At 71.0% G+C, this 55,255-nt stretch carries 56 protein-coding genes and 1 tRNA gene (1 of these 57 cut by a window edge); 12 read left to right on the plus strand and 45 right to left on the minus strand.

Annotated features, from left to right (window positions below):
- The 4 genes from ABWO84_RS11300 to ABWO84_RS11315 form a co-directional block, all read right to left on the minus strand.
- On the minus strand, positions 1 to 698 hold a 698-nt coding region (locus tag ABWO84_RS11300), incomplete at its 3' end, for a DUF4131 domain-containing protein (RefSeq protein WP_353114679.1).
- Entirely contained in the window at positions 695 to 1,300 is a 606-nt protein-coding gene (locus tag ABWO84_RS11305; RefSeq protein WP_353114680.1) for a ComEA family DNA-binding protein, read from the minus strand. The genes ABWO84_RS11300 and ABWO84_RS11305, both read right to left, overlap by 4 nt.
- Before the next feature lie 96 nt (positions 1,301 to 1,396).
- The gene (gene leuS / locus ABWO84_RS11310; RefSeq protein ID WP_353114681.1) at positions 1,397 to 3,931 is read right to left on the minus strand and encodes a leucine--tRNA ligase; all 2,535 of its coding nucleotides are present in this window, start codon (positions 3,929 to 3,931) and stop codon (positions 1,397 to 1,399) included.
- An 86-nt stretch (positions 3,932 to 4,017) separates the two neighbouring features.
- Positions 4,018 to 5,349, minus strand: a complete 1,332-nt coding sequence (locus ABWO84_RS11315) for an anthranilate synthase component I family protein (protein ID WP_353114682.1) — start codon at positions 5,347 to 5,349, stop codon at positions 4,018 to 4,020.
- A 42-nt stretch (positions 5,350 to 5,391) separates the two neighbouring features.
- Here ABWO84_RS11315 and ABWO84_RS11320 point away from each other — a divergent pair, with 42 nt between their 5' ends.
- The 3 genes from ABWO84_RS11320 to ABWO84_RS11330 are packed head-to-tail and all read left to right on the plus strand — an operon-like array spanning position 5,392 to position 7,998.
- The gene (locus ABWO84_RS11320) at positions 5,392 to 6,069 is read left to right on the plus strand and encodes a DedA family protein (protein WP_353114683.1); all 678 of its coding nucleotides are present in this window, start codon (positions 5,392 to 5,394) and stop codon (positions 6,067 to 6,069) included.
- A gap of 13 nt (positions 6,070 to 6,082) precedes the next feature.
- Entirely contained in the window at positions 6,083 to 7,114 is a 1,032-nt protein-coding gene (locus tag ABWO84_RS11325) for an App1 family protein phosphatidate phosphatase (RefSeq protein WP_353114684.1), read from the plus strand.
- The gene (locus tag ABWO84_RS11330; RefSeq protein ID WP_353114685.1) at positions 7,111 to 7,998 is read left to right on the plus strand and encodes a 3-methyladenine DNA glycosylase; all 888 of its coding nucleotides are present in this window, start codon (positions 7,111 to 7,113) and stop codon (positions 7,996 to 7,998) included. The genes ABWO84_RS11325 and ABWO84_RS11330 overlap by 4 nt, the downstream gene beginning before the upstream one ends.
- On the opposite strand, the gene ABWO84_RS11335 is transcribed toward ABWO84_RS11330, so the two are convergent.
- Genes ABWO84_RS11335 through ABWO84_RS11345 form a run of 3 tightly spaced genes read right to left on the minus strand, consistent with a single transcriptional unit; the run spans position 7,964 to position 10,961 of the window.
- Positions 7,964 to 9,130, minus strand: a complete 1,167-nt coding sequence (locus ABWO84_RS11335) for a glycoside hydrolase family 3 N-terminal domain-containing protein (RefSeq protein WP_353114686.1) — start codon at positions 9,128 to 9,130, stop codon at positions 7,964 to 7,966. The two genes, ABWO84_RS11330 and ABWO84_RS11335, sit on opposite strands and share 35 nt — an antisense overlap.
- A 50-nt stretch (positions 9,131 to 9,180) precedes the next feature.
- Entirely contained in the window at positions 9,181 to 10,251 is a 1,071-nt protein-coding gene (locus ABWO84_RS11340; protein WP_353114687.1) for a flavin-containing monooxygenase, read from the minus strand.
- A 50-nt stretch (positions 10,252 to 10,301) separates the two neighbouring features.
- Positions 10,302 to 10,961 (minus strand): TetR/AcrR family transcriptional regulator, encoded by a 660-nt coding sequence (locus tag ABWO84_RS11345; RefSeq protein ID WP_353114688.1) that lies wholly within the window; start codon positions 10,959 to 10,961, stop codon positions 10,302 to 10,304.
- A gap of 68 nt (positions 10,962 to 11,029) precedes the next feature.
- Between ABWO84_RS11345 and ABWO84_RS11350 the strand changes: the two genes are divergently transcribed.
- Complete coding sequence (locus ABWO84_RS11350) at positions 11,030 to 12,022, plus strand: alpha/beta fold hydrolase (RefSeq protein WP_353114689.1); 993 nt, start codon at positions 11,030 to 11,032, stop codon at positions 12,020 to 12,022.
- The gene (locus tag ABWO84_RS11355; protein WP_353114690.1) at positions 12,019 to 12,768 is read left to right on the plus strand and encodes an SDR family oxidoreductase; all 750 of its coding nucleotides are present in this window, start codon (positions 12,019 to 12,021) and stop codon (positions 12,766 to 12,768) included. Before ABWO84_RS11350 ends, ABWO84_RS11355 begins: the two co-directional genes overlap by 4 nt.
- On the opposite strand, the gene ABWO84_RS11360 is transcribed toward ABWO84_RS11355, so the two are convergent.
- The 16 genes from ABWO84_RS11360 to ABWO84_RS11435 form a co-directional block, all read right to left on the minus strand.
- Positions 12,765 to 13,142, minus strand: a complete 378-nt coding sequence (locus ABWO84_RS11360) for a RidA family protein (RefSeq protein WP_353114691.1) — start codon at positions 13,140 to 13,142, stop codon at positions 12,765 to 12,767. The genes ABWO84_RS11355 and ABWO84_RS11360 overlap by 4 nt on opposite strands.
- Positions 13,143 to 13,179: 37 nt before the next feature.
- Positions 13,180 to 14,283, minus strand: a complete 1,104-nt coding sequence (locus ABWO84_RS11365) for an alanine racemase (protein ID WP_353114692.1) — start codon at positions 14,281 to 14,283, stop codon at positions 13,180 to 13,182.
- Positions 14,280 to 15,302, minus strand: a complete 1,023-nt coding sequence (locus ABWO84_RS11370) for an ABC transporter ATP-binding protein (RefSeq protein WP_353114693.1) — start codon at positions 15,300 to 15,302, stop codon at positions 14,280 to 14,282. Before ABWO84_RS11370 ends, ABWO84_RS11365 begins: the two co-directional genes overlap by 4 nt.
- Positions 15,299 to 16,300 (minus strand): ABC transporter ATP-binding protein, encoded by a 1,002-nt coding sequence (locus ABWO84_RS11375; RefSeq protein ID WP_353114694.1) that lies wholly within the window; start codon positions 16,298 to 16,300, stop codon positions 15,299 to 15,301. Before ABWO84_RS11375 ends, ABWO84_RS11370 begins: the two co-directional genes overlap by 4 nt.
- Positions 16,297 to 17,181, minus strand: coding sequence for an ABC transporter permease (locus ABWO84_RS11380; protein ID WP_353114695.1), 885 nt, complete (start codon positions 17,179 to 17,181; stop codon positions 16,297 to 16,299). Before ABWO84_RS11380 ends, ABWO84_RS11375 begins: the two co-directional genes overlap by 4 nt.
- Positions 17,178 to 18,137 carry an ABC transporter permease gene (locus ABWO84_RS11385; RefSeq protein WP_353114696.1) on the minus strand — a complete coding sequence of 320 codons (960 nt, stop codon included), beginning with the start codon at positions 18,135 to 18,137 and terminating at the stop codon, positions 17,178 to 17,180. The genes ABWO84_RS11380 and ABWO84_RS11385 overlap by 4 nt, the downstream gene beginning before the upstream one ends.
- Before the next feature lie 18 nt (positions 18,138 to 18,155).
- Entirely contained in the window at positions 18,156 to 19,763 is a 1,608-nt protein-coding gene (locus ABWO84_RS11390) for an ABC transporter substrate-binding protein (RefSeq protein WP_353114697.1), read from the minus strand.
- A 32-nt stretch (positions 19,764 to 19,795) separates the two neighbouring features.
- A complete protein-coding gene (locus ABWO84_RS11395) occupies positions 19,796 to 20,653 on the minus strand; it encodes a fumarylacetoacetate hydrolase family protein (protein ID WP_353114698.1) in 858 nt (285 codons plus the stop codon).
- Positions 20,654 to 20,668: 15 nt separating this feature from the next.
- Positions 20,669 to 21,628 (minus strand): Gfo/Idh/MocA family oxidoreductase, encoded by a 960-nt coding sequence (locus tag ABWO84_RS11400; protein ID WP_353114699.1) that lies wholly within the window; start codon positions 21,626 to 21,628, stop codon positions 20,669 to 20,671.
- Complete coding sequence (locus ABWO84_RS11405) at positions 21,628 to 22,641, minus strand: Gfo/Idh/MocA family protein (protein ID WP_353114700.1); 1,014 nt, start codon at positions 22,639 to 22,641, stop codon at positions 21,628 to 21,630. The genes ABWO84_RS11400 and ABWO84_RS11405 overlap by 1 nt, the downstream gene beginning before the upstream one ends.
- On the minus strand, positions 22,638 to 24,182 hold the full coding sequence (locus ABWO84_RS11410; RefSeq protein WP_353114701.1) for an N-acyl-D-amino-acid deacylase family protein: 1,545 nt from the start codon (positions 24,180 to 24,182) through the stop codon (positions 22,638 to 22,640). Before ABWO84_RS11410 ends, ABWO84_RS11405 begins: the two co-directional genes overlap by 4 nt.
- Positions 24,179 to 25,510: an aspartate aminotransferase family protein gene (locus ABWO84_RS11415; RefSeq protein ID WP_353114702.1), complete on the minus strand. Its 1,332-nt coding sequence runs from the start codon at positions 25,508 to 25,510 to the stop codon at positions 24,179 to 24,181. Before ABWO84_RS11415 ends, ABWO84_RS11410 begins: the two co-directional genes overlap by 4 nt.
- Before the next feature lie 5 nt (positions 25,511 to 25,515).
- Positions 25,516 to 26,358, minus strand: a complete 843-nt coding sequence (locus ABWO84_RS11420) for an amidohydrolase family protein (RefSeq protein ID WP_353114703.1) — start codon at positions 26,356 to 26,358, stop codon at positions 25,516 to 25,518.
- Positions 26,355 to 27,161 carry an IclR family transcriptional regulator gene (locus ABWO84_RS11425; protein WP_353114704.1) on the minus strand — a complete coding sequence of 269 codons (807 nt, stop codon included), beginning with the start codon at positions 27,159 to 27,161 and terminating at the stop codon, positions 26,355 to 26,357. The genes ABWO84_RS11420 and ABWO84_RS11425 overlap by 4 nt, the downstream gene beginning before the upstream one ends.
- A gap of 102 nt (positions 27,162 to 27,263) precedes the next feature.
- Complete coding sequence (locus tag ABWO84_RS11430) at positions 27,264 to 28,961, minus strand: sialidase family protein (RefSeq protein ID WP_353114705.1); 1,698 nt, start codon at positions 28,959 to 28,961, stop codon at positions 27,264 to 27,266.
- A gap of 161 nt (positions 28,962 to 29,122) precedes the next feature.
- On the minus strand, positions 29,123 to 30,307 hold the full coding sequence (locus ABWO84_RS11435) for a hypothetical protein (protein ID WP_353114706.1): 1,185 nt from the start codon (positions 30,305 to 30,307) through the stop codon (positions 29,123 to 29,125).
- A 95-nt stretch (positions 30,308 to 30,402) separates the two neighbouring features.
- On the opposite strand from ABWO84_RS11435, the gene ABWO84_RS11440 reads away from it, so the two are divergent.
- Positions 30,403 to 30,861 carry a MarR family winged helix-turn-helix transcriptional regulator gene (locus ABWO84_RS11440; RefSeq protein WP_353114707.1) on the plus strand — a complete coding sequence of 153 codons (459 nt, stop codon included), beginning with the start codon at positions 30,403 to 30,405 and terminating at the stop codon, positions 30,859 to 30,861.
- Between the two features lie 16 nt (positions 30,862 to 30,877).
- Here ABWO84_RS11440 and ABWO84_RS11445 read toward each other — a convergent pair whose 3' ends face one another.
- The gene (locus ABWO84_RS11445) at positions 30,878 to 31,483 is read right to left on the minus strand and encodes an HD domain-containing protein (protein WP_353114708.1); all 606 of its coding nucleotides are present in this window, start codon (positions 31,481 to 31,483) and stop codon (positions 30,878 to 30,880) included.
- A 160-nt stretch (positions 31,484 to 31,643) separates the two neighbouring features.
- Between ABWO84_RS11445 and ABWO84_RS11450 the strand changes: the two genes are divergently transcribed.
- Positions 31,644 to 32,333 (plus strand): hypothetical protein, encoded by a 690-nt coding sequence (locus tag ABWO84_RS11450; RefSeq protein WP_353114709.1) that lies wholly within the window; start codon positions 31,644 to 31,646, stop codon positions 32,331 to 32,333.
- On the opposite strand, the gene ABWO84_RS11455 is transcribed toward ABWO84_RS11450, so the two are convergent.
- Positions 32,330 to 32,791, minus strand: a complete 462-nt coding sequence (locus ABWO84_RS11455) for a hypothetical protein (RefSeq protein WP_353114710.1) — start codon at positions 32,789 to 32,791, stop codon at positions 32,330 to 32,332. The two genes, ABWO84_RS11450 and ABWO84_RS11455, sit on opposite strands and share 4 nt — an antisense overlap.
- Positions 32,792 to 32,920: 129 nt before the next feature.
- On the opposite strand from ABWO84_RS11455, the gene ABWO84_RS11460 reads away from it, so the two are divergent.
- Complete coding sequence (locus ABWO84_RS11460) at positions 32,921 to 33,205, plus strand: hypothetical protein (protein WP_353114711.1); 285 nt, start codon at positions 32,921 to 32,923, stop codon at positions 33,203 to 33,205.
- A 91-nt stretch (positions 33,206 to 33,296) separates the two neighbouring features.
- The gene (locus ABWO84_RS11465) at positions 33,297 to 34,055 is read left to right on the plus strand and encodes an aminoglycoside phosphotransferase family protein (RefSeq protein ID WP_353114764.1); all 759 of its coding nucleotides are present in this window, start codon (positions 33,297 to 33,299) and stop codon (positions 34,053 to 34,055) included.
- A gap of 57 nt (positions 34,056 to 34,112) precedes the next feature.
- On the opposite strand, the gene ABWO84_RS11470 is transcribed toward ABWO84_RS11465, so the two are convergent.
- The 12 genes from ABWO84_RS11470 to rplU all read right to left on the minus strand — a co-directional run bounded on the left by ABWO84_RS11470 (position 34,113) and on the right by rplU (position 43,823).
- The gene (locus ABWO84_RS11470; RefSeq protein ID WP_353114712.1) at positions 34,113 to 35,525 is read right to left on the minus strand and encodes a DUF5129 domain-containing protein; all 1,413 of its coding nucleotides are present in this window, start codon (positions 35,523 to 35,525) and stop codon (positions 34,113 to 34,115) included.
- Between the two features lie 100 nt (positions 35,526 to 35,625).
- A complete protein-coding gene (locus ABWO84_RS11475) occupies positions 35,626 to 36,630 on the minus strand; it encodes a hypothetical protein (RefSeq protein WP_353114713.1) in 1,005 nt (334 codons plus the stop codon).
- 136 nt (positions 36,631 to 36,766) lie between these two features.
- Positions 36,767 to 36,839, minus strand: a tRNA-Ala gene (locus tag ABWO84_RS11480).
- A gap of 95 nt (positions 36,840 to 36,934) precedes the next feature.
- The gene (gene rsfS / locus ABWO84_RS11485; protein WP_353114714.1) at positions 36,935 to 37,312 is read right to left on the minus strand and encodes a ribosome silencing factor; all 378 of its coding nucleotides are present in this window, start codon (positions 37,310 to 37,312) and stop codon (positions 36,935 to 36,937) included.
- Positions 37,312 to 38,607, minus strand: a complete 1,296-nt coding sequence (locus tag ABWO84_RS11490) for a hypothetical protein (RefSeq protein ID WP_353114715.1) — start codon at positions 38,605 to 38,607, stop codon at positions 37,312 to 37,314. Before ABWO84_RS11490 ends, rsfS begins: the two co-directional genes overlap by 1 nt.
- Positions 38,604 to 39,206 carry a nicotinate-nucleotide adenylyltransferase gene (gene nadD / locus ABWO84_RS11495; protein WP_353114716.1) on the minus strand — a complete coding sequence of 201 codons (603 nt, stop codon included), beginning with the start codon at positions 39,204 to 39,206 and terminating at the stop codon, positions 38,604 to 38,606. The genes ABWO84_RS11490 and nadD overlap by 4 nt, the downstream gene beginning before the upstream one ends.
- Before the next feature lie 14 nt (positions 39,207 to 39,220).
- Complete coding sequence (locus ABWO84_RS11500; RefSeq protein ID WP_353114717.1) at positions 39,221 to 39,445, minus strand: hypothetical protein; 225 nt, start codon at positions 39,443 to 39,445, stop codon at positions 39,221 to 39,223.
- A 93-nt stretch (positions 39,446 to 39,538) separates the two neighbouring features.
- Positions 39,539 to 40,816, minus strand: a complete 1,278-nt coding sequence (locus ABWO84_RS11505; protein WP_353114718.1) for a glutamate-5-semialdehyde dehydrogenase — start codon at positions 40,814 to 40,816, stop codon at positions 39,539 to 39,541.
- A gap of 61 nt (positions 40,817 to 40,877) precedes the next feature.
- Positions 40,878 to 41,666 (minus strand): glutamate 5-kinase, encoded by a 789-nt coding sequence (proB, locus tag ABWO84_RS11510; RefSeq protein ID WP_353114719.1) that lies wholly within the window; start codon positions 41,664 to 41,666, stop codon positions 40,878 to 40,880.
- Positions 41,663 to 43,162, minus strand: coding sequence for a GTPase ObgE (gene obgE / locus ABWO84_RS11515; RefSeq protein ID WP_353114720.1), 1,500 nt, complete (start codon positions 43,160 to 43,162; stop codon positions 41,663 to 41,665). The genes proB and obgE overlap by 4 nt, the downstream gene beginning before the upstream one ends.
- 74 nt (positions 43,163 to 43,236) lie before the next feature.
- Positions 43,237 to 43,494, minus strand: coding sequence for a 50S ribosomal protein L27 (rpmA, locus tag ABWO84_RS11520; protein ID WP_353114721.1), 258 nt, complete (start codon positions 43,492 to 43,494; stop codon positions 43,237 to 43,239).
- A gap of 20 nt (positions 43,495 to 43,514) precedes the next feature.
- Entirely contained in the window at positions 43,515 to 43,823 is a 309-nt protein-coding gene (gene rplU, locus ABWO84_RS11525) for a 50S ribosomal protein L21 (protein ID WP_353114722.1), read from the minus strand.
- Between the two features lie 216 nt (positions 43,824 to 44,039).
- On the opposite strand from rplU, the gene ABWO84_RS11530 reads away from it, so the two are divergent.
- Positions 44,040 to 44,306: a DUF4031 domain-containing protein gene (locus ABWO84_RS11530; protein ID WP_353114723.1), complete on the plus strand. Its 267-nt coding sequence runs from the start codon at positions 44,040 to 44,042 to the stop codon at positions 44,304 to 44,306.
- On the opposite strand, the gene ABWO84_RS11535 is transcribed toward ABWO84_RS11530, so the two are convergent.
- Positions 44,271 to 46,679, minus strand: coding sequence for an Rne/Rng family ribonuclease (locus tag ABWO84_RS11535; protein WP_353114724.1), 2,409 nt, complete (start codon positions 46,677 to 46,679; stop codon positions 44,271 to 44,273). The two genes, ABWO84_RS11530 and ABWO84_RS11535, sit on opposite strands and share 36 nt — an antisense overlap.
- A 308-nt stretch (positions 46,680 to 46,987) precedes the next feature.
- On the opposite strand from ABWO84_RS11535, the gene ABWO84_RS11540 reads away from it, so the two are divergent.
- On the plus strand, positions 46,988 to 47,599 hold the full coding sequence (locus ABWO84_RS11540) for a vitamin K epoxide reductase family protein (protein ID WP_353114725.1): 612 nt from the start codon (positions 46,988 to 46,990) through the stop codon (positions 47,597 to 47,599).
- A gap of 61 nt (positions 47,600 to 47,660) precedes the next feature.
- Here ABWO84_RS11540 and ndk read toward each other — a convergent pair whose 3' ends face one another.
- The 6 genes from ndk to ABWO84_RS11570 form a co-directional block, all read right to left on the minus strand.
- Positions 47,661 to 48,074 (minus strand): nucleoside-diphosphate kinase, encoded by a 414-nt coding sequence (ndk, locus tag ABWO84_RS11545; protein WP_353114726.1) that lies wholly within the window; start codon positions 48,072 to 48,074, stop codon positions 47,661 to 47,663.
- Between the two features lies 1 nt (position 48,075).
- Positions 48,076 to 48,462: a DUF4233 domain-containing protein gene (locus ABWO84_RS11550; protein ID WP_353114727.1), complete on the minus strand. Its 387-nt coding sequence runs from the start codon at positions 48,460 to 48,462 to the stop codon at positions 48,076 to 48,078.
- Complete coding sequence (locus ABWO84_RS11555) at positions 48,459 to 49,811, minus strand: bifunctional folylpolyglutamate synthase/dihydrofolate synthase (protein WP_353114728.1); 1,353 nt, start codon at positions 49,809 to 49,811, stop codon at positions 48,459 to 48,461. The genes ABWO84_RS11550 and ABWO84_RS11555 overlap by 4 nt, the downstream gene beginning before the upstream one ends.
- Positions 49,808 to 53,158: an isoleucine--tRNA ligase gene (gene ileS / locus ABWO84_RS11560; protein WP_353114729.1), complete on the minus strand. Its 3,351-nt coding sequence runs from the start codon at positions 53,156 to 53,158 to the stop codon at positions 49,808 to 49,810. The genes ABWO84_RS11555 and ileS overlap by 4 nt, the downstream gene beginning before the upstream one ends.
- A 283-nt stretch (positions 53,159 to 53,441) precedes the next feature.
- Positions 53,442 to 54,158 (minus strand): VOC family protein, encoded by a 717-nt coding sequence (locus tag ABWO84_RS11565; protein WP_353114730.1) that lies wholly within the window; start codon positions 54,156 to 54,158, stop codon positions 53,442 to 53,444.
- Positions 54,155 to 54,304 carry a ribbon-helix-helix domain-containing protein gene (locus ABWO84_RS11570; RefSeq protein WP_353114731.1) on the minus strand — a complete coding sequence of 50 codons (150 nt, stop codon included), beginning with the start codon at positions 54,302 to 54,304 and terminating at the stop codon, positions 54,155 to 54,157. The genes ABWO84_RS11565 and ABWO84_RS11570 overlap by 4 nt, the downstream gene beginning before the upstream one ends.
- 66 nt (positions 54,305 to 54,370) lie before the next feature.
- On the opposite strand from ABWO84_RS11570, the gene ABWO84_RS11575 reads away from it, so the two are divergent.
- On the plus strand, positions 54,371 to 55,015 hold the full coding sequence (locus ABWO84_RS11575) for a pentapeptide repeat-containing protein (RefSeq protein ID WP_353114732.1): 645 nt from the start codon (positions 54,371 to 54,373) through the stop codon (positions 55,013 to 55,015).
- A 106-nt stretch (positions 55,016 to 55,121) separates the two neighbouring features.
- On the opposite strand, the gene ABWO84_RS11580 is transcribed toward ABWO84_RS11575, so the two are convergent.
- A protein-coding gene (locus ABWO84_RS11580) for an ATP-binding cassette domain-containing protein (RefSeq protein ID WP_353114733.1) crosses the window boundary here: on the minus strand, positions 55,122 to 55,255 show its 3' portion. Its footprint extends 1,342 nt past the window's final position; 134 of the gene's 1,476 nt are visible here — the last part of the coding sequence; its start codon lies off the right edge, out of view; its stop codon occupies positions 55,122 to 55,124.

The raw sequence follows: 55,255 nt of genomic DNA on the forward strand, positions 1-55,255 counted from the left end.
CCGCTCACCGCGGTCAGGTGCGAGAGACCCGAGGCCTTCATCGCGGCGTCGAGCGCGCCGCTCACGGCCCTCGTGTCGCCCACCGCCAATCCTGGCAGGAGCCCCGCGCCCGGCTCCGGGAGGCGGTCGGCGCGCGCGATGAAGGCCGTGCGGACCTCCGCGGCCACGCCGAACACGCCGGATGCCGCGGAGACGACATCCGCGTCGGCGCCGAAGACGACCAGCGCCGGACGTTCACCCGCATCGGCCTCCTCCGCCTGCCCGGTCACTCGCAGCACCGCGCCGGGATCGATACCCGCCCGCGGCGCGATCCCGATCCGCACCGGCGCCGACAGCGCCTCCGTCCGCCCCGGCGACCCGAGACGAGAGGTCTGCGCGTCGAACCAGAGCCGCCCGTCGCGTCCGACGGAGGGGGACGAGACGACCTCCGCCACCACCTCCACCGCACGTCCGCCGAGATCCGCCGCCTGCTGCCGCGCCGGAAGACCAGCCCACACCGCCGCCGCCGCGGATGCGCATCCGAGCAGCACCACGACCGCCATGCCGACGCTGCGCCGTGGCCGTCCGAACAATGCCGCTGCGCCCGCGAGCGTGAGGAGTCCCAGCATCAGCCAGGGCACGGCATCAGGGAGCATCACCGCGGTCAGGGCCGCCGCCCAGATCCCGCCCGCGAGCAGAGCCCCTCGGGGATCGCTCACACGCGCACCTGCTCCCGCAGACCGGCGAGCAGCTTCGCGCCGATGCCGGGAACGGCGAGGAGGTCGTCGACCGAACGGAAGCGCCCGTTCTCCTCGCGCCAGGCGATGATGCGCTGCGCGAGTGCGGGACCGATGCGCGGCAGCGTCTCGAGCGCCGCCTGATCGGCGCCGTTGAGGTCGATCCGTCCGTCGGACGGCGCCGCCCCCGGACCCTGCCCGCTGTTCTCCCCCTCCTTCGGCACCACGATCTGCTCGCCGTCGCTCAGCACCCTGGCGAGGTTCACCGCGCGCAGGTCGGCGGTCGCAGACGCCCCGCCGGCGGCGGCCAGGGCGTCGACGACCCGTGCATCGCCCCGGAGGATGTACAGGCCGGGGTGTGCGACCTCGCCGAGCACGTGCACGTAGAGGTCGCCCGGCGATACGGTCTCCGGGGACGCCTCGCCCAGCGGGATGACATCGGCGGGGGCCGCCTGGCCCCGGAGCAGGCCCCAGCCCACGGCCGCGGACAGCAGTACGAGACCCAGGGTGACGGCCGCGCCGACGCTCAGGCGGAGCCGTCGACGCGGCCGGTCCGGCGGCGGGGGCTCTTCGGTCGTGGGCACGCGGAAACGCTATGCGTCGCCGCGAGCTCCGGGGCGCCCCGATCCCCGGCCCCGTGGAGATGAGTCCTCTGGACCGGGATGTGGACGGAGAGCCGGTCAGCCCTTGACGGCGAAGTTCACGATCTTCGGGGCGCGCACGATCACCCGAACGACCTCCTTGCCGTCGAGGGCGCGCTGCACCTTCTCGTCCGCACGGGCCAGGCGCTCGAGCTCGCTCTCGGAGATGTCCGCGGGGACGTCGAGCGTCGCGCGGACCTTGCCGTTGACCTGGACGGCCGTCGTCGCGGTGTCCTGGACGAGCAGTGCGGGGTCGGCGTCCGGCCACTGGGCCCGGCTGACCGACGGCTCGTGCCCGAGCATCGCCCACAGCTCCTCTGCGGTGTGCGGGGCGATCGGCTCGATGAGCATCGCCAGCGTCTCCGCGGCCTCGCGCACCGCGGGGTCGGCGGCGCCGGCGCCGGAGTCGATCGTCTTGCGGACGCCGTTCACCAGCTCCATCAGGCGGGCGACGAGCACGTTGAACTTGGTCTGCTCCACCAGGCCGGGCGCATCCGCCAGCAGGCGATGCGTGATCCGGCGCAGCGCGACGTCGCCCCGGTCGAAAGCGATCCCGGCGGGGCTCGCCACGTCTTCGGCCACGCGCAGTGTCCGGGAGAGGAACTTCTGCGCGCCGGTGATCGACACGCCGCTCCACTCCTTGTCGTCCTCGACCGGGCCCGCGAAGGCGAGGCCCATCCTCAGCGCGTCCGCGCCGTGCGCACGCAGCTCGTCCGAGAACTCGACGAGGTTGCCCTTGCTCTTCGACATCTTCGCGCCGTCGAGGATCACCATGCCCTGGTTGACCAGGTTCGAGAACGGCTCCTCGAAGTCCAGCAGGCCCATGTCGAACAGCACCTTCGTGATGAAACGTGCGTAGAGCAGGTGCAGGATCGCATGCTCGACCCCGCCGAAGTACCCGTCCACCGGCGCCCAGCGCTTGGCCTCGTCCACGTCGAACGCGACCTCGTCGCTGTTCGGCGACAGGAAGCGCAGGAAGTACCACGAGCTGTCCACGAAGGTGTCCATCGTGTCGGGATCGCGCAGCGCGGGCTCGCCGGATGCCGGGTCGACCGTCCGCACCCACGACTCGGCCGCCCCCAGGGGCGACGTACCCTTGGGGCGCAGATCCAGCCCCTCGACGCTCGGGAGACGCACCGGAAGCCGGTCCTCGGGCACCGGGACGACCTCGCCGTCCTGCAGGTGCAGCATCGGGATCGGCGTGCCCCAGAAGCGCTGACGCGAGATCAACCAGTCGCGGAGACGGTAGTTCTTCGCGGCGCGGCCCGTTCCGGCCGCCTCCATCCGCTCGATCGTGCGCGCGATCGCCGCGCCCTTCTCCAGGCCGTCCAGCTCGCCGGAGGCGGTCATCCGGCCGTTGCCCACCAGGGCTGCACCGGTGACCGCGGGGTCGAGCTCGGCCAGGTCCCCGCCCTCGTTCGCACCGCCCTCGACGGTGGTGTCGACCACGATCCGGGTCGGCAGCCCGAACGCACGGGCGAAGTCCAGGTCGCGCTGATCATGGGCGGGGACCGCCATGACGGCACCGTGTCCGTAGTCGGCCAGCACGTAGTCGGCGGCCCAGATCGGCAGCCGCTCGCCGTTCACGGGGTTGATCGCGTAGCGCTCCAGGAAGACGCCGGTCTTGGGGCGATCGGTCGACTGCCGCTCGATCTCGGTCTGCTTCTGCACCGCATCCAGATAATCCTGGAAGGCCATGCGCACCTCCGGAGAGGCTCCGGAGGCCAGCTCGGAGGCCAGATCCGAGTCGGGGGCCACCACGAAGAAGGTCGCGCCGTGCAGCGTGTCGGGACGGGTCGAGAACACCGTCACCGGCTCCTCACGTCCCTCGATCCGGAAGTCGACGTCCGCGCCCGTGGAGCGCCCGATCCAGTTGCGCTGCATCTGCAGCACCTTGTTCGGCCAGTGCCCCTCCAGGCCGTCCAGGTCGTCCAGCAGACGGTCGGCGTAGTCGGTGATCTTGAAGTACCACTGGGTGAGCTTCTTCTTGACGACCTCGGCGCCGCAGCGCTCGCATCGACCGTCGACGACCTGCTCGTTCGCCAGCACCGTCTGGTCGTTCGGGCACCAGTTGACCGCGCTCTTCTTGCGGTAGGCCAGCCCCCGCTCGTAGAGCTTCAGGAACAGCCACTGGTTCCAGCGGTAGTACTCGGGGTCCGAGGTGTGCAGCACGCGCGACCAGTCGTAGGAGGCTCCGTACGCGCGGAAGCCCGCCTTGTGCTGGTCGATGTTCGCGTAGGTCCACTCACGCGGGTCGGCGCCGCGCTTGATGGCCGCGTTCTCGGCGGGCAGCCCGAAGGAGTCCCACCCGATGGGGTTCAGGACGTTGTGGCCGCGGTGCCGCCAGTAGCGCGCCACGATGTCGGGGTACAGATAGTTGATCGCGTGCCCCATGTGCAGGTCGCCGGAGGGGTAGGGGAACATCCCGAGGATGTACTTGCGCGGGCGCGGGTCGTCGGCGCCGCCGGCCCGGAACGTGTCGTTCTCGGCCCAGTAGCGCTGCCACTTCTCCTGGATGGCGTGCGCAGACAGCGGCTCGACGCCTTCGGTGGTTTCGACGGGGTGCTCGGACAAGGAAACGGCCAATCTTCTGATGCGGTCAGCCCGGAAAAGACGGGAGATTCCAGGGTATCGCGAGTTCCGCGGCCCCCGGACGCGCCTCAGTCTGCGACGCCCGCCCAGTCCGCGGGCAGCGCGGCGCCGAGCGCGGCGAGCGGAGCGCGCGCCTTGGTCGCGACCTCGGCGGTCTCCTCCGCGGCGTCGGAGAGCCAGGTGATGCCTCCGCCCGCCCCGACGTACGCCTCCGCGCCGTCGACGACGATGCTGCGGATCACCATCGCGAGGTCGGCGGAGCCGTCGAGGCCCACATGCCCGAAACAGCCGGAGTACACCCCGCGCGGCGCACCCTCCAGGCCGTGCAGGATCGTCATCGCCGACAGCTTCGGCGCCCCGGTCATGCTGCCTGCGGGGAACGTCGCGTCGCAGAGGTCTCCGAACGTCGTCCCCGGAGCCGGCACGGCACGGACCGTGCTGACCAGCTGGTGCACGGCCGGATAGGACTCCACCTCCCAGAGCCGCTCGACGACGACCGACCCCGGAACGCCGACGTGCGACAGGTCGTTGCGCATCAGGTCGACGATCATCACGTTCTCGGCACGTTCCTTCACGCTGTCGCGGAGCTCCTCCGCGAACGCCTCGTCCTCCTCCGGCGTCCTTCCCCGCGGGCGTGTTCCCTTGATCGGGCTGGTCCGCATCGTGCCGTCCCCGACGGCGAGGAACTGCTCCGGGCTCGCGCTCAGCAGATGACGGTCGCCGATCCGCACGTAGCCGCCGTGGTGCGAGGGCGTCGCGCGCCTCAGCCGCCGGTAGACCGCGAACGGGTCGTCCGGTGCGGCGACGGAGAACCGCGTGGTGAGGCAGAGCAGATAGGCGTCCCCCGCCCGGATCGCTTCGCGGCAGCGCTCCACGAGGAGGCCGTACTCCGCTGCGGTGTGCCGGCCGGCGGACGCGGCTCGCGCAGCAGACACGTCCTCGCGGCCATCCGCCGGCGGAGCGGTGTCCAGCATCCGCTGCGCCTCGGCGCCGAACCCGGCGATCCGGTGCGCGGGGGCGAGCGCATGGGCCGCGCCGGTGCGGTGGTCGATCGCGATCGCCGTCTCCACCGAGATCCACCCGTCGGACGCCGGCGCCGACGTCGGGGCGCCGGCGCGGGCCGCACCGCCCTCGTAGCCGATCCACCCCGCCCAGCCGCCGAGGAAGGGGATCCGATCGGACGCCGGCGCTCCCGGGCGGGAGTCGAGCGTCGTGGCGCGCACCCGCTCGGGGTCCGTCTCGATCGCGCCGACGCCGAGGACGCTCCATCCTTCGCGCGCCGCCGGTCCCGCGTCGAACCAGAAGGCCCCCGCGGCGCCTTCGCTCAGCGCGGCGAACACCGCCTCCGGGTCGCAGACGCCCCGCAGCGGCTGCGATTCGAGCGGGAGGGGTGCGGGCACATTCTCAGCGTAGGGCTCCTGCGCGCCCCTACGCTCGAAGGGATGAACGACTTCCTCCTCTGGGCGATCGAGACGGTGCAGTCCGTCGACCCGGTGCTGCGCACGATCATCGCCGGGGTCGCGATCATGCTGGAGACGAGCATCCTCATCGGACTCGTCGTCCCCGGCGACACGGTCGTCCTCGTCGCGGGGATGGGCGTCACCGACGTATGGCAGGGTGTCGTCCTCGGAGCCGTCGTGGTGATCGGCGCGCTGGCCGGGGAGTCGATCGGCTTCTGGCTCGGCCGCTGGATCGGCCCCCACATCCGTCACTCCCGCGTCGGACGCTGGATCGGCGAGGAGCACTGGGCGCGATCGGAGCGCTACCTGCGTCGGCGGGGAGGGATCGCGATCTTCCTCTCCCGGTTCCTGCCCGTGCTCCATTCGCTGGTCCCGCTGACCGTGGGGATGAGCGGCTTCGCCTACCGACGTTTCCTCGCCTGGACGCTGCCCGCATGCGTGCTGTGGTCGGGCATCTACGTGAGCGTGGCCTCGCTCGTGGCCGGCAGCTACAAGGAGCTCGCCGACAAGGTGCACTACGCCGGCTACCTGTTCGTCGGCGCGATCGTGCTCTTCCTGGTGGCCGTCTTCGTCGTGAAGAAGGTCATCTCGCGGCGCGAGGAGCGTCACATGCGCGAGAACGGGGACGTCGTCGTGGATGACCGCGCCGAGCAGGCGTGAAAGACTGGGAGGGATGCCTCCCGAATCCTCGGCCAAGATCCACTGGTTCGCCCGGCTCGAGCACCGTTTCCACGTCTGGCGCGAGCGTCGTGCCCGCCGGCGGGGTCGTTCGGCGACCGTCGTCCCGTTCCCGGGCTACGGCGGGTCGGGCTGGGTCCGTGTGGTCGGACGCGTGCTGATCGTGCCCCCGCCGCCCAAGAGGGCGCGCGGTGAGCGCGCCGGCGTCCGCGGATGGCGCAGCTTCGCGGGTATCCCGGTGAGCTTCGCCTCGGTGCGTATCGAGATCGGCGGACGGACGCACACGGTCGTGGCCGATCGCGGGGGCGTGATCGACACGGTGCTCGACGCCGAGCTCGACGCCGGCTGGCAGACCTTCACGATGGCCGTCGAGGAACGGGATCCGGTCGAGGCGACCGCCTTCATCGTCGCAGACGGGATCGGATTCGGCGTGGTGTGCGACGTCGACGACACGGTGATGGTCACCGCCCTCCCCCGCCCGTTCGTGGCCGCGTGGAACTCCTTCGTGCTGGACGAGCACGCCCGCACCCCGGTACCGGGCATGGCCGTGCTGCTCGAGCAGATCATGCGCGACCATCCCGGCGCCCCGATGGTCTACCTCTCCACCGGCGCATGGAACGTCGCTCCGACGCTCCGACGATTCCTGACCCGCCACCTCTTCCCCGCCGGCGCGATGCTGCTGACCGACTGGGGCCCGACCCACGACCGCTGGTTCCGCAGCGGCCGCGAGCACAAGCTCAGCAACCTCCGCCGTCTCGCGCAGGAGTTCCCCGACACCCGATGGCTGCTGGTCGGCGACGACGGCCAGCACGACGAGGCGATCTACGGGCAGTTCCTGCAGGAGCATCCCGAGGCGGTCGCCGGAGTCGCGATCCGCCGTCTGCTGCCCGCGGAGGCCGTCCTCGCGGGAGGCCGCACGGCGGGCGACGACCACTCCGCCGTCACGGTGCCCTGGGTGAGCGCCGAGGACGGCGCAGGACTCCGCGAGCTGCTCGGCGATGCGGGGATCATCGACGCGCGCTCATGAACGTCGCGCTGAGCCGGTCGGAGTGGACCGCACGGGCCGAGGAGCACGCGGCACGCGCCGACGCGCTGACCGCCGCGCACCGGGCGCGCGCCGCCCGAGGCGAGAGCCACCCCGTCTGGGACTTCCTCTTCACCTACTACTCCTACAAACCCGCGCAGTTGCGTCGCTGGCACCCCGGGGCCGGCGTCGTGCTGGAGGACGCCCCGGAGCGGGCCGCGTGGCGCTGGTACACCCGCCGGGGCGCCGACGACCTCTTCCCGGACGCGGCGTCGTTCGAGGCAGAGAAGCCCGAGCTCGCCGGTCTCGTCGAGCGGATGCTGCGCCGCACCGCTTCCCGACCGGGCCAGTTCGGCTGCTTCGGGCTGCACGAATGGGCGATGGTGTACCGCCAGGACGAGCACCGGCATCCGGTGCCCCTGCGCCTGGGCCGGGACGCCACGGACGCCGTGGTCGAGGCCCACGAGCTGCGCTGCACCCACTTCGACGCCTTCCGGTTCTTCACGCCCGAGGCCGTGCCCCGCAACCGGCTGCAGCCGCGCCGCGAGGACCAGCCGCTGCTCGAGCAGCCCGGTTGCCTGCACGCCGGGATGGACCTCTACAAGTGGGCCATGAAGCTCGGTCCGCTCCTTCCCGGCGAGCTCGTCCTGGACACGTTCGAGCTCGCGGCCGACATCCGCCTGCTCGACATGGCGGCCGCGCCCTACGACCTCTCGGAGTGGGACGTGGAGCCGGTGCGGATCGAGACGGCGGACGGCAAGGGCGAGTACGTGCGCCGTCAGCGCGGGTTCGCGGAGCGCGGCGCGGTACTGCGGACGCGGATGCTGGAGGCGTGGCTCGGCGACGACGCGGTCACCGGGAGGCCAGACCCATCCGCAGTCGCATGACGTGCAGCGCGGCGTCCTTCAGGCGCTCCTCACTGAGAGAGCCGTCGCCGACGGCGCGCACGATCGCGTCGACGATCTGCCGGGCGCTCTGAGAGGTCGACCCGACGATCATCAGCACCATGTCGTTCCCCGCGACGAGGGCGGCCACCGCATTGCGTCCCGGATCGCGATACGCCGCGATGCCGGAGGATCCGAGCATCCCGAGGTCGTCGGTGATCATGACCCCCTGGAAGCCGAGGTCCTTCCGGGCGATCTCGTGCCATCGCGCGGAGAGGGAGGCCGGCGCCGCGTCGACGGCGGTGTAGGCGAGATGGCCGAACATCAGCAGCTCGGCGCCGGAGTCGATCCCGGCGACGAAGGGCGTGGCGTCCCCGGCGCGCCACTGCTCGAGCGTCTCGTCCGTGCGCGGGATGCCGTGATGGGAGTCCCCGGGCGCCGCGCCGTGCCCGGGGAAGTGCTTCAGCGTGGAGAGCACCGTGCCCTTCTCGCCCTCGACCGCCGCGGGGACGCGCTGGGCGGCGGACGCGGCGTCCGCCCCGAGCGCCCGCGAGTAGATGAACGACGAGGTGCCGCGCGGCACGTCGGCGACGATGCCGAAGTTGACGTTCGCCCCGGCGGCGGCGACCAGCTCGGCGCGTGCGGCGAAGGCGCGGCGCACTTCCTCCGCCGATGCGGACTTCAGCGTGTTCGCGGCGGGGTTGCGATCCCAGGGCAGCCGGGAGACGACGCCGCCCTCCTGGTCGATCGCGATCAGCGGCGGCAGCGCCGGGTCGGTCTTGAGCGCATCGGTGACGCCTTTGAGCTCCTCCGGCGTCCGGGGGACGTTCGCCCCCATGAGGATGAAGCCGCCGAGCCCGGTCGCCATGTAGTCGTGCAGCGCCACGGGATCCTTCGACGGGATGTGCCCCATCACGACCGATGCCGCGAGCTGCGTCGTCGACATCCTGTCCACCGCGGCGGCTGCGGCGTCGACGGGCGTCGGCGTGGGCGTCGGCGTGGGCGTCGGCGTGGGCGACGAGGAGGATGAGGCGGAGGGGCTGCTCGGGCGCGGCGACGGGGCGGCTGCGGGCGCACAGCCCGCGATGACGACGATCGAGACGATCAGGGAGAATCCGAGAAGCAGGCGGCGCACGCGTCCACGCTAGTCGCCGTTCGGCGATGTCACGACCCTGCCGCGCACCCTCACCCCGGGACGAGGGCGGCGCCCGCGCGCTCCAGGCTGCGGCGCACACCGCGCGCGGCCGTCCTTCCGGCACGATTCGCGCCGATCGTGCTGGCCGACGGGCCGTAGCCGACCAACTGGATGCGCGGGTCGGCGACCGCGGTCGTCCCGCGCCCGTCGTGATCCAGCTGGATGCCTCCCGCCTCGCTGCGCAGCCGGAGAGGTGCGAGATGGCCGATCGCCGGGCGGAACCCGGTGGCCCAGAGGATCGCGTCGACGGGCTCGAAACGACCGTCGGCCCACCTCACGCCATCCGGCTCGATCCGGGAGAACATCGGCAGCCTCGCATCGTAGACGCCCATCCGTGCGGCCTCCCGCTCCTGCGGCCTGAGCATCAGCCCTGTGACGCTCACCACGCTCTGGGGCGGGAGACCGCGCGCCACGCGCTGCTCCACGAGCGCGACCGCCGCCGCGCCCGCCTCCGGTGTGAAGTCGTCGTCGCGCCAGATCGGCTCACGTCGCGTGGCCCAGAGCACGTCGGCGAGCGGTGCGAGCGCCCCGAGGAACTGCACGGCCGAGGCGCCGCCGCCCACCACGATCACCCGCCTGCCGGTGAAGTGCGCGGGCCCCGGGTAGTCGACGGTGTGGAACTGCTCGCCCAGGAACGTCTCCATCCCCGGATAGTGCGGGATGAACGGCTGCGTCCACGTGCCGGTCGCATTCACGAGCGTCCGGGCGTGCCACACCCGCTCCCCCGCGTGCACCGCGAGCAGGCCGCCTTCGTCCTCGACGCGGTCGACATGCACCGGACGGACCACCGGTAGCTCGTTCCTCCGCTCGTACTCGGCGAAGGAGGCCGGGACGGCGAGGTTGGCCCTCTCGTCGCTGCGCGGAGGAGCCACCTCGCCGGGGAGTTCGGCGACTCCGTGCACATCCCGCATCGTGAGCGCGTCCCAGCGGTGCTGCCACGCACCGCCCGGCGCGGAGTCCCCGTCGAGGATGAGATGCTCGATGCCCAGCCGACGCAGATGGAACGACGAGGAGAGCCCCGCCTGGCCGGCGCCGATCACGATGCTGTCGAGGATGCCCACGCCGTGATGCAACGCCGATGGCCGGACGGGTGTTCCCGCCGCGGCCGCGCTCAGCGCGTGAGGAGCACCGACACCGCGTCCGGCGAGGCTCCGAGGGCGATGAAGCGCTCACGGAGGGTACGGGCGGCGCGCTCGTAGGGGGCGTCCTCCCCGCGCAGGAGCGAGCGGTTGTTCGCCGCCTCCAGTATCCCCGCGATCTCGAACGCCAGCTGCTCGGCGTCGTCCAGCCCCGGCAGCTCTCCGGACGCCATCGCCCTCCGGATCGAGTGGGAGAGGTAGCCCTCCCATTCGTCCAGTGCGCCGCGCAGGGCGTCCTGCACCGCACCGGGCCGGGCATCGAACTCGGCGACGGTCGCCGCGAAGAAGCATCCGCCGGAGAAGACCCGGCGCCGGGAGTACGAGAGCCACGCGCCGGCCAGACCGATCACCCGCGCGAGGCCTCCGGCCGGTGTCGTCGCGCGTACCGGCTCGACCACGGAGGCGGCGAAGACCTCGCGAGCGGCGGCCACCGCGGCGAGCTGCAGCCCTTCCTTCGATCCGAACAGCGTGGCGATGCCGCTCTTGCTCTGACGGGATGCGTCGGCCAGTCGCCCGAAGCTCAGGCCGTCCAGTCCCTCGGTGGAAGCGAGGTCGAGGGCGTGCCCGAGGACGCGGCGCCGCGACTCGTCGCCGCGCGCGAGCCTGCCGTCGATGACGGGTGCTTGTGCCATCCCGAAAGCATAAGTACGATCGTTCGCATATTCAACGTACGATCGTTCGTATTGATAGGAGACCCGCTATGGCCGCCGCGATCGCCCGCTCCGCCTTCTCCCTTGCAGACCGGATCGTCCCTCCCCTCGCCGCGCAGGCGGTGCTGGCGGGGATGATGCGCGTCGGCGCACGGATGCCGATCGACGCCGCCGATCGCGACCTCATGTCGCTCGCGTCGACGTCTTCGCTCCCCCTTCCCGGGATCGCCGGACGAGGTGCCGAGGCGAGGCTGTACGACTGGGGAGGCGACGGCGAGACCGTGGCGCTCGTGCACGGCTGGCAGGGCAGAGCCGCCCAGTTCGCTCCGCTCGTGAGGCGGCTCCGCGCCGAGGGATTCCGCGTCGTCGCGCTCGACGCACCGGCCCATGGTGATGCCCCGGGCCGGCGGACATATCTCTTCGACTGGGTGGACGCGATTCGCCACGCGCACGAACGCATCGGCACCTTCCATGCCCTGATCGGGCATTCCTTCGGCGGTCTCGCCGCGAGGATCGCCGTCGGCGAGGGGGTCGGCACCGGGATGCTGGTCGCAGCATCGTCGCCGGCGGACCTGCGATCCGTGTTCGGCTCGGTGCGTGCCCTGCGGCGTTACGGCGACAGGACGGCAGCGGCGCTGGAGCGCGCCTTCTCCCGCCGCTACTTCTCCGGCGGGAATGGGCATCACCGCGTCGACGACGCCCTCGCGCGGCTCCCCCGGGACCTCGACACGCTCGTCGCGCACGGCATCGACGATCGGCGGATGCCGTTCGCCGATGCCGAGCGCATCGTCGCCGACACCCCCGGAGCACACCTGCTCGCCCTCCGGGGTGTGGGGCACAGCCGCATCCTCGGCGACGAGGACTTCCTCGCCGCGGCGACCGGCTTCGTCACGGCATCGCGGACCACGCCCGCGGACCGCGGCCGACGGATCGGGCCGCCGCAACAGGAACGCCGCGAACCCCGTACACCCCCTCATGGGCGACGGGCGACCGGCCGCACACGGGTAGCGTCGGGAGGAGGCAGCGAAGGGAAGAGCGCATGACCAGGATCGTCGTCATCGGAGGCACCGGCCGCATCGGCTCCCGGCTCGTCACCCGCCTCGCAGCCGCCGGGCACGACGTCGTCTCCGCTTCCCCGAGCACCGGGATCGACGTGCGCACCGGAATCGGCCTGGACGACGCCCTGGCCGGGGCCGCGGTCGTCGTCGACGTCTCCAAGCCCGCCGTGTACGAACCCCGCGCCGTGCACGCATACTTCGAAGGAGCCGCGCACACCCTGATGCGGGCGGAGACGGTCGCCGGCGTGGCCCACCACATCTCCCTCACGGTCGTCGGGGCCGAACGGCCGAACGACGTCGGCTACTACAAGGCCAAGGCCGCCGCGGAGGAGGTCGTCCGCACGTCAGGAGTACCGTTCACCCTGCTCCGCGCGACCCAGTTCTTCGAGTTCGCGCCGACCATCGCCGACGCCGCCGAGGTCGACGGCGTCGTGGTGCTCCCCCGCGCGTCCGTCCAGCCGATCGCCGCCGCCGACGTCGCCGACGTCCTGGAACGGCTCTGCGAAGAACCGGCGCGTGCGGGCGACCTGGAGATCGCCGGCCCGGAGACGTTCGCGCTCGACGATTTCGTCGGACGGGTGCTCCGCTCCCGCGAAGACGGACGACGCATCGTCGCCGCCCCGGAGGGCCGGTACTTCGGCGGCCGTCTGGACGAGGACACACTGCTCCCCGCGGGGCCGACGCTCCTGCTCCCCACGCGGCTCTCGGACTGGCTCGCCGCCGGAGGCTAGGCCGTCACGGCGACGACGGCGTCGATCTCGACGTCGAACCCCCGCAGCGCCGCCTCGATGGTCGTCCGGGCCGGGAAGGGCTCGACGAGATACTCGCTCGCGATCTCGTTGAACTCCGCGAAGTCATCGAGACTGCGCAGATAGACGCCGAGCCGCACCGCATGATGCAGTGAAGAGCCCGCCGCGCGGGCCACGGTCTCCAGATTCTCGAACGTGCGCCGCACCTGATCGCCGAAGGAGGTCCCGACCCGCTCCCCCTTCTCGTCGAAGGGCCCCTGCCCGGCGAGGAAAGCAAGCCCGCCGACCACGACCGCCTGGGAGTACGGGCCCGCCGGGGGTGGTGCCTGGTCGGTGCTGATCTTCTTGATGTCCATCTGTTCCTTCTTCCTCTCGTTCCGGACCCGCCGGCCGTCAATGCCGGGCGAGGATCCGCCACACCTCGGTCACCACGCCGTCCTCTGCCACCGCGACGACGCCGTGCATGTTCATCACTCCGCACGCGTGGTTCGGGCGGACCCGCACGACGTCTCCGACGCGCGCGTCCGCGGCACCGCGGAGGAACCCGTGCTCCTCGTGTCCCGTCGCGACGATCCCGCCGCCCGCGGAGACCACCGTGCCGATCCGGCCGTCGCCGTGCATGCTCCCGTCGCTGCTCATGGCCTTGATCCCCGCGTCGATGATGACCCAGTCCTCGGGCTCGGTGCTCACCACCCGGCTGTGGACCGCGACCGCGACGTCCTCGGGGGCGACGGTTCCGATCGCGACCTGGTTCTCGTCTCCGAGCACATACGTCCCCGGGCGCGCCTCGGTCACCCCGGGCACCGTCGGCGCCGACCGGACCCCCGGGGTCGACCCCACCGAGACGCTCCGCACCTCGATCCCGTCCGCACGGATCGCGTCGGCCGTCTCGACGAGGGTCCTCCCCGCGCCGAGGCCCGTCTCCCGCCGCAGATCGGAGTCGGCCCCGACGCCCTGCACATGCCCCTCGTGGGTCCAGACCCCCTCGAGCACCAGCCCGGGCAACGCAGAGATGCCGCGGGCCACGGCCACGGCGTGCTCCGGCGCGACGCCCGTGCGGTGCAGTCCGGAGTCGACGTCCAGTCGCACCGGCACGATCAGTCCCGCCGCAGAGGCGGCGGCGGACAGGTCCTCGACCGCGGCGATCGAGTCCGCGCCCACGATCACCTCGGCGCGACGGACGGCGTCCAGCACCGCGGCGACCCGCGGCCCGCCCACCGGCGGATACGCGAGGAACACCGAGGGCGAGATCCCGTCGGCGAGGGCGAGCATCTCCGCCGTCGTCGCCGCGGTGTGCCCGACGGCGCCGGCCTCCCTCTGCATCCTGGCCGCCTCCGCGGACTTCGTCGTCTTCCAGTGCGGTCGCAGGGCCACTCCGAGCGCGGCCGCGTGCGCCGCCATCTCGGCGACGTTGCGACGCAGGATCGCTCCGTCGATCACCACGACAGGCGTCGGCAGATCGACCACGTCCATGCCGACGACGATCCCCTCGCTCACGACCGCCCTCCCTGCGAGACCGCCGGCGGACCCGCGAGCACGTCGAGAGGGTGGAAGCAGGCCACCGAGCGCCCGGTAACGCCGACCGGAGCGAGCGCGGGGCGCCGCTCGGCGCAGAGCGCGTCGGCCCGCCAGCAGCGGGTCCGGAACCGGCACCCCGACGGCGGATCCAGCGGGGAGGGCACGTCGCCGCTGAGTACGATGCGCTCCCGCCTCTCGAACGGCCCCGCGGGCGGAGTCGCCGAGGCCAGCGCCGCCGTATACGGGTGGGCCGGATGCTCGAGCACCTCCTCCGCCGGTCCCTGTTCGACGATGACGCCGAGGTACATCACCGCGACGCGGTCGGTCACGTGACGGATCACGTCCAGATCGTGGGAGATCATCACGAAGCTCAGCGCGCGCTCCGCCCGCAGGTCCATCAGGAGGTTGAGGATCTGCGCCTGGATCGACACATCGAGCGCGGAGACGGGCTCATCGAGGATCAGGAGCTCGGGGTCGAGCACGAGCCCGCGGGCAATGCCCACCCGCTGCCGCTGACCTCCGGAGAACTCGTGCGGGTAGCGGTTCAGCGCCGCCGGGCCGAGGCCCACCTGATCGAGCAGCTCGACGACCCGGTCGCGGGACCCCCTGCCGCGCCACTCCCCGAAGGCGCGCAACGGCTCGGCGATGATCTCCTGGATGGTCATCCGCGGGTTCAGCGAGGACTGCGGATCCTGGAACACGAACTGGATCTTCCGCCGGAGCTCCCTCCGACGGGCGCGGGAGGCGCCGACGAGGTCCTCGCCGCGGAAGGCGATGCTCCCGTCCGACGGCTGTTCGAGCTGCGCGATGGTCTTCCCGGTGGTCGTCTTCCCGCAGCCCGACTCGCCGATGATCCCGAGGGCCTCGTCCTCGCCCACCGTGAGCGAGACGCCGTCGACGGCGCGTACGGTGCGACGGCGGGCGGCGCGGAAGCGCACCTCGAGATCCCTCACCTCGAGCACGGGCGGGGAATCGGCCGCAGGCGTGTCGGTCGTCATGACTGCTCCTCGAGGTCTCGGTAGTGGCAGGCGCTGAGCCGCCCGTCGTCGCTCCGCGCGAGCGAAGTGGGCTCCTCGACGCACCGCTGCGACTTGAACGACGCGGTGCATCGGGGCGCGAAGGGGCAGCCCGCGGGCAGCCGGTCGAGCGACGGCGGCTGACCGGGGATCGCCGGGAGCCGCCCGCCCGGTGCCGCGAGCGCCGGTCGGCTGCGGATGAGCGCGCGGGAGTAGGGGTGCCGGCTGTCCTCGAACAGCTCGGCCGTGGTCGCCGACTCCATGACCTGCCCGGCGTACATCACGACCACCCGGTCGGCGTACTGCGCGATCACCCCGAGATCGTGGGTGATCAGCATGATCGCGACGCCGAGCTCCTTCCGCGCGCGGGCGAGCACCTCCAGCACCTGTGCCTGGATCGTGGCGTCGAGCGCGGTCGTGGGCTCGTCGGCGATGAGCAGGTCGGGATCGTTCACGAGCGCCATGGCGATGACCGCGCGCTGACGCATGCCGCCAGACCACTGGTGCGGGTACTGCTCCATCCTCCGCGCCACGTCGGGGACGCCGACCAGCTCGAGCACCTCCGTGGCACGGCGGCGCGCATCGGCGCGTGAGGAACCCGGGTGGTGGATCCGATAGGCCTCCTCGATCTGCCGCCCCACCTTCACGACCGGATCGAGGGTCGTCATCGGATCCTGGAAGATCATGCCGATCCGGCCGCCGCGATGCTTCCGCACCGTCTTCGGGGACGCAGCGACCAGGTCCTCGCCTTCGAAACGGACGGCGCCGGCGGACACCGAGACCGCCGGGGGCAGCAGTCCGAGCACCGCGAGGGCGGTCATGCTCTTGCCCGATCCGCTCTCCCCGACGACGCCGACCATCTCGCCCCGGTGGATGCGGAAGCCGACGTCCCGGAGGATCGTCACGGGCTCCGACCGGCGGTCTATCCCGGCGTGGAGCCCCTCGATCTCCAGCAGCGGTGCGGCGTTCTGCGCGGTCACTTGTTCCTCCGGGGGTCGATGGCGTCCCTGATGCCGTCTCCGATCGCCATCGCCGAGAGCACGGTGAGCGCGATCATGATGCCCGGGGGCAGCCACAGCCACGGCATCGACGACAGGACGGTCAGCGACTGCGCCTCGGTGAGCATGTTCCCCCAGCTCGCCTGCGGCGGCCGCACCCCTGCACCGAGGAAGGACAGCGCCGACTCGAGCAGCACCGCCTCCGAGACGAGGAGGGTGGCGGCCACGGTGACCGGCGGGAGCACCCCGGGGAGCAGGTGCCGCAGGATGATGAAGCCGTTGCCCGAACCGGACACCCGCGCCGCCTGGATGAACTCCTGCTCCTTCAGGCTGAGGACCACGCCGCGGGCGATGCGGGCGGACGACGGCCAGGACAGACCGGCGATCACGGCGACGAGCATCGGGACACTCGGGCCGATGATGCCGGCCACGACGATGACCACGAGCACCGGCGGCACGGAGAGCATGATGTCGACGATGCGACTGATGACCGCGTCGGCGGCTCCCCCGAACCAGCCCGCGATCGTGCCCGCGAGGGCTCCGACGCAGACCGCGATCGCGGCGGAGAGGAATCCGACCATCAGGGAGACCTGACCTCCGGCCAGCAGCCGGGCGAGGACGTCGCGTCCCGTGGAGTCGGTGCCGAGCGGATGGCCGGGTCCCGGCGGCGTGCGGACGGCCTTCAGATCGATCGCGGTGGGGTCCAGCGAGGGCAGGAGCGCGGAGACCACCGTGGCGAGCACGATCACGGCGAGGACGACGGCCCCTGCGACCGCCACGGGGTTGCGCAGGAAGCGGCGCCCGGCGAGTGCGCCCGGGGAGCGGTCCGGCTTCGGCAGCAGAACGGCGACGGTGTCGGTCATCGGGACGACCTCACTCTCGGATCGACGACGGAGTAGAGCAGGTCCGCGGCGAGGTTGCACACCAGCACCAGGACGGCCACGTAGAGACCGAAGCCGATGACGACCGGGTAGTCCCTCGTGGTCAGCGAGGTGACGGCGAGCTGCCCCATCCCCGGCCAGGAGAACACCTGTTCGAGCACCACGGCGCCGGCGAGGAACACCGGGATGTAGAGCGCGAGCACCGTGACGAGGGACACCAGGCTGTTGCGGAACGCGTGCGTGAGCGTGCGCGCCGGGCCGGCGCCCTTCGCCTGCACGGCGCGGATGTAGTCCTTGCCGAGCTCCTCGAGCATGCCGCTGCGGACGTAGCGGATGAACGGGGCGGCGACGGCGAGCGCAAGCAGGCCGACCGGAAGGATCATGTGCATCAGGAGGTCGGGCAGGTCCGTCCTCCCCGACGCGTGCATGCCCGATGAGGGCAGCACCCGGAGCTTGACCGCGAAGACGTAGATGGCGAGCATCGCGAGGAAGAAGCCGGGCACGGCGATGGCCAGCACGCTGACCCCGGTGATGCCCTGATCGGCGACCGTCCCGCGGCGCACGGCCGCGATGATCCCCAGAGGGATCGCGATGATCATCCCGACCACCAGCGCGGTGCCGGTGAGCAGGAGCGTGGGGCCCAGCCGGCCGAGCAGGAGCTGCCCGACCGGCTGGCCGTTCGCGTACGAGTAGCCGAGGTCGCCCCTCAGCAGCGCACCGAACCAGGCGAAGAACTGCACGATCAGAGTCTGGTCGAGACCGAGGCGCTCCCTCATCGACGCGATGAACTCCTCGCGTCCTGCGCCGCCGGTGTCCGGCGGGATCATCATGTCCACGGGGTCTCCCGGTGCCAGCCTCACGAGCAGGAACAGTCCGATCGCGATCAGGACGAACACCAGCACGCTGGACGAGAGACGGACCAGGAGGGTCCTCAGCATCGTGCACTCCTCATTCGGTCAGCCCGAGATCTTCCAGTCCGCGGCGTTCCAGAACCCGTTGGTGAAGTCGCCGTGGGGCTTGAAGCCCTTCAGACGCTCGCTGGTCGCCCAGATGGTGTTGGGGACGTTGATCCACACGTAGGGCACCAGCTTGTTGTCCAGCCGGGCGGCCTTCTGGTAGATCGGAGCACGCTGCTCCTCCCCCGCGACCTGCTGGCCTTCGAGCATCGCCTTGTCGAGCTCGGCGTTGCAGAACAGCGCGGTGTTCGCGCCGGCCGGGAACTTCTGATCGCAGGCGACGATCGGCATGGTGCTGGCCGGATCCGGGGTGTACACGCCACCGCCGAAGAGAGCGAGGTCGTAGCTGCCGTCGCCGTAGCTGGCGGTCAGCGCACCGGCGTCCACCTGGTTGGCGACCGCCTTGATTCCCACGGCCTTGAGGTTCTCGATGATCACGTTCACCATCTGGTCGCGGTCGCGCTGTCCCGGCACCCAGGAGATCTTGACCTCCTGTGAGGTGTCGAAGCCTGCCGCCGCCAGGAGCTCCTTGGCCTTCGCGGGGTCGTGCGGGTACTTCTCCAGGTCGTCGGGGAGCGCCCAGGAGGTCATGATGTCGCTGTTGAGCAGGGTCGCCTCGCCGCCGAGCACGCCGTCGATGATGCCCTGACGGTCGATCGCGTAGACCAGCGCCTGGCGCACCCGCTCATCCGCGAAGCGCGGCTTGCCGAAGTTCACGGCCATCCGCGTGAAGCCGGCCGAAGGCTTGGAGGTCACCGTGACCCCGGGCAGCGCCTTGACCGCGTCGAGGTCGAGGGCGGAGACCTGGGCGAGGTCGATCTCCCCGGTCCCCAGCTGTGCGGTGGCCACGTCGCTGGTCAGCATCTTGAGGTAGAGATGGTCGATCCCCACCTGGGAGCGGTAGTCCGGGTTCGCCTCGAGCTCGATGTCCTGATCGACGTTGAACGCCTTCATCACGTACGGGCCCATGCCCACCGTGGGCTTCGCGAACCAGGGGTCCTCGAGGAGGCTCGCCGGATCCTTCTCGCCCAGGATGTGCTGCGGGAGGATGAACATGACCGAGCCGTAGCCGATCAGCGACATGAAGCCCGCGTTCGGCGCGGACAGGTGGAACACGACGGTGTTCTCGTCCGGCGCGGTGAGCCCGGACAGGGTCTTGGCCGAGCCGTCCTGGAGCCCGGCGTATCCCTCGACGCCGGCGAGCCGCGCGCTCCACGCCCCGCCCGCCTTCGGGTTCGCGGCGAGGTTGTAGGTGAAGAGCACGTCGTCGGCGGTGAACGGCGTGCCGTCGCTCCACTTCAGCCCCTTGCGGAGGTGGAAGGTGAAGGTCTTCGCATCGTCGGAGACCTCCCACTTCTCCGCGAGCCGCGGTGTGAACGCGAAGTCCGGATCGGTCGTGAACAGGTTGTCGAAGATGAGGGACATCGTCAGCTGCTCGGCGCCCTGCGCGGGCTTGAGCGGATTGAAGGTGACCGGCTTCTGATAGAGGTACACGTTCGCGGAGGCGTCTCCGCCCCCGCCCTCCTCCGGAGGCGCGGACGTGCATCCGGCCAGCAGGGCGCCGACCACGCTGAGCGCGGCCAGGCCGATGAGCGTCTTCTTGCGCATGAGAACTCCCTTGTTCGTGTCGTGCTCGGGTTTCATCCGTCGGCGCGGGGCGCGACGATTCGGGTGGTGAGGGCTCCCAGCCCCTCGATCTCGGCGACGACGACGTCGCCCGGGTGCAGGAAAGTGCCTGTGGTGACTCCGACCCCGGCCGGTGTGCCGGTGAGGATGACGTCTCCGGGGCGCAGGGTCATCAGCCGCGAGGAGAAGGAGACCAGCTCCGCCACGGAGTGGATCATGTCGGCGGTGTTCCCCGACTGCCGGGTCTCGCCGTTGACGGAGAGCGTGACCGAGAGGTCCTGGGGATCCGGGACCTCGTCCGCGGTCACGAGGTAGGGGCCGATCGGCGCGGAGCCGTCGAGCCACTTCCCCTCGAGCCAGTCGAAGAAGCCGGTCCACGCCTCGCCGTCGCGGGCGCCGCCGAGGGCGAGGCTGCGAGCCGAGAGGTCGTTGCCGGTCGCGTAGCCGAACACGTGGTCCAGCGCCTCCTCCACGGGCACGTCGAACGCCGTGCGCCCGATCACCACGGCGAGCTCCGCCTCCCAGTCGAACTCCTCGGTGATCCGGGGGATCTCGACCTCTGCGTCGTCTCCGACGATGCTCGTGTCGGGCTTGAGGAACAGCCGGGGCGATGCGGTGACCACGTCGCGCGGATTGCTTCCGCTCTCGGTGACATGCTCCTGGTAGTTCGCCGCGACGGCGAGCACCTTCCCCGGCGAGAGCAGCGGCGCGAGGATGCGCACGTCCCCCCTCGGCACGCGCTCCGCACCGGTCCGGATCACCGCACCGGCGACGACGGCGCTCAGATCGCCCTCCCCGATCACGGCGATCTCGTCGCCGTCGAGGACTCCGTGCCGCACCGCGCCGCGGTGCTCGCAGGTGACAAGTCTCATCTCCGTGTCTTCCTCTCAGCTCTGCTTCTCGACCGTGATCGCGTCTCCCGACGCCGACGACTCCGCGATGGCGTCCAGAAGACGCGAGACGGCGAGCCAGGATGCGGCCGTCTCCCCGGTGCGACCGCCTTCCGCGAGCCGGTGCAGCTCACGGAGCCGGCCGGTGACCGATCCGGTCCCGTATCCCGCCTGCACGGTCGCCGATGCCGTGCGCACGGTCAGCGCGGGACGCGTGAGGTCCACGTCGACATGACCGTGCGTGCCGACCACGCGCATCCGCGCGAGCAGGGTCCCCGTTCCCGACGCCGTCCGCGAGACGTGCCCGGAGAGCACGACGTCGCGATCCGTCTGCGCGAGGAAGGTCACGGCCCCCGGCTCCAGCGCCGCCGTTCCCACGGTCAGCTCGGCGGGGCCCGTCAGTCGCAGCATGAGATCGGCTGCGTGCACGCCGATGTTGCGCAGATCCCCCTCGGGGCTCACCCCGTCGCCCGCGGCCACGACCAGATCGATCATCACCGCACGGAGCAGTCCGATCTCCCCGTCCCGCACCGCCGCCGCCGCGCGGAGGAACGAGGGGTGCGAGGCGAAGTGGTGTCCGGAGAGCAGCCGTCGTGTCGCGGATCCCGCGAGCTGCGCCTCCAGCTGCGCGGTGGCGTCGAGGGTGGGTTTGTCCACCAGCACCGCGACGTCCTCGCCCGCGGTCGCGAGCAGCTGCGCGCGACGGTCGCCGCGAAGACAGGCGACGACGGCCGCGCCGACCGGGACGGAAGGCTCCTCGTCGGTTCTGAGCGGTACCTCGAGGTCGCGGGCGAGACGGGCGGCGGACTCGCTCTGCGCGTCGCCGGCGTCCGGCGGCGACCACAGGCCGACGGGGGCGAAGCCCGCCTCCGCGAGAGCGGGCGCCCACATCGCCGACTGGTGATCCTGTCCGCCCGCACCGGTGGTGCCGGCGAGCAGCACGGGGATGGCGGCCATCAGCGTGCTCCTTCCAGGCGGACGACCCGCCCCGTCTGCAGGGACTCCTCGGCCGCCGCGGCGACCCGCACGGCGTCCACGGCGTCGGCGACCGGCGGCACCACGGGGGCGTCGCCCCGGACAGCCGCGGCGAAAGCCTCGATCTCAGCGATGAAGACGTCTCCGCCCGAGCCCTCCGGAGCCCACATCGAGAGCCCCTCCTCCAGCCAGGCGCGGATGCCGTCGGCGTCCCACGTTCGGGTCACCACGCCCTCCGTCCCGGCCACGGTGAACTCCAGATACGCCGCGCGCCGCGGACGCTCGCCGCGACTCACCTCGCAGACCGCCGACGCGCCGCCCGGGAAGCCGAGCTCGATGACGAGATAGTCGGCGATGTCGAGGGCACGGCTCGTGACCGCCTGCCCTCGGGCGAAGACCGCATCCGGATGCTCTCCGATCCACCAGGCGGCGAGATCGGTGAGATGCACCCCGTTGTGCAGGGAGTGCCCGCCCGACACCGCGGGGTCGAGCACCCAGGCCTGCCAGCCCGGCCAGATCCATCCGCCGTTCATGACGATCCGGACGAAGCGCGGCTCGCCGATCCGCCCCGAGGCGACCACCTCCTGCACCGCCCTGCCCTGCGCGGAGAAGCGGTGGCTGTGGCCGACGGCGAGCACGAGCCCACGCTCCGCGGCGAGCGCCGAGAGACGGGCGGCGCCGTCGACCGTCATCGACAGGGGCTTCTCCATCAGCAGATGGCGGCCCGCTTCGAGCACGGCCGTGCCGATGGCCTGATGCGTGAGGTTGGGCGTGCAGACGATGACCGCGTCGACGTCGTCGCGGGCGAGTACCGCGGCGAGGTCGTCCTCGACCGCGCATCCCTGCTCCAGGGCCACGTGCCCGGCCCTGGCCCGGTCCATGTCCTGCACGCAGACGAGGCGTGCCTCGTGCGTCGCACGCAGCGCCGCCATATGGGATCCGGCGATGCCGCCGACGCCGACGATGGCGATGCCGAGCGTCCGTGAGTCGTTCACGCCGCTCTCTCCTTCCTGCGCAGCCTTCCCGGCCGCGCACCTGTCGCTGCGCCGTGCTGCTGCACGGCGACGCCGTTGACGTACACGTCGCGGATCCCCGCGGCGGGACGGGCGGGGTCCGCGAACGTCGACCGGGAGTCGATCTCCTGTTCGTCGAACACCACGATGTCGGCGGGCAGGCCCGCCCGGAGGCCGCTCGGGATCCCCGCTCTCTCGGCGGAGGCGACCGACATGCGGCGCACCGCGGACGGGAGCGAGACTCCCAGCCCGCGCATCCGTCGGAAGGCAGCGGGGAACGTGCCCCAGGATCGCGGATGCGGAGCGGAGCTGCGGTGCCCGGCCGAGAGCGCAGTGCCGTCGGAGCCGATGGCGATCCAGTCGGTCGCCATCGCCAGATCGACATCGGCGTCTGCGCCGCTCTCGACTGCGACGTCGACGAGCGCGGCGTTGGCGTGCAGCGTCTCCGCCAGCCAGTGCCACGGGCGGTCGTGCTGCGCCGCCGTCATCCCCACGGCCTCGGGGGTCGCCGCCGCCTTCATCACGATGATCTGCTCGGGACGCCATCCGCTCTCCCCGAGCAGGCGGGCGAGCTCGGATGTCCCGAGGGCGAGGGCCGCTGCCGGCCCCATCGCCCGGATCTCCGAGGGCAGCAGCTGGAGCAGCGTGGTGTGCCCCGCCGTGTAGGGGTAGCTGTCGGCGGCGACGTCCTGGGCGATGCGCAGACGCTCGACGGTCGCGAGGGTGTCGGCGAAGCGGCCGTCGGAGTGCGTGGCCCGCAGATGGGAGATCTGCAGACGGGCGGTGCCGGCGATCCCGGCGGTCTCGGCGATCGACGCGTCGAGCTCCCGGGCGTCGTAGTCCCGCAGGTGGGCGGCGAGCAGTCCGTCTCCGCGGGCAGCCGCCTCTGCGACAGCGGAGAGCTCCGCCTTCCCGGCGGACTCCCCCGGCGCATACATGAGCCCCAGGCTCACCCCCGCGCATCCGGCGTCGAGGGCGGCACGGATCTCGTCGACGAGCGCGGAGAGCTCTTCGGGATCGAGCTGCGCGCCCCGGCCCGGCGCCGCCGCGTGGCGGGCGGATCCGTGCCCGACGAGGGCCGCGACGTTGGCGGCGGCCGGTGCGGTGTCGAGCGCCTCGAGCCACTCCGCGACCGTCGCCCAGGGGCGCGGCGCGTCGGGAGTGACGTCGATCGTCGCGATCACCCCGGCGAGCCCGGCCGGATCGCCGCCGGTCGGCGCCGCGGACATCCCGCAGTTCCCGACGATCTCGGTGGTGATGCCCTGCGTGATGCGGCTCTCCGCGTCGGGATAGCTGAAGCGGGTGAGATCGGAGTGGCAGTGCACGTCGACGAAGCCGGGGGCGATGACGAGTCCGTCCGCGTCGACGATCTCGGCGTCGTAGCCGTCGGCGGGCCGGTTCTCCCGGCGCACGACGGCCTCGATCCGGCCGTCCGCGACGATCACGTCCCCCGCGAACTCCGCTCCGCCGAAGCCGTCGACGACGGTGCCGGAGAGGATCGCGGTCCTGACCCTCGCAGTCATCTCGCCTCTGCTCCGCGGCCGAACTCCCCGTCGCGCTTCATCGCCGCGAGCACCGTGGACGCCGTCTCGAGGGTGCGATCGATGTCGGCCTCGGTGTGCGCGAGCGAGATGTGATTGCGCTTCAGGGCCATCGGGTACATCAACGCCCCCTCATCGGTCATCCGCCGGTGGAAGGCCGCATAGGCGTGGTCGTCGTTGCGCATGAGGTCGCGGTAGCCGCGCACCTCGCCCTCGAGGAAGTAGGTGACGAAGACCGATCCGAGACCGGTCACCACCGCGGGGATGCCGAGGTCGGCGGTGATCCGCCGCAGTCCAGAGCGCATCCGGTCGCCGAGGGCGCGGACATGGCCGTAGAAGTCCACCTCGGGATCGGACAGCACCTCGATCGTGGCGATCGCCGCGGCCATGGACGCCGCATTGCCGTTGAAGGTTCCGGCGAGCATCACCGAGCCGCCCGCGGGGGTGAAGTTGCTCATCACGTCGCGGGAGCCCGCCATACCCGCGACGGCGAACCCGTTGCCCATCGCCTTGCCGAAGGTCGTGAGGTCGGGCGTCACGCCGCACAGCTCCTGGTACCCGCCCAGGGCGTGCCGGAACCCGGTGATGACCTCATCGAAGATCAGCAGCGAGCCGTGTGCGCGGGTGATCTCCCGCAGGCCTTCCAGGAACGCCTGCTCCGGCAGGAGCGCGCCGACGTTGTGCGGCACCGGCTCGAGGATGACGGCGGCGATCTCCTCGCCGTGCCGCGCGAACAGCTCGCGCACCGAGTCGAGGTCGTTGAACTCCGCGATGAGCGTGTGGTCGAGTGCGTCGTCGAGGATGCCCGTCGAGTTCGGATCCCAGCCGTATGCACGGGACGGGTCGGAGATGACGTTGCGCGCCACCGCGTCGAACGAGCCGTGGAAGCAGCCCTGGAACTTCACGATGCGGGTGCGCCCGGTGGCGCCCCGCGCCAGACGCACCGCCTGCAGCACCGACTCCGAGCCACTCATCGTGGTGATCGTCATCTCCGCCGAGGGGATGGCGTCGACGATCAGCTCGGCGAGCTGCAGCTCCAGCTCGGTGACGCCCAGGCCCACCAGTCCCAGTCGACGCGAGGCGCTCTCCACGGCCGCGGTGACGCGCTCGTCCCCGTGGCCGAGCAGGATCGCACCGAAGGCGGCATGGTAGTCGACGTAGTCCCTGCCGGCGGCGTCGGTCACGGTGGCGCCCTGCGCCGCACGGAACACCCAGGGAGCCCCGATCGCACGCGTCGCCGAGTTCACCCCGCCCGGGATGATCTGCTCGGCCCTGGCGGCCAGGGTTCTCGCATCGGTCGTGGTCGTCATCGTCGTCATCGGTCCTTCACCGTCAGTCCGAGCAGCGCGAGGGTGTCGCGATGCAGAATCCCGTCGATCGTCTCCTCGTGCACGAAGGGGAGGTCCCCTGCGCGGAGCGCCGCGATCCCGCGCAGGCGGGAGATCGCGTCATCCGGTGTCCAGAGCGGATAGTCCGATCCGAAGAGCAGCTTGTCCACCGTGTGCCACTCCTGCGCGTGCACGAGCGCGAGGTAGGCGTCCATCGGCCGGGACGGGACCCCGGAGACGTCGGCGAAGACGCGGGCGTTCTTGCGCAGCACCACGTTGGTGTCCCGCTGCCACGGGTGCCCCATGTGCGCCATCACCTGGACGAGGTCCGGATGCCGTCGGGCCACCTCGTCGACGACGAGCGGCTGGCTGACAGCGAGGCTGCCGATGGGGCTGGGGGTCGCGCCCATGTGCCAGAGCACCACGAGCCCGTGGCGGGTCATCGTCCGGTAGAAGTCGTCGAAGTCCGCGGACAGCGGGTCGAAGAGGGCCAGCACCGGATAGAGCTTCACGCCCTGCAGGCCCAGCTCGACGGCCTCGTCGAGCTGGTCCCGCCAGTCGGGGTCGGAGGGGTCGATCGCCGCGAAGCCGATCGTCGGGGTCCGCACCGTCTCGATGAACTCCGCGACGAAGGCGTTCGGCGTGCGCACGCCGGCCTGGCCGGCCGCCATCCCGAAGGTCACGGCCACGTCGACGCCCGCCATCGCGGCGTCGAAGCTCTCGGGGGTGACCAGCGGGTAGGGCTCGCCGTACGCGCCCTCCCAGTGGTCTTCGTGCTCCGTCCCCCAGTGCTCCGGGAGGTGGCAGTGCGTGTGGATGTCGATGATCATGCGATGGCCAATCTGCGTCGGACGTTCTGCATCGCGGCGCCGAGGCGAGGCAGCGCGGCGACGTCCGCCGCGGCCTCCGAGAGCGCCCGGTGGACGGTCTCCTCGTCGTCGGCGGAGAGCTCACCGGCCGGGCCGGAGACACTGAGCGAGATCGCGACCTCGTCGTCCGTCGGGACGAGGATCGCCATGCACCGCACGCCGCGGTTGCGCTCCTGGTCGTCGATGCTCACGCCCCGGACCCGGATGCGGTCCAGCTCGGCGTCGAGCTCCTCGCGCGTGGTGATCGTGTGGTCGGTGAAGCTCTCGTACGGGGCGCGGGTCGGCACGTGGTCGGCGATGCGCTCCGCTTCGAGTGTGGAGAGCAGCATCTTGCCCAGGCCCGTGCAGTACGTGTGGTCGAGGAACCCTCCGGCGGCGATCCGCAGCGCGCGCGCCGGCTCCTCCACCGCGAGGTGCAGCACCGCCCTGCCCTGCAGGATGCCCAGGTTCGAGGTGAAGCCCAGCTCGTCGGCGAGCGTCTTCATGATCGGTGCGGTGATCTCGGCGATCTCGACGGGGGCGAGGGACTCGGTCAGCTCGTAGAGGCTGGGGCCGAGGGCGTAGGCGGGCGGCTGACCCACTCGCATGACGAAGCCCTCCCGCTCCATGACGGCGAGCAGCCGCAGGAGGGTGGGCTTGGGCAGGTCGATCGCGCGGGACAGCGCCGCGAGGGGCATCGGGTGCTGCTCCGCGCCCAGTGCGCGGAGCGCCGCCAGGCCTCGCGAGAGCCCCTGCGAATGGTACGACGTGGAATTCTGTTCCATGTCTTGAAGACTGACGTGGAGCGTCGTTCCATGTCAAGCGATTCCTTCGATTTTCCTCCGGACGCACGGAACCCCGGGGAGACCCCGGGGTTCCGCACCGCCTCAGCCCGCGTAGTCGGAGCGTTTCGTGAACACCGCGGACAGCGTCCGCGCGACCACGTCGTAGCTCATGGTCAGATACCTCCCTGGCGAGACCTCCACGTTGGAGGGGTTCGCCTGATCGCCGTTGCCGGCGTCGTAGACGAGCGTGGAGCGGGCGGCGTAGCCGTTCCAGCTCCCCGACGGGTTGGTGATGACCACCCCTTCCGTCGGCCGCCCGGTGCGCGCCGGATTACCGTAGGTGAGCAGCACGCTGCCGTCGGACAGCACGGTCTGCGAATGCGACTCGGCGGGGATGTCCGTGATCGTCGCGGCCGACCAGGTGTGCCCGTTGTCGGACGATCGGGAGATGTACGCCCGCACCGGGTTCGACGTGGAGCGGATGAGCGCGACGATCTCGCCGGACGGCAGCACCGAGAGGTTCGGCTCCTGGAACGACACGGTGCCGACCGCGAGCAGCGACTCGTTCGCGGCATCCCACGTGAGTCCCTTGTCGGTGCTACGGACCACCGTCGCCCGCTGCCTGGCATCTCCGGGCAGCGTTCCGTAGAGCGGGATCAGGAGATCGCCGTCGGGGAGCTCGACGATCGGACCGTGGTTCGCCGCCCAGCCGAGCGGATAGCCGCCGGTGACGGGGCCGCACGCACAGCTCATCTGCGTGGACACCTGGGTCGGTGACGACCAGGTCGCGCCGCCGTCCGTGCTGCGCATCACGAAGGTCCCGTGGAGCACGTTGGGCGTCCCCCACTGCGTGTAGAAGTACGTCAACAGCAGGGTGCCGTCGCGCAGCACCTCGAGCTTCGGGTCGCGCGGATCGTAGGCGGGGTCGATCACCAGCGACGGTGACGACCAGGTCGTCCCACCGTCGGTGCTGCGCACCGTCTTGATCACGCCATTGGTCCCGGCGTGCGCGGACGCCTCGTAGTACGACGCGATGATCGTCCCGTCGGCGAGCTTGACCGCCCCGGGGAACCGGATCGACGTTCCCACGGGAGCGGTGGCCGCGACGACCGAGGGGAACGCCGGGATGCTCGGTGCGATCCCGAGGTCGTCGACGTAGAGCTTCAACCCGACAGGGGCGGTGCCCTCCGAGCCGATCATGAGTGCCCCGATGCCGGTGGCGCTGCTCGCGCGCACCGTCGTGGGGAACCGCACGCGATCGACCTCGATCGTGGCCTTCGCCGTCGTGGCGTCCAGGCGCACCTCGATCCACCGCGCGAGCGGGTCCACGCCGGGCGCGGTTCCCAGTACGACCCACGCCGAGCCGTTGTAGGCCTTCACCGTCAGATCACCGCCCGATCGGGTCAGGAAGAACCGCCAGACGCCGATCGCATCCGACGCCGTGGCGCCCAGCGAGACGATGACCCCGGTGTCCATCTGCGAGGCCAGCATCAGGAACGTGGCGGACTTCTGCACGGAGGCGGGATCAGCGCAGGTCAGCCTCGTGTGAACGGTGGTGCTCGCATCGATCAGACGCACCGCGCGATTCCCCGCGGGCGCTCCGGCGAGGGCCGCGGGCTGCACCGTCACGTCCCCGGTCGTCGTGCAGCCCGCGGGCGCCGCACCGATCGTCTCTCCATCGAACGAACGGATCGTGCCGGCGAACGGCGCCGCCGTCGCGGGTGACGCGACGCTGACCCCCAGCGTCAGAGCGGCCGTCGCGATCAGCGCCGCGATCAGCCTCGAACCTCGGTTCGGCATCATTGCCTCCTCTTCGAAGACCGGCCCGACGCCGGTCGGTGTTCGGGAAGCTAGGGACGCCGCCCGTTCCATGTCAATTCATGGAACGCTCGCGATCGCCCCCGGAAGACGGGGAGGTCGTCCGTTCCCGACGTGCACGCAGGCGGATCCTCGCCCCGCCGTCAGACGGCGGGAACAGGCGTCCTCGACGCCGCCCCCTCGACCTCACCGGGATCGTCGCCCGGCTGAGGGCGCCGGAGCGCTGCGAGCCCGATCAGCACGATCCCGAGGACCGCCCACCCGCCGAGCACCAGCCAGGGGAACGCCGTCGGGGCCTCGGGGAAGTAGGAGAGCGTGCGGACGAGGTTCGCCCCTGCGCCCGGCGGGAACCACTGCCCCACCGCACCCCAGGGCCGCAGCAGGAACTCCATGGGCGTCTGCGCCGAGGAGATCGGGTTGGCGAAGAGGAACATGAGCGCGGCACCCGCTCCGAGGCCGGGCATGCCGATGAGGCTGCGCAGACCGACGAGCGTCGAGGAGATCGCGACGATCGAGAGCCCGACGGCGGCGGCGTTCAACCAGTAGTCCCCCTGCAGCGCGCCGAACCAGACCTGGAGGATCCCCGCGAGGGCGAGACCGCCCGCGACGCCGTACACCAGAAGGGCCACCAGCCGACGGCGACTGCCGTGCACGGCCGTGGAGATCAGGATCGCCCCGAGCATCCCGCCCATCACCAGCGGCAGGGTGGCCGAGGCGAGGCCGGCTCCCCGCGGATCGCGCTCCGCGAAGGGCACGGCGTCGGTCACGGTCACGGTGACACTCGGCATCGTGAACGAGTCCGGCGCCGCCGGAGTCTCCCCGCCGCCCGGGGGACGCTGACCGGCCGAGAGGGCCTTCAACGTCGCGAGCAGCGACTGGACCTGCTGCTCGACCTTCGCATCCACCTGAGCGTTCAGACGGGTCTGCAGCCCGGTCGCGAGCGACTGGAGCATCTGCGCGACCGAGGCGTTGGCGGCCGTCGCGGTGAGCACCTCCGGCGCCCCCTTCGACGGATCCGCCGCCTCGGGGTCGCCGAGGACGATCGCCCCGTACTCCTCACGCCGCTGGATCGCGTCGATCGCCGCCTCACGATCGTCGCGGCGCTGGAGCGCGAACACCCCGTCGGACTGCGCCTCGAGAGTCTTCTCGATCTGCGCGACCTGTTCGTCGTTCCCCACCACCCCGATCGGGATCCCCTTCGGATCGGCGGTGATCGACGGCCAGGCGAATGCCAGCAGCACGACACTCACGAGGACCACGGCGGCCAGCGCCAGTGCGATCGCGCGTGCATAGCCGGTCGGGTGGGAGACGGGCGATGGAGAACTCATGACGGCTCACTCCTCGGAATGATCGGGTTCGAATTCGAACTCGATGACTCTACTCTGAGTTCGAATTCAAACTCAAACCGGGTTAGGCTCGTCCCATGGATGCACCGATCACCCCCCAGGAGTTCGAGGCGTTCTCCGCCGTCCGGCGCGCGGTCCTCCTGCTGCAGGCGAGCTCGGGACGCGCTCTCGTCGAGAACGGCGACATCACGCGCGCGCAGTTCGAGATCCTCTTCGTGCTCGGACAGCATCCCGAAGGCCTCCGGATGCATGAGCTCGCCGATCTGCTGATCATCTCCCGTAGCGGGCTGACCTACCAGATCGGACGCCTCGAGAGGGGCGGGCTCGTGGCGCGCTCCACCGCTCAGGACAATGAACGCGCTGTCGTCGCGCGGCTGACGGGAGTCGGTCGCGAGCGGGTCGAGGAGCTCCAGCAGCGGCACTTCGCGTTCATCAGACGACACTTCTTCGGCCCGATGAACGACGAGGAGATCGCCGTCATCACGCGTCTCTTCACCAGGATCGGCGACGGTCTGGAGGCCGAACGGGACACATGATCCGGGACCGCGACGATCAGCGCAGTGTCTCCAGCGGGTTCTCCGTCAGCTTCCGCTCCAGCCCGCCGTCCACCAGGCGCCGCGCGTGGCTGTGCGGCTTGCGGGCCGCCTGTGCGCGCACGCAGGAGCCGAACTCGGCCGCGAGCTCCGCCCGCGGATAGGCCTCGAGCACCTCCCGGCGGAATCCGACCGGGATGTCCTCGTCGCGGCGCCCCGAGATGTCGAGCCCGGTCGCCGTCTCCAGCAGGTACCCCTCGATGTCGAGCGCGGGATCGACCTCGGGCCAGTTGTGCCGCACGATGACCTCGTTGATCCGACGACGACGCCCCGCGGGCCACCCTGCTCCCGCCGTCAGCGCCTCCCCCACATACCCGCCGGCCTCCTCGTATCCGAGAGCGTGGTTGTCGAAGGCCGGGACGAGGCCGATGTCGTGCAGCAGCGCCGAGGTGTACAGGAGCTCGCGATCGATGCCGGAGCTCCCCTCGACGAGCGCGAAGGCCTCGGCCCAGAGCCAGGACCGGATGACGTGGTTCACGAGCGACGGCGTGTGGAAATCGGCGAGCAGCGCCCTGGCCCCGCGGGCCGCAGCGGTGTCCGGAGGCGTGAAGTCCGCGAGGCGCATGGTGCTCCGATCCGGTCGACGGGCGGGGTGCACCCAGCGTATCCGCGCGGCAAGGCCTCCTCCACGGCCGCCGTGGAACATGGCAGGAATCGACCGCCGCCTGTCGCTCGGACGCCGCGGACCGGCGGACGGCGGCACGGACGACGGCTAGCATCGGGACGTGCCCCTGACCAGAAGACGCCTCGCCACCGGGCTCTCCGTCTTCGCCGTCGCGATCGGCGCTCTGGGCGTCATCCTGTGGCTCCGGCAGGACGCTCCGGCGGCCGCGGTCAGCGCTTTCGCCGTCGGCGCGCTGATCGTCCCGTTCGGACTGTCGATCCGCCCGTGGGACCCGGGAGCGTCCTCCGCGTCGGTGTCTCCGGACCGCGTGGCCTTCGCTCCGATCCGCGCGGCGGTGCCGCTCGGCGCAGCCTTCGCCGTCGCGTGCGCGTCGTTCGCGTACTTCGGCACCCTGGTCTGGCTCCACCCCCGGCCGGGGCTCGGCCGGTTCTTCCTGGTGGGGCTCATCGTCGCCGCGGTGACGGCGGTCGCGGCATGTGTCGCCGCCCTGCGCACCCTCGGCGACCAGGTCATCGTCGTCGATGCCCGGGGCGTGACCGCCGGATCCGCCTCGCGCACGCGCACCGTGTCCTGGAGCGAACTGGAACGGGCCGACGCCGTCGCCGGCCGCCTCCGCCTCTTCATCCCGGACGGCACCTCGCAGCGCTATCCGCGCCTCGCCCCGGAGAGGCACGTATCATTCCCCGTGCGCCGCAATCGCACCGACCCTGCGGTCATCGCCGACGTCATCCAGCAGTGCATCGACGATCCCGAGAAGCGTCCCTCACCGGCGACCGGCCCGCGCGGCTAGCGCTCCGACCGGCGGACACCGGACTCGGACAGGTCCGCGACGACCGCCGTCGCGACGGCCGGGATGCGGCGCCGGAGCCGCGCCCGCAGGGCCGCCCGGTATCCGAGGGCCGCCGCGCCCAGCACGGACGCGCTGCCGACGGCCCACGCCCACTCGGCCGCGGGCGGCCCGGCTTCGAGAAGCAACTCGACGAACGGTACGGAAAGCGCGCCTGCCGACAGGAGGAGCAGGGCGAGGAACATCACGCTCTCGGTCGCATGGCACCGCATCCGACCCGTGAGGACCGAGCCGCGGCCCTCGGCCGAGAGCCCGGCATCGACGGTGAGACCGCTGGGGTAGGCGTACATCCCGACCCGCTCGCGCCATCGCTGCACGATCCGGATGCGATCGCCCCGTCGACGGTAGACGCCGGCGGCCCGTTCCGGATCGACCCAACCGTCGATGCGATGCTGCACCATGACCGGTGTCTGATCGGGTATCACGACTGCCATGGGGACCCGGATCATGCTTCCCATCCTGGCGCATCCGGCATGCGATCAGCGGGAGAATACCCGTGGCAGGCCTCTCGATGGCCTACCGTGAGGGGCATGCGAACCGTAAAGTTCCCCACCCTTGCACTCGTCGGAGCGGTGGCGAGTCCGCTGTTCTTCGCGTTCGGCTTCCTCTTCCTCTTCGTCTCCGGCATCCGCTACGGGATCCAGCCGGCGGTGCCGATCGGCGTCACGCTCATCCTCCTCGGCCTCGTGCTGCTGCTCTCCGGCATCATCCTCATCGGCGTGCACCGCATGCTCACGAGCGCGCTGTCCACGGTCTCCCCGCCGGCCGCGGAAACGACCGTGACGCAGGACCGATCGGATCCGCACGTCTCTTGAGCGCGATCGGACTCATCTGGTGAGCCCTCCCACCGCGCAGACCCACACGCATGACCTGAGCGTCACCTAGACGGAGGTTCGCAAGAGGTTCCTGAGCTGGGACGACGGGGAGGCGGACCGCGAGTGGCGGTGCCTGAGTCTCATCTGGGACCACGCACCCGGCACCGCGCCGCGCCCGCTGCGCCGGGAGACGGCGGACGGCCACCCGGTGGTCGTCATGGAACGGGTGCCCGGGCTCCCCCTGGGCGGCGGTCCGCTCTCCGCCGCCCAGAACGATTCTCTCGGAGCGGCGCTGGGCCGCCTCTATCGCATCCCCGTCGAGCACATCGCGGCCGCCGGCATCAGCGAGCGCCGCTTCGGTCCGTCGACGCTTCCCCCGGCGCTCACCGCCTGGCTGCAGGAGGCCTGCGATCTCTCTCCGTGCCAGGAGCCCGCGCTCGTCGCCGACGCCGTGGACGCTGCACGGGAGTGGCTGTTCCGCCCCGGTCTTCTTCCCCCTCCTCAGCTCACCGGACTGGGGATCGCGGACCTGAACCCGGCGAACGTCCTCTGGGACGGCCGCATCTGTCGGCTGGTCGACTTCGAGTACGGCGGGCTCACCGACCCCGCCTACGACCTCGCGGATCATGTCGAGCACATCGCCGCGCGGCTCTCCGGCGTGTTCGATCCGGAAGCGCTTCCCGCGGCCGCCGGGGCGTCAGCGGACGCACGAGAGCGGATGCGGGCCTACCGGCCGCTCTGGGCGGTCCACTGGCTGGCGATGCTCCTGCCCGGCAACGGGGGCTTCCGGCGCAATCCGCCCGGCACGACCGAATCCCAGGCCCGTCACGTGACAGCGCTCATCGGCTAGCCGCTTCACGGGTGCCCGCCGCAGGCGTGCAGCCTCGCCAATCCGGCCCGGTGCGTCTCAGAAGTGCGACGAACTGCCCGAGCCGGAGAAGCTGCCACCGCTCGAGCCGTAGCCGGTCGACGATCCCCCGGACGAGAAGGAGCTGCTGCTGGCCGCCGCCCGGGCCGACTCCACCTTGTGCACGCCCGCCGAATACCCGACGCTGAACGAGATGGGGTTCCAGAACTGGCCGGGCGCGTAGACCGTGTCGAGGATGGATCCGGATCTCGGCTGCGACGACCGACGCTCCCTCTCCATCGCCGCTTCCATCGACTCCCGCTCGCGATTCGACTTCGCATAGACCTCGATGAGGGCGCGAGAATGCTCGCGAAGGAGGCGGGAGAGCTCTCCGCGCAGGGTCTCGAGCCCTTCCAGTGCAGCCTCGGGCGCGATCGACTGGTCACGAAGCCCGGCGCCCAGTCGCTCCATCTCGGCCTCCGCCGTCGCCTGGAAGCTCTCCAGCGCCTGCGCGGACGCGAGCGGCCCAGCAGCCGGGTCGGCGACCAGCGACGAGATCGCGCGAACATCCTCACGCACCGGCTCCACCTGCGCGGCCCACGCCTTCTCCCAGGTGGCCGAATGCGTGAGCAGGGCCGCCGCATTCACGATGGCATCGTCGACGAAGTCCATCTCGGCCGCCTCGTCGGCGTACTTCCGCGCCTGATCAGGAGCTTCCGACCTCGATCGCTCCTTCTTCGTCAGCTGCTGCAGTCGCTGCTGCTCCTCCACCGCGCCGTAGTAGCGACCCGTGAAGTCGTGGAAACGCTGCTCCAGCCGTTGCGCGAAGGACGAGCTGGCAGGCAGCGTCCGCGCGGCGAGCTCGGTCATGTCGAGGTCCATGGTCACCGCGGTGAGATGCCGATCACCCCGTTCGAGCTCTCGGGCGAACTTCTCCCGTCGGCTGCTCCGCACCGCGACGACGCCGATCCAGGTGCCCAGGCCTGCCACACCCGCGACGACGGAGGTTCCGATGAACGCCGGTGACGCGTACCAGGGGCGATTGATCAAGGAGGCGGCCTTCTTCACGCCGGTGATCACACCCTGCGTCCAGAAGGCCGCCCGGAAGTCGGCCTTCGTCTCCTCCTGGATCGAGGCCTGGTCGTCGAGCGAGATCGTCCGGTCATCGCCGAAGTAGGTGCCCACCTGGCGCCCGTCCGGATCGAGGGCGAAGACGAACAGGCCATCGGCCCACTTCTGTCCGTCGGGGCTGATCCACTCCGGGTGCTCGCTGCGCGCGTAGGCGAGCACGAGCTCGTTCATGTTGTCGTCGTACTCACCGCTGTACGTGTAGATGACGACCTTCGTCGGCTGGTAGAAGTCGACGTCAGCCAGCTCCTTCTCCAGCTGTGGAGCGTTCAGCCGCCCTGCCGTGTCCACGATGACGAGATCGCTGCCGGTGACCGCCTGCGCGGCGGCCGCCGGGAAGATCATCGCCAGAAGGTACAGAAACAGACCAAGGAGGACCGATCCCTTGCGAACGTGAGGGCGCGACATGCGTCCCACCCTAACGAACACGCGTCGACGGATCGGGTCAGCCCGCGCACCAGCCCGCGACGTCACCGCACTTCCCGTCGTCGATCGCCGCGATGGACCCGTCGCCCTTCACCCACACGCGGGTGCTCGGGGCATCCGGGCCGATCCCGTAGGAGAGCATCGGCTCGCCGCCGCCCGGCGGGCGGGCAATGGCCCAGTCCCATACCGTCCCGGGGACGTTCGCACGCTCGGCGATGTCGTCCAGCCACTTCAGCGGCTGGGACAGATCGACGGTTCGCGGATCGAACTCGCGTGCGGGGTCCGGGGTCTTCGTCGCGTGCACGACGGCCTCCGGCGCGGTGGTCTTCGCCCGCTGCACATGGAACTCGCCCGACATTCCGGGGACGACGAGATCGACCGAGACGCGATCGTTCATCGAGCTGACCGCCGTCGCCCTCGTGCCGTGCTCGGCGACGATCTCGTCGACGGCCGCCTGGATGTCGGCGGCATCGCCCGCGTCGAGCTCCGGGACGAACGCCGACCCATCGAGGAGGGCGCTGCGTTGCATGGTCTCCCCGTTGAACGTCAGGAAGATCGTGAGGACCCCCAGCCGATCGGTGAAGATGTTCAGGCGCGTGAGCTGCGCCGGGTGACCGGCGAGGCCGATCGCGTGCTCCAGCCCGTCGAGCGGGAGGTCTTCCGGTGCCGTCCACACCGGGCGGTCGAGGATCTTGCTGAGCTCGCTCGCCTCGGCGCTCCGCTCGGCCTTCGTCCAGTGCCCGTCGACCCAGTCCGCGTTCGTCGTGGTGGCGTCACCGCTGTCGAGCACGGTCACCGTCATACGTCCTTCCGGCCACACCGTCAGATCGCGGACACGATCGGAGCCGACGTCCTTCTGGAGGGAGTCGAGGGCGGTACGCATCTCCGCCGCGGTGAGGAACAGCTTCGGCTCCGCCGGGGCGCACGCCGTGAGCCCGAGCAGCGCGGGCACGGCGAGGAGCGCGAGGAGGAAGGCTGCCCAGCGGCGCCGGAGCTGACGTGGCGTGTGGCCGGAAACAGTCATGTCAGCATGCTATCCGGGCGTCCGGTCTGGCTCCGGATGGACGCTGCGGGCGACACCCCTCGAAGAGAACGTCGGGCACTCCACGCAGAAGAAGCGGCCTCCGTGAGGGAGACCGCTTCTTCTGCGTTTTTTTCGGTGGACCTGAGGGGACTCGAACCCCTGACCCCCTGCATGCCATGCAGGTGCGCTACCAGCTGCGCCACAGGCCCAGATGCTGCCCCGTAGAAGCTCGCGACAACCCGTTCAGCTTACAACACCCTGGCCGCTCGTCGCGAATCGGGGCCGGATGCCGGGTGTGTCGTGCTCACTCCCCCGCCACCGTCTCGGCGGTCTCGATCGGCACCACGGGGCAGTCCTTCCAGAGGCGCTCCAGACCGTAGAAGACGCGCTCCTCGGAGTGGAAGACGTGCACGATGAGGTCGCCGAAGTCGAGGAGCACCCAGCGCGCCTCTGCGCGGCCTTCGCGGCGGACCCGCTTGTGACCGGCCTCGATGAGCCGGTCCTCGACCTCGTCGGCGATCGCGGCGACGTTGCGCTCGCTGTTCCCGGTCACCAGCAGGAAGATGTCGACCAGGGGCAGCGGCCCCGACACGTCGAGCGCGACGAGGTCTTCGCCGCCCTTGCCCGCCGCCGCATCGGCCGCGATCCGGAGCATCTCCACGGAGTTCTCGAACGCCTGCATCAGCGACCGAGCACGTTCGTGATGAACACGGCGACGAGCGCCGCGGCGAGGGCGAGGGCGAGACCGCCGGCGACGATCGCCAGGGTGAGCATCAGCTTGTTGCCCTTCTCAGGCGCCGGCGGGCGGATGACCTCACCCGCGGGCTTGGAGGTGCTGACCGCGGCGCTCGCGGCGATCGGCGTCGGCGAGGACGTCGGCGGCAGTTCGCCGTCGATGAGCACCGCGTCGACCTCCTTGCCGTCGGCGGCGCCGATGGCGTGCCCCTGCGAGCCGATGCCCCGGGGAAGCTCGTACGTGCCGGTGATCAGCAGCTCGCCCGTCGAGGCGACAGGCCCCGAGAGCGACCCCTCGGTCGGCCCCTGAGTGAAGATCAGCGCGTTGGCGGCGTGGTGCGAGCCGGTCGAGTCACCCACGACGATGTCGTCGAAGGACGGCGAGAACGTCGGCACCTCGGCGGCGGGAGCGCTCACTCCGCGGCCGAACGACGGATCGAGCTGTGCGGCGCCGTCTTCGGACGCCTCCCGCGCAGCGACCTCCGCCTCGGGCTCGGATGCCGGCTCCGCAGAGGGAACGTGCGGCTCCTCCGGCACGACCGCCGCGGCAGCCCGCGGAGCCTCGAAGACCGCGGACGACACCGGGTCGTCGATCCCCTCGTCCTCATCCTCGTCGGCCACGGCCGGGAAGCCGTCGGAAGGGCCGAACATCGCCGCGAGTGCGGCCTGCGTCGACGCGGCATCGGGACGCGCCGCGACGTCGCCATCCGGCTGGGCGTCGCGCGGGAACACCGGGACCTCGGAGAGCACAGGAGCCGTCTGGGCCGTGGCCGGCTGGGGCGCGAAGCCCGCGGACTCCGACTCGGACTCGACAGGAGCGGACTCGACAGGAGCGGACTCGACAGGAGCGGACTCGACAGGAGCGGACTCGACAGGAGCGGACTCGGCGGGAGCCTCCTCGTCGGCGACCGGGGTCTCGTCTGCCGACTCGGCGACCGGCTCCGCCGCGACGACCGGCTCAGGCTGCGCGAAGACAGGCTCCTCGATCGGCGCGATCACGGGCACTGAGGCGGTGCGGACGCGCTCCTGCTCGCGCGCCTGGCGCCGCGTCATCGGCGTCTCGCCGAGGTCGGCGGGCACCTCCGGCGCCGGAGCGGGTGCGGGTTCCGAGGCGCTCGGCGGCGCCGGGACCGCGGCTGCCGCCTCCTCCTCGGTGATGACCGGCGTCGAACCGGTCAGCCGAAGCTCCCGCAGCTGCTTGCGCGTCAGCGGTGCCCCTTCGTTCTGATCCGATGTACTCATGCCTTGCTCCGATACAGATGATGCTTCGCGATGTACTGAACGACCCCGTCGGGAACGAGGTACCACACCGGCTCCCCCGCGCTCACCCGGGCGCGGCAGGCAGTCGACGAGATCGACAGCGCCGGCACCTCGAGCTGACTCACGTCCTCGCTCGGAAGCCCGTCCGTGCTGAGCACGTGCCCCGGCCGGGAGACGGCGACGAAGTGGGCCAGATCCCACAGCTCATCATGGTCTCTCCAACTGAGAATTTGCGCTACGGCGTCCGCTCCGGTGATGAAGAAGAACTCGGCTTCGGGACGCTCGGCCTTGAGATCCCGGAGGGTGTCGATCGTGTACGTGGGCCCATCGCGATCGATGTCGACCCTGCTGACCGTGAAGTCGGGGTTGGACGCGGTCGCGATCACCGTCATCAGATAGCGGTGCTCGCTGGGCGAGACGTCCTTCTTCTGCCAGGGCTCGCCGGTCGGGACGAAGACGACCTCGTCGAGGTCGAACGAATGGGCCACCTCGCTCGCGGCGACCAGGTGCCCATGGTGGATCGGATCGAAAGTACCGCCCATCACACCGATGCGCGGCGCCCGAGGAGTCGGGTTCTCCATGCGGACCTCTGGCCTCAGTGGCCGTGACCTGCCCCGTGGCCGTCCTTACCGTGCCGCGCGGCCCAGGCGGCTGCCTTGGCCTCGTGCCGGTTGGCCACGTTCTTGTACGAGAAGGTCACCAGCGCGAGCAGCGCGAACACGACAGCGGCGATGATGCCGAAGATGACGGTCTCAGCCGGGATGTTCCCGTGGTGTTCCGTCTCAGCGGCTGCCACCGCAAGCTGTGCGACGAGGTTCATCGGTACTCCGTTTCCTGACCTGGCGAAAGGACGCCTCTCAGTCTAGCGCCCCGCCGTCCGCTCCCGTCCCCGCCGGACGGGGTGGCGCGGCCCTCAGCCCCTGGTCTGCCCCGAGCCGCGGGCGAGCCACTTGGTGCTGGTCAGCTCGGCGAGTCCCATCGGCCCGCGCGTGTGCAGCTTCTGGGTGGAGATCCCCACCTCGGCGCCGAAGCCGAACTCGCCGCCGTCCGTGAACCGCGTGGAGGCGTTGGCCATCACCACCGCCGAGTCCACCTCGGCGAGGAAGCGCTCCGCGTTCCGGGAATCGGTCGTGATGATCGACTCGGTGTGACCCGTGCTGTAGCGCCGGATGTGCTCCAGCGCCTCATCGAGGTCGTCGACGACCCGCATCGAGATGTCGAGGCTCAGGTACTCCGTGGCCCAGTCCTCCTCGGTCGCGGGCACCACGTCGGCGGCGAGACGGGCGACGTCCTCGTCGCCGTGCACCGTCACGCCCTCGCCCTGCAGAGCCGTCGTCACCACGGGCACGAGACGCTCGGCGGCGTCCTTCAGCACCAGCACCGTCTCGACGGCGTTGCACACGCTGGGTCGCTGCACCTTCGCGTTGACGACGATGTCGCGCGCCCAGTCCTCCGGCGCCGTGCTGTCGAGCACGATGTGCACGACGCCCGCTCCGGTCTCAATCACCGGGACCGTCGATTCCGTGACGACCGTCTGGATCAGCCCGGCGCTGCCTCGCGGCACGAGCACGTCGATGAAGCCCCGGCCGTGCATCAGCGCCTTCGCACCGTCCCGGCCGAAGTCGTCGACCGTCTGGACGGCCTCGGGAGTGACCCCCGCGTTCGCGAGGGCGTCGCGCATGACCTGCACGAGCACGGTGTTCGAGTCGCGGGCCGCGCTGCCTCCGCGCAGTACCACCGCGTTGCCGGCGCGCAGCGCCAGCGCGGCGATGTCGACCGTGACGTTCGGGCGGGCCTCGTAGATCGCGCCGACGACGCCGAAGGGCACACGGACCTGCTCCAGCGCCACACCGTTCGGCATCCGGTGCCCGCCGACCACCTGGCCGATCGGGTCGGGAAGCGCCGCGACCTCGCGCACCGCCGCGGCCAGCGCGCGCACGCGCTTGTCATCCAGGCGGAGGCGGTCGATCAGCGCGTCACCGATGCCGTCGCGGACGCCGCGGGCGATGTCCTCACCGTTCGCGGCGATGATCCGGGCCGACTCCGCCTCGAGCGCCGCCGCGATCGCCTCGAGGGCATCGCCCTTCTGTCCACTGGTCAGCTGTCCGACCGCGCGGGAGGCGTCCTTCGCGCGCGCGAGGCGATCCTGCGCGGTGTCCACGGCGGGTGCGGTCAGGGTGTCGGCGCTCATCCGCTCAGCATATCGGCGCACGACCGGCACCGGGTCGGTGTGACGCAGCCCGCCCCACGGCTCAGCCGGCGACGTGCGGCTCGAACCAGGTGCCGATGGCCTCGCCCCGGAGAGCCTGCGCCACGAGGTCCGCGCTGGTCACCAGCACGCCGATACCCGAAGCGGCCGCGAGGCGCGCCGCCGACACCTTGGTCGCCGCGCCGCCGGTGCCGACGCTGTTGACCACGGTGGCGCCGAACTCCAGACCGGACAGGTCCGCGCCGGCCGTGATCAGGTCGATCGGCTCGGCGGCGGGGTCCGCCGGAGGGCGGGTGTACAGCGCCTCGATGTCGCTGAGGAGCACCAGGGCGTCGGCACCGACCAGCTGCGCCACGAGGGCCGCGAGCCGGTCGTTGTCCCCGAAGCGGATCTCCTGGGTCGCGACCGTGTCGTTCTCGTTGACGATGGGCAGCACACGGAGCCCGAGCAGACGGTCCACCGCGCGACGCGCATTGCTCCGCGATGTGGGGCCGTCGAGGTCAGCCGTGGTCAGCAGCACCTGCCCCGCGAGGATGCCGAAGGGCCGGAGGGCCTCCTGATATCGGTACACGAGGATGTTCTGGCCCACCGCCGCAGCCGCCTGCTGGGTCGCGAGATCGTTGGGGCGCGCGTCCAGATCCAGCATCGGGATGCCGCTCGCGATGGCACCGGACGACACCAGCACGACCTCGGCGCCGCGCGCGTGCGCCGAGGCGAGCGCCTCGACCAGCATCGGGATCCGCCAGGCCGCCTCGCCGCTGATGGACGAGGAGCCGACCTTCACGACGATCCGCTCCGCGGTCGCGAGACCCGAGCGGCTCAGCACCGTCACGCGTCGTCTCCGTCGCGCTGTGCGATGCGCTCGGCCTCCAGCTCGGCACGGGCCTCGGCCTTGGCGTCCATCCGCTCGTGATACCGTTCACGCCGCTCGCCGGTGGTGCGGCGCGAGCTGCGATCGAGACGGGGGTCGGTGCCGCGAGGAGCGGTCATCAGCTCGGCGGCGGAGGCGATCGACGGCTCCCAGTCGAAGACGACGCCGTCGCCCTCGCCGATCACCACGGTCGCGCCGGGGGTCGCGCCCGCCTTGAGCAGCGCCTCCTCCACGCCGAGACGCTCGAGACGGTCGGCGAGATAGCCGACGGCCTCCTCGTTCTGGAAGTCGGTCTGCTGCACCCAGCGGACGGGCTTGTCGCCGAGGATGCGGTAGAGGTTGCCGTAGGTGCCGCCCTCCACTCGCACGTGGAACGGCGCCTCAGCGCCCTTCGGGCGGATCACGATGCGCTCCGCGGGCGCCTCGACCGCGGCCTCCTGCCGGTGCTTCTCCACCAGGTCGGCGAGGGCGAAGGTGAGCGGGCGCAGCCCCTCATGGGACACCGTGGAGATGTCGAACACGCGGAAGCCGCGCGCCTCGATGTCGGGACGCACGAGTTCGGCCAGGTCGCGGGCCTCGGGGACGTCGACCTTGTTGAGGGCGACGAGCTGCGGACGCTCCCGCAGCGGCGTCTGGCCCTCGGGGACCTCATAGGCGGCGAGCTCGGCGAGGATCACGTCGAGATCGCTGAGCGGATCGCGCCCCGGCTCGAGCGTCGCGCAGTCGAGCACGTGCAGCAGCGCCGAGCAGCGCTCGACGTGGCGCAGGAACTCCAGCCCGAGTCCGCGTCCCTCGCTCGCGCCCTCGATGAGGCCGGGGACGTCGGCGACGGTGTAGCGCAGGTCTCCCGCCTGCACGACGCCGAGATTGGGGTGCAGCGTGGTGAACGGGTAGTCGGCGATCTTCGGCCGCGCCGCGGAGATGGCCGCGATCAGGCTCGACTTGCCGGCGGAGGGATAGCCGACGAGCGCGACGTCGGCGACCGTCTTGAGCTCGAGGACCACATCGCCCTCGTCGCCGGGGGTGCCGAGCAGCGCGAAGCCCGGGGCCTTGCGCTTCGGGGAGGCGAGGGCCGCGTTGCCGAGGCCGCCGCGACCGCCCGCGGCCACGACGTAGCGCTCCCCCGGCACGATCATGTCGTGGAGCAGCTCCCCCTCGGGCGTCTTCACCACGGTCCCGAGCGGCACCGCCAGCTCGAGATGCTCTCCCGCGGCGCCGGAGCGCATGTCCCCCATTCCGAAGCCGCCGTTGCCGGCGTGACGATGCGGGGAGTGATGGTACGACAGCAGCGTCGTCACCTGCGGGTCGGCGACGAGGACGACATCGCCGCCGTCGCCGCCGTTGGCGCCGTCCGGACCTGCGAGGGGTTTGAACTTCTCACGACGGACCGACACGCAGCCGTTGCCGCCCTTGCCGCCCCGCACGTGGAGCGTCACGGTGTCGACGAACGTGACCATCTCAGTGTCCCCTCAGGTTCCGGATACGCGGACGGGGCGAGCCGAAGCCCGCCCCGTCCGAATGAATGCTGTGCTTACTCGGCTGCAGCGACGATGTTGACGACCTTGCGGCCGCCCTTCGCGCCGAACTCCACCGAACCCGCCGCGAGGGCGAACAGGGTGTCGTCTCCGCCACGGCCGACGTTCACGCCGGGGTGGAAGTGCGTGCCGCGCTGGCGGACGATGATCTCGCCGGCGTTGACGGTCTGGCCGCCGAAGCGCTTGACGCCGAGTCGCTGTGCGTTGGAGTCACGACCGTTGCGGGTCGAGCTCGCACCCTTTTTGTGTGCCATCTCTCAGCTCCTCTACGTGCTTACTTGATGCCGGTGATCTTGACGCGCGTGAGCTCCTGACGGTGGCCCTGGCGCTTCTTGTAGCCGGTCTTGTTCTTGTACTTCTGGATGACGATCTTCGGGCCGCGGAGGTTGCCGATGACCTCAGCCGTGACCTTGACCTTCGCCAGCGAGTCAGCGTCGGTGGTCACCGTGGCGCCGTCGACGAGCAGCACAGCGGGCAGCTCGATCTTCTCGCCCTGGGCAGCCTGAACACGGTCGAGCTGAACGATCGTGCCGACCTCGACCTTCTCCTGCCGCCCACCGGCGCGCACAACTGCGTAAACCACTTCGTACCTGTTTCGTCAGGGAGTCGTACGACTCCGGGAATCTCACGGGAAGACTGTTGCCTGCGGACGTCGCGGTGCGACGGGTGCGGATGCAGGGCTTGTCCGCATCGACCGATGGGGACGACGGGGCTCGCGCACCAAGGGACTACTTTACCGGATGGCGCACCCACTCGCAAAGCGAGCCCTCCGGTGTGTCCCGGCCATAGGATCGCGTCCATGACCGTTCTCGTCGACGACCCCCGCTGGCCCGCGCACGGCAGGCTCTGGTCGCACCTGGTCAGCGACGAGAGCCTCGAGGAGCTGCACGCCTTCGCCCGGGCACAGGAGGTGCCTTCGCGAGCCTTCGACCGCGACCACTACGACGTGCCGGAGGAGATCGTGCCACGCCTCATCGCCGCCGGCGCCGAGCACGTCTCGGGCAAGCAGCTGGTGCGGCGTCTCATCGCCTCAGGGCTGCGCGTCCCCGCCCGCGACCGGCGCTGAGCCGCTCGCGTCCGGGTGCACGACCGGGGTGCCCGAGAGCGCTGCGGTCGTCACACGGCGACGGTTGCGTCCCTGCCCGGGAGCCTTCGGCTCCGGGAGAGCGTCGAGCACGGAGTCGAGCAGCTGCTCGGCCTCGCTCCGCGGTCCCTTGCGGTCGGCGGAGCGCTTCTTGCGCTTCTTCGGACGCTCAGCGGGAGCGGTCTCGACCGCCGGCACGGCATCGGCCGGCGCCTCTCCCGATGGGGCGATGGTCGACGCCGCGATCTGAGCGAGCGCGGACTTGGCACCCTCGGTGATCGCGTGGGTTCCGCCGTTGCCGTTCTGCGGCGCCGCCGGCGCGGGCTGTGCGCTGCCGCGGGAGCGACGACCGCCTCCCCCGTTGCCGCCGTTGCCGTTCTGGTTGCCGGAGCGGTGCTTGACCACCGGGTCGTGGTGGACGATGACACCGCGGCCGGCGCAGACCTCGCAGGGCTCGCTGAAGGTCTCCAGCAGGCCCAGGCCCAGCTTCTTGCGGGTCATCTGCACCAGGCCGAGCGAGGTGACCTCGGCCACCTGGTGCTTGGTGCGGTCGCGGCTCAGGCACTCGACCAGCCGGCGCAGCACAAGGTCGCGGTTCGACTCGAGCACCATGTCGATGAAGTCGACGACGATGATGCCGCCGATGTCGCGCAGGCGCAGCTGTCGGACGATCTCCTCCGCGGCCTCGAGGTTGTTCTTGGTGACGGTCTCCTCGAGGTTGCCCCCGGAGCCGACGAACTTGCCGGTGTTCACGTCGACCACCGTCATCGCCTCGGTGCGGTCGATGACCAGCGAGCCGCCGGAGGGCAGCCAGACCTTGCGGTCGAGCGCCTTCTCGATCTGCTCGGTGATGCGGAAGGCGTCGAACGGGTCGACGTCGTCCTCATAGGGCTCGACGCGCTCCAGCAGGTCGGGTGCGACGCCTTCGAGGTAGGCGCGGATCGTGCGCTGCGCGTCCTCGCCCTGGATCAGCATCCGAGTGAAGTCCTCGTTGAAGACGTCGCGGACGATCTTGACCAGCAGGTCGGGCTCGGCGTGCAGCAGCGACGGTGCCGACTGCGACTCGACGAGCTTCTGGATGTGCTCCCACTGCGCGGTGAGACGCTGCACGTCGCGGGTGAGCTGCTCCTCGGTCGCGCCCTCGGCCGCGGTGCGGACGATCACGCCGGACGACTCCGGCAGGACCTCCTTGAGGATGCGCTTGAGGCGGGCCCGCTCGTTGTCGGGGAGCTTCCGGGAGATCCCGTTCATGGATCCGCCCGGCACGTACACGAGGTATCGGCCGGGAAGCGAGATCTGGCTCGTGAGGCGCGCGCCCTTGTGGCCGACGGGGTCCTTCGTGACCTGCACGAGCACGCGGTCGCCCGGCTTGAGGGCGAGCTCGATCCGACGCGGCTGGTTGCCGGTCTCGACGCCGTCCCAGTCGACCTCGCCGGAGTACAGCACGGCGTTGCGGCCGCGGCCGATGTCGACGAAGGCGGCCTCCATGCTCGGCAGCACGTTCTGCACGCGGCCCAGGTAGACGTTCCCGATCAGCGACGCGTCCTGGTTGCGGGCGACGTAGTGCTCGACGAGCACGTTGTCCTCGAGCACGCCGATCTGCGTCCGGCCGTTCTTGGCGCGGACGACCATCATGCGGTCGACGGACTCGCGGCGGGCGAGGAACTCGGCCTCGGTGACGACGGGGCGGCGACGGCCCGCGTCGCGGCCGTCGCGGCGGCGCTGCTTCTTGGCCTCGAGTCGCGTGGAGCCCTTGATCGCCTTCGGCTCGGTGATGTACTCGACGGTGCGCTGACGCTGCCGGGGCTCGTCGGCCTCTCCCCCGCGCCGCCGGCGTCCGCGACGACCGGTCTCGCCGCCGTCCGCAGGCTCCTGCTCGCGGCGCGCGGGAAGGGGGTCGACCTCGGGCGCGTAGAAGTGCAGCTGGGTCGAGACCTTCGACACGAACACCTCGGGCAGCAGGCCGAGCGACACGGCGGTCACCGGCCCGGGCTCGGCAGGAGCGGCCGGCTCCTCCGCCGGCATCGGCTCCACGGCCACGGTGGCGGCGTCCTCGCCGGAGGCGGCATCCGCCTCTGCGGCGACCGGCTCCTCGGGGGATCCGGGCGGGGCGTCCTCGACGGGCCCCGCGTCCTCCGAGACCGGGGGCTCCACGGCCACGGCGGATTCCTCAGCTGCGGGAGCCTCCTCCGCCGGCGCGTCGTCGACCGGACCCGTGGGGGGCTCGGCGGCGGTCCCCGCCTCGGCGGTCTCCTCCACCGCTGCCCCCGCCGTCTCCGGCGCGGGCTGCTCTACCGGGGGCTCCGGCAGGATGTCGAGGGTAGGGGTGCTGTAGTCGTCATTCTCATCGGCCATCTCTGGCGTACTCCCTGCGCGGGCACTGCGTGCTCCGCGAAAACTCGTGCGGCAACATCTGCCGCGAACTCACTCGGCATGCGGTCGGCGTGTGCTCGGACCGCGTGGGGCCTGTGCCCCGAAAAGTCTCAACGATGCGCATCGCGACAGGTCGCGCAGTGCATCTGGAGACCATTATCGCACCTCCCAGGCCCGCCCGTGGCATCCGCACGTCACTCGCGCGTCACCGGCGCGTCACCGGCAGGCCGTCCGAGGTTGTCACGGCGCCTCACGTCGCGCCCATAGCGTCGCACTGCGATAATCGCGGCATGACCGAGCAGCGCACCCGATTCACGGGCTACGGCATCTGGCTGATCATCGCGAGCGTGGTCGGGTGGTGGGCCGCCTTCCAGCTCACGCTCGAGAAGTTCTTCCTGCTGGAGAACCCCACGTCGCAGACCAACTGCTACGTGAGCGTGATGATCCAGTGCGACAAGAACCTCAGCTCCTGGCAGGGGGAGGTCTTCGGATTCCCCAACCCGATCATCGGGCTCACCGGCTGGATGGCAGTGCTGGTGATGGGGGTCGCGGTGCTGGCCCGGGTGCGTTTCCCCCGCTGGTTCTGGGCGCTGTTCGGGCTCGGCGTCACCGGTGCCTTCGCGTTCGTCTGCTGGCTGATCTTCCAGAGCGTCTTCAGCCTGCACACCCTCTGCCCCTGGTGCATGGCGACCTGGGCGGTGACGATCCCGACCTTCCTCGCGACGGTGACCCATCTCGTGAGGAACGGCACGCTCACCCGTTCGGAGAAGGCCCGCGAACGCGCGGGGCGGCTGATGGTCTGGGTGCCGCTGGCCACGATCGTCGCCTACGCGATCGTCATCGCGATCGTGCAGCTCTCCGGCCTCGACCTCCTGAGCGAGGTCGTCGGCATGATCTTCTGATCCCCCGTGTACGACGAAGAGGGCGCCCCGCCTGGAGCGCCCTCTTCTCGTCTTCGCGGTCTCAGAACCAGATGCCGAGCTCGCGCTCCGCGGACTCCGTGCTGTCGGAGCCGTGCACGAGGTTCTGCTGCACCTTGAGCCCCCAGTCGCGGCCGAAGTCGCCGCGGATGGTCCCGGGCGCCGCCGTCGTCGGATCGGTCGTGCCGGCGAGCGAGCGGAAGCCCTCGATCACGCGGTTGCCGGCGAGCCGGATCGCCACGGACGGACCGGACATCATGAACTCGAGCAGCGGCTCGTAGAACGGCTTGCCCTCGTGCTCCGCGTAGTGGGCGGCGAGCAGGTCGCGGTCGGGCTCGACCAGGCGGATGTCGACGAGCGCGTAGCCCTTGGCCTCGATACGGGCCAGGATCGCGCCGGTCAGGCCGCGGGCGACGCCGTCGGGCTTGACGAGGACGAGGGTTTCTTCGATGGCCATGTCAATCGCTCTCTGTTGTACGTTCAGCCTGTGCCGCGGCGACGCGAGCGTCGATCCGGGGCCCCATGATCGTCGCATACCCCCACAGGCCGCCGAAAATCAGCACGACGAGCGCGATGGCGGGCACGAGGAACGCGGAGAGCGCGACGACCGCCTGCAGCGTCCATCCGGCGGCGACGGCCCACGGGCGCGTGATCATCCCCGCGACGGCGATCATCGCGACCGCGACGACCGCGCCGCCGACGATGCCCCACCACTGGGGCATGCCGCCGGGGAGCGCCTTGAGACCGAACACGGTGAGCCCGGCGAGGAAGACGACGAGCGACTCGAAGCCCAGGATCATCGGCCCGAGCTTCTGCGCGAGCGTGCGCGGCGGGCGCGGGCTCATTCGCGCCACCCCGCCTTCCAGTCCTCGGCCTCCGCGAGCGCGATGGCCTCACCGGCGAGCACCACCGATCCGGCGATGACCACGGCACGGCGATCCGCGCCGGCCGCCCACTGGCGCGCCGCGTCCACAGCCTCCGCGAGCGTCGGATGCACGGTCGCCCGGCGGCCGCGCTCCTCGACGAGGTCGGCGATCGCGTCGGCGTCGTTCGCCCGTGCGGAGTCGGGCGCGGTGGCGAAGACCTCCGTCACGGCCGGAAGCAGGGCGTCGACGATGCCGGCGGCGTCCTTGTCGGCGAGCACTCCGAGCACCAGGCCCCATTCGTCGAAGTCGAAGCTGTCGCCCAGCGCCTGGGCGAGGGCCGCCGCACCATGCGGGTTGTGCGCGGCGTCGACCACGACCGTGGGTGCGACGCCGAGCAGCTGCAGACGGCCGGGCGACGACGCGTTCTGCAGGCCCTCGGCGAGGATGTCCCCCGCGACGGGCTGCGCCGCGTCGCCGATGAGCGACTCGACGGCCGCGACCGCGAGCGCCGCGTTCTGGCCCTGATGCGCACCGTAGAGCGGCAGGTACTCGTCGACGTACTGTCCCGCGAGGCCGCGGATGGTGAGCAGCTGCCCACCCACGGCGAGCCGCTGGTCGACGAGGCCGAAGTCCGCCCCGGCGAAGGAGATCCGCGCGTCGTGCTCCGCGGCGACCCTCCGCAGCACCGCCTCGACCTCCGGCTTCTGCTGGGCGGAGACCACCGCGGCGCCGTCTTTGATGATCCCGGCCTTGACCTCGGCGATCTTCTCGATCGTGTCGCCGAGCCGATCGGCGTGGTCCAGGTCGATCGGGGCGAGCACCGCGACGTCGCCGTCGGCGTTGTTCGTGGAGTCCCACGACCCGCCCATGCCGACCTCGAGCACGAGCACGTCGACGGGGGCGTCCGATGCGGCGACGAACGCCAGAACGGTGAGCAGCTCGAAGAAGGTGAGGGGCTCGTCGCCCGAGGCCTCCAGCTCCGCGTCGACGATGCCGACGAACGGGAGGATCTCGTCCCAGGCCTCGGCGATCGCGGCATCGGCGATGGGCGCCCCGTCGATCATGATGCGCTCGGTGAAGCGCTCGAGATGCGGGCTGGTGAACAGCCCGGTGCGCAGACCGTGCGCCCGCAGGAGGCTCTCGATCATCCGCGCGGTCGACGTCTTCCCGTTCGTGCCGGTGATGTGCACGACGCGATAGGTGCGCTGCGGATCGTCGAGCAGGGTGAGGATGCGGCCCACGCGCTCCTTGCGGGGCTGCACCCAGCGCTCTCCGGCCCTGGCGAGCAGCTGCTCGTAGACGGCGTCGGCCCTTTGCGCGTCGGTCATGAGGCGCCCCCGATCCTGGTCACGCCGACGGTGAAGCCGCCGCGGTTGGCGTAGGTCCCGGCGACGACCTCCGCGGAGAACTCCGGTGAGGCGGGGACCTCATCGTGCGCGAGGTCGGTCTCGGCCCGGGAGCGCACCGCATAGGCCAGGGCGAGCGTCTCCCCCGCGACATCCGCTGTTCCGAACGCCGAGGCGACGGCGGCCGACTCGGCCGCGTCGTCGAAGACCAGCTCGAGGCGGATCCGGTCGCTGACGTCGAAGTCCGCCTTCTTACGGGTGTCCTGCACGGCACGGATCACGTCGCGGGCCAGCCCCTCGGCCTCGAGCTCGGGAGTGGTCGCGGTGTCGAGCAGCACGAACCCTCCGGTGGGGACGACGGCGAGAGCCTCCCCCTCCGGCCGACCGGTGGTCTCGAGCGCGAGGTCGTACTCGGGGGCCTCGAGGGCGATGCCGCCCGCGGTGACGACCCCGTCGGTCTCGTTCCAGTCCCCGGACCTCGCGGCCTGGATCACCTTCTGCACGTCCTTGCCGAGGCGCGGACCCGCTGCACGGGCGTTCACGCTCAGTCGGTGGCTGATGCCGTACGCCGACGCGGTCCCGTCGTCCTGCGGGACCAGCTCGACGGCCTTCACGTTCAGCTCGTCGCGCAGGATGTCCTCGTAGGGCGCCAGCGCCGCGGCGTCGGGCGCGACGACGGTGAGGCGGGCGAGCGGCAGGCGCACGCGCAGCTTCTCCTTCTTGCGCAGTGCGTTGCCGACGCTGGACAGCTCTCGGACCGCGTCCATCGCATCGCGCACCTCGTCGGCGTGCGGGAACGCCTCGGCATCGGGCCAGTCCGCGAGGTGCACGCTGCGCCCGCCGGTGAGCCCCTGCCACACGCGCTCGCTGATCAGCGGCACGAGGGGCGCGGCCACACGGCACAGCGTCTCCAGCACGGTGTAGAGCGTGTCGAACCCCTCCGTGCTCGTGCCCTCCCAGAACCGGTCGCGCGACCGCCGGATGTACCAGTTGGTCAGCACCTCGGCGAAGTCCCGCAGCCGTGCCGCGGCCGTGGTCGAGTCGAGCCCCTCCAGGTCGGCGCGCACCTCGCGCACCAGGTCGCCGGTGCGCGCCAGGATGTACCTGTCGAGCACATCCGTCGAATCGGTGCGCCAGGTCGCCTCGTATCCGTCCCCGGCGGCATTGGCATAGGTGGCGAAGAAGTACCAGGAGTTCCACAGCGGCAGGATGAACTCCCGCACCCCGGCGCGGATGCCCTCCTCGGTGACCGAGAGGTTGCCGCCGCGCAGCACCGAGCTCGACATGAGGAACCAGCGCATCGCGTCGGAGCCGTCGCGATCGAACACCTCGCTGACGTCGGGGTAGTTCCGCAGCGACTTGGACATCTTGTATCCGTCGTTGCCCAGCACGATGCCGTGGCAGCTGACACCGGTGAACGCCGGACGGTCGAACAACGCGGTGGACAGCACGTGCATGACGTAGAACCATCCGCGAGTCTGCCCGATGTACTCGACGATGAAGTCCGCCGGCGCATGGGAGTCGAACCACTCCTGGTTCTCGAAGGGATAGTGCACCTGCGCATAGGGCATCGAGCCCGAGTCGAACCAGACGTCGAAGACGTCCTCGATGCGCCGCATCGTGCTCTTCCCGCTCGGGTCGTCGGGGTTCGGCCTGGTCAGGTCGTCGATGTACGGGCGGTGCAGATCGATCTCCCCGCGGGGGTTGCGCGGCAGGGCGCCGAAGTCGCGCTCGAGCTCCTCCAGCGAGCCGTAGGCGTCGACGCGCGGGTACTCCGGGTCGTCGCTCTTCCAGATCGGGATGGGCGAGCCCCAGTACCGGTTGCGGCTCACCGACCAGTCGCGCGCGCCCTCGAGCCACTTGCCGAACTGCCCGTGCTTGACGTTCTCCGGCACCCAGGTGATCTGCTCGTTGTTCGCGAGCATCCGGTCCTTGATGTCGGTGACCCGGATGAACCAGCTCGACACCGCCTTGTAGATCAGGGGGTTCCGGCAGCGCCAGCAATGGGGGTAGGAGTGCAGGTAGCTCTGCTCGCGCAGCATGCGTCCGGCCGCCCGGAGCAGACGGATGAGCGGGGTGTTGGCGTCCATCCACAGCTGGCCCGCCACATCGGTCACCTGCGGGAGGAAGCGTCCGCCGTCGTCGAGCGAGAGGATCGTCGGAATCCCCGCACCGCCGGCCACGCGCTGGTCGTCCTCGCCGTAGGCCGGGGCCTGGTGGACGATCCCCGTGCCGTCGGTGGTGGTCACGTAGTCGTCGACCAGGATGCGCCAGGCGCTCTCCGTCCCCCAGGTCTCAGCGTCGGCGTAGTAGTCGAAGAGCCGGTCGTAGGTGACCCCGTCGAGGTCCGCGCCCCGATGCGAGGCCTCGACCGCGGCGAGCGCGTCCTCCGCCGACCCGTAGCCGAGGTCCTTCGCGTATCCGCCGACCAGGTCTCGGGCGAGGAGGTAGCGGTGGGCGGAGGCCTCGGCCGCGGCGTCCTCCGGATCCGCCGCATGCACGTCGGCGGCGCCGTCCGGCCCCGCCGGCAGGACGACGTACTCGATCGCCGGACCGACGGCGAGCGCGAGGTTCGTCGGAAGCGTCCACGGCGTGGTCGTCCACGCGAGCGCCCGCACCGCGGTGAGCCCGAGAGCCTCGGCCTTCGCCCCGGTGAGCGGGAAGGTGACGGTGACCGACGGGTCCTGGCGGTCCTTGTAGACGTCGTCGTCCATGCGCAGCTCGTGTGCGCTCAGCGGCGTCTCATCGCGCCAGCAGTAGGGCAGCACCCGGTAGCCCTCGTAGGCGAGCCCCTTGTCGTGGAGCTGCTTGAACGCCCAGATCACCGATTCCATGTACCCGAGGTCGAGGGTCTTGTACCCGCGCTCGAAGTCGACCCAGCGGGCCTGGCGGGTGACGTAGTCCTCCCACTCGTGCGTGTACGCGAGCACCGACCCCTTCGCCTTCTCGTTGAAGACGTCGATGCCCATGTCCTCGATCTCGCTCTTCTCGGTGAGGCCGAGCTGCTTCATCGCCTCGAGCTCGGCGGGCAGGCCGTGGGTGTCCCAGCCGAACACCCGGTCGACCTTCTTGCCGAGCATGGTCTGGAAGCGCGGGAACACGTCCTTCGCGTAGCCGGTGAGCAGGTGGCCGTAGTGCGGCAGTCCGTTCGCGAACGGAGGGCCGTCGTAGAAGACCCACTCGTCTGCGCCGTCGCGCTGCGCGATCGAGGCGCGGAAGGTGTCGTCGTTCTTCCAGAACTCGAGGACGTCCTGCTCGATCTCGGGGAAGCGCGGGCTCGGGGAGAGATCGGCGGCGGGCCCGAAGGCCGAGGGGCGCGGGTAGGTCATGGCGTCTCGCAGTGATCGTGTTCGGATTCTCCTGCGGGGACGACCCTTGCGGACCGCGGTACCACCCCGCGTGGCCTCCCCCTGGGGGGCGACCCGCTCTCACTGCGGCGATGACGGGCCTGCCCCGCTCGGTTCTACTTGCCGCCGCCTGCGCTGGGCCTGCCGAAGCGTTCTTCCGAGAGCTCCCCGGTGATGTCCGGATCGATGCTGATGTCGACATTCTACGCGCATGGAGGGGTGCGCTTCGCCCGGGAAGCGCACCCCTCCGTGAACACGGCGCCGGTCAACCCTCGCGGTGATAGCCGTACAGGTCGTCCTGCACCCCGTTGACGCAGACGTCGACCCCGCCCGGACCGGCGAATCGCACCGAGCGCCCGTACGCCTCGTCCACGACGTGGGCGTCGACGCCCACCGCACGGAGCCGGAGGGCGAGCGCTTCCAGATCGCCCGCCGCGAGGAACGACAGGCCGAATCCGGCGGCCTCCCCCTCGGCGCGCCCGGACGTCGAGTGCACGCCCACCGATCCGCCGCCATCCGCCTGGAGCTCGATCCAGCCGCCCCCGTCCGCGGCGATGTCGGCCCGCAGACCGAGCGCTTCGAGCACGCCGCGCGCCTCCGCCACGTCGTCCTGGAACCAGATCGGCTGCACGGCCACCGTTCCCCGGTCGGCGTCCCGTGCCCCGCCGGACACGGAGAGGACGACTCCGGAGCCGGCGCGCACCAGCAGGATCTCTCCGACGCCCTCGAGCTCGGTGCGGGTCACCTCGCGCCCCTGCAGGGCGCGTTCCGCCACGTCGAGGTCGCCGACGAGCACGTGAAGGTCGACCGCCCCCTCCTCCCGACCGTCCGGGAGAGCGTGCACCGCGAGCACTCCGCATCCGTCGAACTCGGCCCAGTCGTCGGTCGGCGGCAGGAAGGGGGCGAGGCCGAGGGCCTCGGCGATCTCGTGCCAGCGCGCGGGATGCGCGGTGTAGACGATCTGCTCGACGGTCGTGGTCATGCTCGTTCCTCCAGGTAGGCGCGCAGGGCGTTCTCGACCAGCGCGGACAGGCTGAGCCCCTCATCGATGGCGCGGTGCTTGACCTCCCGCACCAGTGTCGGAGGCAGGTAGACGTTGAACTGCGCTTTCGGCTCGTTCGCTTGCATGCTAGCAATTTAGCATTCAACGGAGCCCGGGACAACCGTGTCGGCGGGGTCGAGTAGTCTCGCCGCATGCCCGCCGATCGCACCGCACCGCCTCGTGTCTCCCCGCCCGATCTGCCCGATGAGCTCCGGCCGGCCTCTCCGGCCCGGCGGGCCGATCTGATCGCCGCCGAGGTGGTCTGCGACGGCGAGGCCGATCTCGCGCACTCCTCCCTCGAGCAGTGCATGATCCGCGGCGCCGCCGACCGGCTCGACCTCACCGGCGCCACCCTGCTCGACGTGACCCTCTCCGACCTGCGCGCCCCCGTCGTCTCGCTCCGCGCCACCACTATCCGGCGCCTGCGCATCGACGGAGGGCGGATCGGCACCCTCGACCTGTCCGAGGCTCGCGTGCACGAGCTCGAGATCCACGGCGCACGGATCGACTACCTGACGCTCGGGGGTGCGAAGGCGGAGGACGTCCTCATCGTCGATGCGCAGCTGCGCACCCTGGACGTGCCCCAGGCCGTGCTCTCCCGGGTGCGTTTCGACGATTCGCGCGTCGACGAGGTCGACACCCGCGGGCTCACCGCGAAGGACGTCGATCTGCGCGGGCTCGACGCCCTCGCCTTCCTCGACGTCTCCTCGCTCAAGGGCACCACCCTCAGCACCCGGCAGGTCGAGATGCTCGCGACCGTGTTCGCGAAGGCGGCCGGCATCGACGTGCGCGACTGACCAGGCGCTCCTCGGCGCACCGACCCGGATCTCCGTGCCCAGATCCCGGCATCCGTACCGCGGGCACTCTCGTCCGCCGGGCCCGTCCGGATCGAGGTCGGCACCCCTAGCGGGCGGCGAGGAGCTCCTTCGTGAAGGGGTGCGAGGGAGCGGCGAAGACGTCGCGTGTGGGTCCGTGCTCGACGATCACTCCGTCCTTCATCACCAGCACGTCGTCGCTCATCGCTCCGACCACCCCCA

It is taken from the genome of Microbacterium sp. (assembly GCF_040394595.1).
Classification (GTDB): Bacteria; Actinomycetota; Actinomycetes; order Actinomycetales; family Microbacteriaceae; genus Microbacterium.

Bases quoted from the DNA above. Each gene is read 5' to 3' on its own strand.
- ABWO84_RS11330 (WP_353114685.1), top strand. From the start codon at position 7,111: ATGAACGTCGCGCTGAGCCGGTCGGAGTGGACCGCACGGGCCGAGGAG.
- ABWO84_RS11470 (WP_353114712.1), bottom strand. From the start codon at position 35,525: ATGATCTTCCCGGCGGCCGCCGCGCAGGCGGTCACCGGCAGCGATCTC.
- ABWO84_RS11385 (WP_353114696.1), bottom strand. From the start codon at position 18,137: ATGCTGAGGACCCTCCTGGTCCGTCTCTCGTCCAGCGTGCTGGTGTTC.
- ABWO84_RS11575 (WP_353114732.1), top strand. From the start codon at position 54,371: ATGCCCGCCGATCGCACCGCACCGCCTCGTGTCTCCCCGCCCGATCTG.
- ABWO84_RS11435 (WP_353114706.1), bottom strand. From the start codon at position 30,307: ATGAGTTCTCCATCGCCCGTCTCCCACCCGACCGGCTATGCACGCGCG.
- obgE (WP_353114720.1), bottom strand. From the start codon at position 43,162: ATGGTCACGTTCGTCGACACCGTGACGCTCCACGTGCGGGGCGGCAAG.
- ABWO84_RS11400 (WP_353114699.1), bottom strand. From the start codon at position 21,628: ATGGCCGCCATCCCCGTGCTGCTCGCCGGCACCACCGGTGCGGGCGGA.
- ABWO84_RS11390 (WP_353114697.1), bottom strand. From the start codon at position 19,763: ATGCGCAAGAAGACGCTCATCGGCCTGGCCGCGCTCAGCGTGGTCGGC.
- ABWO84_RS11345 (WP_353114688.1), bottom strand. From the start codon at position 10,961: ATGGCACAAGCACCCGTCATCGACGGCAGGCTCGCGCGCGGCGACGAG.
- ABWO84_RS11555 (WP_353114728.1), bottom strand. From the start codon at position 49,811: ATGACCGACGCGCAAAGGGCCGACGCCGTCTACGAGCAGCTGCTCGCC.
- rsfS (WP_353114714.1), bottom strand. From the start codon at position 37,312: ATGCAGGCGTTCGAGAACTCCGTGGAGATGCTCCGGATCGCGGCCGAT.
- ABWO84_RS11420 (WP_353114703.1), bottom strand. From the start codon at position 26,358: ATGATCATCGACATCCACACGCACTGCCACCTCCCGGAGCACTGGGGG.
- ABWO84_RS11455 (WP_353114710.1), bottom strand. From the start codon at position 32,791: ATGGTGCAGCATCGCATCGACGGTTGGGTCGATCCGGAACGGGCCGCC.
- ABWO84_RS11475 (WP_353114713.1), bottom strand. From the start codon at position 36,630: ATGACTGTTTCCGGCCACACGCCACGTCAGCTCCGGCGCCGCTGGGCA.
- ileS (WP_353114729.1), bottom strand. From the start codon at position 53,158: ATGACCTACCCGCGCCCCTCGGCCTTCGGGCCCGCCGCCGATCTCTCC.
- ABWO84_RS11500 (WP_353114717.1), bottom strand. From the start codon at position 39,445: ATGAACCTCGTCGCACAGCTTGCGGTGGCAGCCGCTGAGACGGAACAC.
- ABWO84_RS11490 (WP_353114715.1), bottom strand. From the start codon at position 38,607: ATGAGTACATCGGATCAGAACGAAGGGGCACCGCTGACGCGCAAGCAG.
- ABWO84_RS11440 (WP_353114707.1), top strand. From the start codon at position 30,403: ATGGATGCACCGATCACCCCCCAGGAGTTCGAGGCGTTCTCCGCCGTC.
- ABWO84_RS11360 (WP_353114691.1), bottom strand. From the start codon at position 13,142: ATGGACATCAAGAAGATCAGCACCGACCAGGCACCACCCCCGGCGGGC.
- ndk (WP_353114726.1), bottom strand. From the start codon at position 48,074: ATGGCCATCGAAGAAACCCTCGTCCTCGTCAAGCCCGACGGCGTCGCC.
- ABWO84_RS11460 (WP_353114711.1), top strand. From the start codon at position 32,921: ATGCGAACCGTAAAGTTCCCCACCCTTGCACTCGTCGGAGCGGTGGCG.
- ABWO84_RS11535 (WP_353114724.1), bottom strand. From the start codon at position 46,679: ATGGCCGATGAGAATGACGACTACAGCACCCCTACCCTCGACATCCTG.
- ABWO84_RS11355 (WP_353114690.1), top strand. From the start codon at position 12,019: ATGACCAGGATCGTCGTCATCGGAGGCACCGGCCGCATCGGCTCCCGG.
- rpmA (WP_353114721.1), bottom strand. From the start codon at position 43,494: ATGGCACACAAAAAGGGTGCGAGCTCGACCCGCAACGGTCGTGACTCC.
- ABWO84_RS11430 (WP_353114705.1), bottom strand. From the start codon at position 28,961: ATGCCGAACCGAGGTTCGAGGCTGATCGCGGCGCTGATCGCGACGGCC.
- ABWO84_RS11445 (WP_353114708.1), bottom strand. From the start codon at position 31,483: ATGCGCCTCGCGGACTTCACGCCTCCGGACACCGCTGCGGCCCGCGGG.
- ABWO84_RS11570 (WP_353114731.1), bottom strand. From the start codon at position 54,304: ATGCAAGCGAACGAGCCGAAAGCGCAGTTCAACGTCTACCTGCCTCCG.
- nadD (WP_353114716.1), bottom strand. From the start codon at position 39,206: ATGGAGAACCCGACTCCTCGGGCGCCGCGCATCGGTGTGATGGGCGGT.
- ABWO84_RS11325 (WP_353114684.1), top strand. From the start codon at position 6,083: ATGCCTCCCGAATCCTCGGCCAAGATCCACTGGTTCGCCCGGCTCGAG.
- ABWO84_RS11550 (WP_353114727.1), bottom strand. From the start codon at position 48,462: ATGAGCCCGCGCCCGCCGCGCACGCTCGCGCAGAAGCTCGGGCCGATG.
- ABWO84_RS11320 (WP_353114683.1), top strand. From the start codon at position 5,392: ATGAACGACTTCCTCCTCTGGGCGATCGAGACGGTGCAGTCCGTCGAC.
- ABWO84_RS11505 (WP_353114718.1), bottom strand. From the start codon at position 40,816: ATGAGCGCCGACACCCTGACCGCACCCGCCGTGGACACCGCGCAGGAT.
- ABWO84_RS11565 (WP_353114730.1), bottom strand. From the start codon at position 54,158: ATGACCACGACCGTCGAGCAGATCGTCTACACCGCGCATCCCGCGCGC.
- ABWO84_RS11530 (WP_353114723.1), top strand. From the start codon at position 44,040: ATGACCGTTCTCGTCGACGACCCCCGCTGGCCCGCGCACGGCAGGCTC.
- ABWO84_RS11540 (WP_353114725.1), top strand. From the start codon at position 46,988: ATGACCGAGCAGCGCACCCGATTCACGGGCTACGGCATCTGGCTGATC.
- ABWO84_RS11350 (WP_353114689.1), top strand. From the start codon at position 11,030: ATGGCCGCCGCGATCGCCCGCTCCGCCTTCTCCCTTGCAGACCGGATC.
- ABWO84_RS11410 (WP_353114701.1), bottom strand. From the start codon at position 24,182: ATGACTGCGAGGGTCAGGACCGCGATCCTCTCCGGCACCGTCGTCGAC.
- ABWO84_RS11395 (WP_353114698.1), bottom strand. From the start codon at position 20,653: ATGAGACTTGTCACCTGCGAGCACCGCGGCGCGGTGCGGCACGGAGTC.
- ABWO84_RS11370 (WP_353114693.1), bottom strand. From the start codon at position 15,302: ATGACGACCGACACGCCTGCGGCCGATTCCCCGCCCGTGCTCGAGGTG.
- ABWO84_RS11425 (WP_353114704.1), bottom strand. From the start codon at position 27,161: ATGGAACAGAATTCCACGTCGTACCATTCGCAGGGGCTCTCGCGAGGC.
- ABWO84_RS11380 (WP_353114695.1), bottom strand. From the start codon at position 17,181: ATGACCGACACCGTCGCCGTTCTGCTGCCGAAGCCGGACCGCTCCCCG.
- ABWO84_RS11415 (WP_353114702.1), bottom strand. From the start codon at position 25,510: ATGACGACCACGACCGATGCGAGAACCCTGGCCGCCAGGGCCGAGCAG.